This is a genomic window from Vulcanisaeta moutnovskia 768-28 (assembly GCF_000190315.1).
GTDB lineage: Archaea > Thermoproteota > Thermoprotei > Thermoproteales > Thermocladiaceae > Vulcanisaeta > Vulcanisaeta moutnovskia.
In genome coordinates this window covers 2,189,207-2,246,052 of the sequence record NC_015151.1, presented here as the reverse complement: position 1 = coordinate 2,246,052, position 56,846 = coordinate 2,189,207, and the positions used below count along the sequence as shown (strand labels likewise).

Genomic DNA, 56,846 nt, shown 5'->3' with positions numbered 1-56,846 from the left:
TTAACCAGTTCAACAGCATCAATGACGCTCGGTACTGCTATGACAGGTGCTCTCGTCATGCCATCATTAATGACCTTACTCCTTGCGCCACCAGCCTCAGTAACTATCTTAGTGCCCCTATTTACAGAGGCTACTAGGGCGCCCTCGGTTGTTGCCAAAGGTATGTAGTAAAGCCCATTGGCGTAATCACCAATCACACGTAAAGGACCAGCAATGCCTACAGGAATTTGGGCAGCCCCTATTGTATTCTCAATATTCTTACCAACTACTGTGTTGAAATCAATTACTGTTTTGCCAAGACTCTCAAGGCTCACACCAATCCTTGTCTCAATATACCTCCTCCTAACCTCGGTTGCCTTGTTCGAATCATTAAAGAACTTATCTAATTCATGAAGCTTCAATTCGCCATTATCAATTCTTGTAAATAAATCCTCAAGGCTTGCCTCCTCAACCATTAAATGACTATATTCAGGGAATATTTAAAAACTTCACATTTATGGCAACTGTTGGTGTTTAATACGACAGAAGTATACATCGTAGCCCACTCCCTAGTACCAGGAAGTAGGCACTATGAGAAGGGGCTTAAGGAATTATTTGCCGAAGCCTTCCTGAAGGTCCTTGACCAGGTTGGTAATGCAAACCTTGGAGCAATATACGTAGCCAATGCCTTCTCTGAGGTACTTCAGGACCAGAGTGTTTTGGGCGCATATTTAATGGACTACGTTGGCTTAAGGAGGATACCCGCAATTAGGATCGAGAGTGGAGATGGATCGAGCGGTATCGCAGTTCTAGAGGCCTATAACATGGTTAAGGCGGGTATTTATGACTGTGTGGCGGTTGTCGGCGTTGAGAAGATGCATGATGTAATTAACGTGAAGCTGAATAAGGCTTTATCAACAATCACTGATTATGAGTATGAGGGCTTCTTTGGGGTAACACCCGCGGCCCAGGCGGCTATGGCTATGAAGGAGTACATGATTAAGTATGGGTATGATTATGAGGACTTGGCAATATGGCCAATAAAAATGCACGAGAGAGGTAGTAAGAACCCACTTGCCTATATGAAGAAACAGGCAACGCTTAAGGACGTTCTTGAATCAGAGGTTGTTGCTGATCCATTGAGGCTTTATGACGTGGCGCCTGCGGTTGATGGTTCAGCCGCGGTTGTTCTATGCAATAAGCCGTTAAAGAGTGATGCTGTGATAAGGATTGATGGGATAGGTGTTGGTGCCTACGGAACATACACAGGCCAGAGAGACTCGCTCACTGAGTTGTACTCTGTTAGGGATGCTGCAAATATGGCCCTTAGGATGGCGCATGTCTCAATAAGCGATGTAAGTCTTGCCGAGGTTCATGATACGTATAGTATACTTGGCATGTTGGCGTTGGAATCAATGGGACTGGTAAGGCCTGGTGAAACACCGAGGCTATTATCTGCGGGTACATTAGATGTTGGTAATAAACTAGTTATTAATGCCAGTGGTGGGCTTAAGTCCATGGGATTCCCAGGTGGTGCCTCGGGAATGTATGAGTTGGCCTTAATGGTTATGGAGCTCATGAACGTAAAGCCCTTTGAGTCGCTGGGCAGGGCTGAGCTGGGTATTGTTCAGGATATGGCTGGCTTCGATTTGGTATCGACATCAATAGTACTCAGGAGGGTGGGCTGACATGGTCGACCAGAGATTATCCATACCAAGGTACTGGAGGAGGATGCCCCAGTACTATAGGCTTGAGGGTGTTCAATGCGTTAAGTGCGGCCGTGTATACTTCCCACCAAGGGCAGTATGTGAGTGCGGTTCCAGGGAGTTTAAGCCGTACCCATTACCAAGCACTGGTAAACTTATCAACTTCACAGTACTTTATTCAGTACCTGTTGAGTTTGAGAAGATGAAACCATTGATAGTGGGTATTGTGGATCTAGGTGGTGTCAAGGTTATTGGGCAGATAGTGGATTGCATGGATCCTGACAAGCTGAACCCAGGTATTGATGTTGAGGTTGTGTTTAGGATGGTGAAGATGGATGGTACCTATGGATTAATTAATTACGGTTATAAGTTCAGACCCATTAATAGTTGCTAGTCCTTCTCATTATTAAAACCCTTGCAGTAAATGCCCTCTTGATCCAATCACATACATCCTTATCATTATTACCTAGGCATAATGCATACGACCTAGTTATGAAGGCTAGATCGGCCAGAAAGGCCGCTGTTACATAGTCCTGGGCCCTTAATGCGCGGGTCATATTTTCAATAATCAATGAATAGGTTACGCCTGGATCATTTGGATCATCACCAATGCCAATCAAGTAATCCCTACTCACCTTTAACTCACCTCTAACGAGCTTAACATATTGATAATACGATAGCGCAGCTGATAGGGTATTTCCAGGGTCATTACCATTAACAACATCTAGATATGGCCTAGCAGCATCTCCGCATATTTTAAGGTCAGTCACCACATCATCCTTACTATCATTACCTATTAAGGTCCATAAAAACCTCTCCATAGCTCTAATTAACCTGTCGCTACAGCCCTCACTATTCCTCGCTTGATTCTTGTTTACCTCCATACTGATCAAACCACTTCCTCAATTCCTCAATACTAGGCTCTATAAGTGTTAATCCATTTTCAGGCTCAATTTCATACTTCATGGCCTTCCTATAGTGATTTGTTAACCTAGCCTTCTTAATGATGAGCCAACGTTCAATCTCCTTCTTCTTCTCGGGCTGCTCAATCCACATGTGGATTATGGCATCCGCAATATGCTCAGCACCGAACCCAAAGGTCATTCCGGTGGTTGGAGCGAATTGATTGGTCATTATCACCGTGACATTAGAGCGATATAGTCTCTGCCTAAGCCTATATGTTATTAACCTAGCCATTGCAGGCGCGTGGGCCCACATGGGAGCCAGGGAGTCAATGATTACTAATACATCCTTTGTAACCTTACCCTCCTCACTCACCCCAAGTGTCTCGTAAGCCTTCTCAATGCTGGCCATAACCACCTCCATACTCAATGGCGACTTAGCCCTCGACTTACCCTCCTCCTCACTAGCCCTGAGTAACTCACGGTATTGCCTGGCTAGACCGAATAGATCAATAACAACTAGGTTCGTCTTCATGTCCTTGACCTTACCAGCGAGGACATCAGCTAGACTCACAGCGTCTGACAGGTCAATATTGAATTGCTTCGCTTGTCTAACAACATCGAAGAACTTGGTCTCAGTGCTTACGTAGACCACTGGCATAGCGTCCACATTGGCTCCAGCGGCTTGTATTGTGAGTATTGACTTACCAACACCAGGCTCACCAGTTATTAACAGCCAATTACCTCTTGGAACACCACCAAGCATTGCATAATCAAGCCAGTCTACCCCAAGGCTAATCCTCCTTATTGTGCTGGACATTAGGAAAATAATATAATGTAATTTTAAAAATCATTTTAAACTAATAATGTGTATTACACCTTCAATTGCTTTATATCGGGGAAGTCATCCTCAAAGTACTCATTCTCACTTCTAACACCCTTATTCCTCTTTTCACGTTCAATACCCCTAAGCTCAACACGCCTAATCTTACCGCTAATTGTCTTGGGTAACTCGGACACGAACTCAATAGCCCTGGGTCTCTTGTATGGGGCTATGTTGAGCCTTATGAACTTAAAGATATCGTAAGCCAAGTCCTTACTTGGCTTATAGCCTGGCTTCAGGACTATATATGCCTTCGGTATGAAGCCCCTTATTGGGTCAGGGCTTGGTACAACGGCGGCCTCGGCAACGGCTGGATGCTTCAATAAGTCGCTCTCAAGTTCGAATGGGCTAATCCTATAGTCACTTGACTTGAAGACATCATCTGCACGGCCAACGAAGTATAGGTAGCCCTCCTCATCCATGAAGGCCACATCACCCGTGAAGTACAAGCCAAGCCTAAATACCTCCTTATTCTTATTCTCATCATCATAACCAATCATTAGGCCAATGGGTCTTGGGCTTGTCCTAACTGTTATGTGCCCATCCTTATTAACGCTGACTGGGTTTCCATCCTCATCAACGAGGACTATATCATAGCCAGGGGCCGGCTTACCCATTGAGCCCAGTTTAATCTTCATGCCTGGGAAGTTACCAACCATTAGCGTGGTCTCTGTCTGTCCATAACCATCACGTATGTACTTACCAGTCGCCTTATAAACACGCTCAATAACCTCTGGATTAAGGGGTTCGCCGGCGCTCACGAAGCTCTTAATCTTCTCAAGGTTATACTTTGTCAGATCCTCGAGAATTATCATACGCCAGACAGTTGGTGGCGCGCATAGTGTGTCAATACCGTAACTCTCAAGTATCTTTAGGTGATTAGCCGCACTAAACCTACCACTATAGTCATAAACCACGGTAGTGGCGCCAGCATTGAAGGCTGCGAAGAATGTTGACCAAGCCCACTTAGCCCAACCTGGGCTTGATATGTTCATATGCTTATAACCCGGCTTAGCACCAACCCAGTACATGGTTGTTAGATGGCCAATTGGGTAGCTTGACTGTGTATGCATGACCATCTTGGGTTTAGCGGTGGTACCTGATGTGAAGTAAACCAGGAGTAAATCATCTGACTTGGTCTTAACTCCCTGGAAGTTCTCTGACCTGCCACTGATTAATTCATAGTAATCAAGCCATCCAGGCCCTGGCTTACCAAGGGTTATGAAGTACTTAACGCCGAGCTTCTCGAGATTGCCCTTAATCTGATCAATCCTACTAACCACCTCTGGATCTGCAATAATGGCCTTGAAGTGAGCCCTTGATGTCCTATCCTCAATATCCGACGGTAGTAATAGGGTGGTTGCCGGTGAAATTACAGCACCTGTTTTCATGAGGGCTAGGAATGATTCGAAGAGCTCAGGCTTATTATTTAGCATAACCATGATTACATCCCCACGGCCGATACCAAGGTCCGAAAGTGCGTTGGCTAATTTATTGGATCGAGCCCTAAGTTCATGGTAGCTGAGAATCCTTGAATCACCTGACTTGAATAACTCATCATTTATGTAAATAAGGGCTGGATTTATGGAGGTCTCCGCTAGGTACTTATCGAAGTAATCCACAGCCCAGTTAAACTCACCATGTGGTGGCCACCTGAAGTTCGACCTAGCCTCTTCATAACTACCCGCGTTTAATAGTAGGTTTCTTTGTTTCAGGAACTCATTAAATGTAGAGCTGCTCATATCTTCACGTAACTATACTGATTAATAGTTTTATAAATTTTATCTTACTGATATATTTTAAGGTTTTACTATAGATATAAGTAAATATAAGGTAATATTTAAAAATATGCCCTACTGAAGTATATCAATATGGTTTCCGTGGCGCAGACAGCTCTGAATACTCTGTTCTGGGAAAGCCGCGGTCATGCTCCTTGTAATAGGCTTTGTTAATATGGGTGTGGGTAAGAATGAGCCGCGGGATTTCGGTATCGTGCTCCTCTCAGGTGCTTTAATGGAGACAATAGCCATGGCCTTTGTGATAATGGAAGGCGATGTATTCGGCGCAACGGTAGCCGCCGCATTCGTACTACTGCTATGGATGCTGGGTATCGGTCTAATCGTAGGTAAGAACTTAATGGCCATGAACCACGCCCTCTGGTTCACTGGCATATTCTTCGCGTTAATAACGGCGGAACTTATTATGTTAAGGGCTGTGATGCTATCATTCGCTATCGGCCTATTACCTATAATAACAATATTACTTGCGGCTGCCCATTACATGAATAAACCAGTAATAGGCAAGGTGGCTGGCGTAATATCAATTATTGATGGCTTCGCATTCTTTATACTAGCCTTTGCAGGTGCGGTTGGTATTGTACTACCATAATGCGACATACCTTGGGTTAAAATCATAATTTATTTCTTTATTCATTTACAATCGAATTATTTATTCATCAGCTCGTCTCTTCCTAAATCATCATTCATCCATATCATCGACCCATCATCACCAGAACTAAATACCGCAGTTGGGTATTTTAAACCTGCACGCCGATTAATGTGGCTATTACTATGCCTATAATGACTATTGCAAATCCTAGTGATGATTTTAAATTCAGTCTCTCCTTAAGCTTAACTATTGCTAGGATCTCGGTGATTACGGGTGATAATGCCGTTATTAGTGTTGGTACGGCAATCCCTGCATAATCCACTGATAAGACGTAGAGTGGGCCACCAACGCCATAACTAATTAATCCGCCGAGGAAAACCTTACTACTGACCCTAATTCTGAAGCCCTCAATGGCTATTTTCAGTAGTAATGCACCGATCATTAGGGTAATGCCCCTAATCAATATTATGCCCCAGGGGTTCGTATAGTCATAGGCCCTATAAAGGGCTAGGAAGGAGAAGGCGTAGAGTATGGCTGAGAGTAATGACATGAAGTATCCATAAAATGTGCCCTTGCCAGAACCCATTATTAGGTATAAACCAATCATTATCAATATGGCAGGCCACGTGTAGACTAGGTATGATGGACTAATCACGAGTAGGATTATTGGTAGCATAACTACGTAGGCATACGATATCACATTGGCAATACCAACATCAGCATATCTAAGTGAAATTAGGAATACGTATGTGCCAAACACGGGCCCGAGCACGGCGAAGAGCGTTCCATAAAGCCACGCACCACCATTTAATGGTGGTTTAAGTAATATGAAGGGCATAGCCAGTATGAAGGCGCCTAGGGAGTTTGATATTAAGTCGTCGAGGGCGCTATCCGTTGCGCCGACCCTATAGAGTATTGGCGATACTGCCCAGGTAAATGACGCGATCACAGCTAATACAATACCAAGTAGGTACGCCAGCATATTTCTTTCTTCATTTAACGTGAGTCTCAGCATTAAAAATAATACGCCTAATGATGTAATTAACGTGAGTTGTAAGTAAAGCATTAAAGTGCTTCGTGTGGTTAGTTAATTAATGATTAGGAAAACAATATTCCTGATCATTGGAGCAGTATTATTGATAATCGGCATATCAATAATAATTCTTTCATTAACTCAAGAACAAAGTACTGTTCAAATGCCAATAAATACATCATCACCAGCATACCTACTACTTAGTAATTGGAGGAACCTGAGCATATACATATCCACGGAATATCCAATACCAAGCCCAGTACTGAATGGGGAGTCCTCAAGACCGCCATCAATCCTACAGATATTCTATGGCCAATACGGATTACTCAGTATGAACGTCACAATCATGGGTCTAGGAAACACAAGCAAGGCTTACCTTGAACTTAATAATACTGTGATTATTAAGGGAAGTAATGGTGAGGTATCAATATTCATACCGCCTAATTACACTACCGTAGTCATGATAAGTAAATCAAATGCGTCACTTACCATTAATGTATTCATGCCAAGGACGTACAACTACCAGGTAATTAATAGTACATACTTAGTAATTAAGTCACCACTGCAACTCAGTATATACTCAAACAGGGGGATTGATATTGAGAGCGTGAGTGGGTGGACTATACTTAGTATTCATGGTAATTACACATACGTTGCGCTGAACCTGGGTAGCACCAGTACTATGCCAATTAGTGAGCTAATGAGTATTAACAATAATGAGGTGAGTAATTGGTTAGGCCTGGCCAGGAGACCGAGGTTAAGCGGTGCATTACTTACTGAGTACTACCTCAGTCTACTCCTTATTATGGATGATCAAAACCCAGTTACTGGGGAGTTCATTGCATCGCCGGAACCCGTCTATTTCTATACCTGGGTTAGGGACTCATCATTTGCAGCAATGGCGCTTCAAACGGCTGGTTATTACGGACCAGCAATGAAGTACTGGCTATGGATGTGCAGTGCACAGAACGTAAGTGGTACTTGGTACACACGGTATAATTTCTGGACTGGGGCTCCAGATGAGACCTTCGGAATACCTGAGTATGATAGTATTGGCTTGTTCCAAATCGGTGTTTGGCAGTACTATGAGTATACCCATAATAAGACGTTCCTAATGGAGGTAATGCCCTGCATAAATAAGTCATTGAATTGGGAATTAGAGGGTATTAATGAGAATAATGGTTTAATACCACAGGACCTAAGCATATGGGAGAGTAACTACGCCTATAACTTCTGGACTCAGGCAATTGATGACCTAGGCCTATACGCCGCAGCGCAGGTATATAGGGCATTGGGTCTAAACAATACCGAAATACTGAGGATTGCTAATGAATTAAACGCTACCATACAAAAATACTTCTACTCAAAGAACTTCTATTCCCAAGCTCTTACTAAGACTGTGATATACACAGGTAGTGGTTCTCAGGTTACTTACGCACCTAATGGAATACCCGACTCATCAGTAATACTCCCGATAGCCATGGGATTGATAAATCCACGCAGTGCCAGGGCAGTAAGTACTGTTAATACCGTAATACGTGTGTTGATGGTTAATGGCGGATTGGCCAGGTTTCCAGGTGATGATTATCACTATGGCTCAAGCCTGTATGATAGTACTGCGCCGGATCCTCCATGGTTGATAACCACATTATTCCTGGCAATGTATTACGAGGAGGTTGGTAATCACACGGGTGCGTTGAACATACTTACTTGGTGTGTTAGGCATTCACAGTATGGTTTATTGCCTGAGGCTATTGACCCAAGGCTTGGTTATCCGCTGCCGACGACATCGCCATTAACGTGGTCCGCGGCAATGTATGTAATCACAGCCCTTAATTATAAACCACCGCAAAAACCCACTGTTGCGGTTCTAGTCCTGGTTGCTATTGTCGTGGTGATATTGGCGATAGTAATGTTTATTGTTTATGGAAGGACTAGCCCTAGACAAGCCTAATGGTCTCCCCATTATTCATGAACACCGTTGGCATCTTCAACTGAAGTTCAAGTGCCAGTGCTAGGTTCATTATTTTGGCTGGTTCGCCATGAACAAGCATTACCTTATGTGGCTTAGGTTCCATATTCCTAACATAATTAAATAATTGTCTCCTATCACTATGTCCCGAGAACCCTGGTATTGAATCAACCTTCATCTTAATATCAAGCGTAACTCTATCTGAGTAATACCTAACTGTCAATTTCCTCTCACCCTGTTGAATTCTCCTACCAATCGTATTCTCGGCCTGGTAAGAAACAAATAGTAACATGTTTCTCTCGTCCTCGGCCGCATGCACGAAGTAATCCATTATTGGGCCTCCATTGAGCATGCCATGCGGAGCCAGTATCACGGCTGGTGGTCCCTGTAGTATCTCCATGACCTGCTCCTTACGCTTCTCAGGATCCCTAGCCCTCTCGATTGGCTTAACATACTCACTGAGGAATGGATTCACGCCATCATAAATCAACTCCCTAAGGGTCCTATTGAGGTAGTCAGGGAACATTAAGTGTACGTTTAGTGTCTCGAGGACCATGCCGTCAACGTAAATGGGCACCTTAGACAATTGCTTATTATTAATGGCCTCATTAAGCACCAGGAGTATTTCCTGGGCCCTACCCGTACTGAATACGGGGATTAACACCTTACCATCATGCTCAACAGTGTGCTTAACCAACTCAACAAGCTTCTGTTCGCTCTCCTGCCTTGGTGGTTGAATATCCTCCTTACCACCATACGTACTCTCCATGATGAGTAACTCAGCCCTCTTGAACTTATTATGGGCCGGGTTCAAAAGCCTGGTTGGGCCATACTTCATGTCACCCGTATAAATAATGTTGTAAAGGCCATTACCAATGTGTAGGTGAACCACAGCCGAACCAACCTCATGCCCTGCATCGAAGAGCATTAATTTCGTGTCTGGTGATATATCCGTTGGATGGTCAGCATAGTTAAGGGTTATTGTGTGGTAGAGGGCCTGGGCGAGGTCCTGCCTACTGTACGGTGGAACCCTACCCTCAGACTCTGCCTGTTCGATATAGTCTGTGAGTAGTACCTCCATTAGGTACTTCGTTGGCTCGGTCATGTAGACGGGGCCCTTATAACCATACTTGAATAAGTATGGCACAAAGCCAATGTGGTCCATGTGTGCGTGGGTAATAACAATAGCGTCCAGGGTATCCAGGTCAAGCTCATCAAGCAGTGGTGCCTCGTCGCCGGAGCTTGAGGGTTTAACACCGCAGTCCAGGAGTATTGAGCTTTCCTTTGTCCTAATCAATATGGCGCTCCTACCAACCTCCATCTGGGCTCCGAGTCCTGTCACGGTTATCCTAGCATCCTTATACACAGGCTCCCTATGAATCCTCATGCCAAGTCTCCTGAGGAATTCAAGTCTATCCTTAGCCGTGGCCAATTGTATCTGCTTAACAGCGTCGATATCAGACCTAGGCAGTCCAGCACCCATCTCTAGTGCAGTGGCTATTATCCAAGGCTTCCAACCAGTCTCAGCCAAAATCTCCTTCTCCAACTTACTCCTCTCCCTGACGGGCTTCTTTAGGTAAACATAGACCTCACCAGTCGGTTCATCAACCACTATGTCATCAATTATGTTTGAGCCAACGCTCTTAGTTACCATGTCCGTTATAACCCTCTTCAACTTATCAACCTCCCTAATCCTAACCTTAGGATCACCCCTAATGATTATGTACTTCTTCAACTCCTTAGCCAGGGTCTTTATGTACTCGCTGTGCTCCATTACATAACTCGGGTTCATTACGTAGATAATAACGTTGGGTCCCTCGAAATCAACCCTAGAAAACTTGGCTTCGGGCGGTAAAATCTCCATAATCTTCTTCTCCATCTCCTCCTTTAAGGATGCCATACTCAAAACCTCAAGAACCAAGGATCGATTACCGCAGACACTTAAAAAATTATCTCTAAAGAAGCATGGGAAATAACAAGGCCTATTCTGAAAATCCGATAACGAAAACCTAATAAGGCCACAAATAATGCCTAAAGACATGTCAAGGAAAGAGTACATAATGTATAAGGCGAGCGATGGCGGTGAATTAACTGCTTTCCAGGTAATGCCAGACATGCAATACAAGGCATCGGTAATCGTGATTCATGAAATCTTCGGAATAACAGAATTCATAAGGAATGTGACCAGGAGATTGGCTGGGCTTGGGTATCTGGCGGTATCGCCAAACCTATACTCGAGGAGAGCCGATGTATTTACTGAGCAAAACATAGCTGGGGTAATGAGGAGATTTTGGTCCCTACCGCCGGAGAGGAGGAGTGATCCTAAGGCAGTGAATGAGTTAATGAGTTCGCTATAGCAGACAGAGAGGGAGATTGTGCAGGAGCTTGTAATCAACAGGGACCTAACCGAGGAAAGAATGGTGAAGGACATAGTCGACACATACAACTACATAAAGAGCACCTACAAAGTCGAGAAGATGGGCATAATAGGATTCTGCATGGGAGGAGGCTTAGCATTTGAGGCATCAACAAGGGTCCCCTTCGACGCAACGGTGGTCTACTACGGTAGGAATCCGAGGAATATCAACGACATAGCCAAGATAAAGGGCGCAATACTCACAATATACGCAAGTGAGGACCCGGCGATCAACCAGGGAATACCAGACCTAATAAAGGCAGTACTCACATACAAACCCAGGTTTGAAATGGCTTTCTACCCAAGCACGTACCATGCCTTCGCCACGGAAGGCGGGCCGGTATACAATGAGGCAGCCGCAAAGGATGCCTGGGATAGGACTGTAAACTTCTTCAGGAAGTACCTGGGATGATGGACATGGGTGACGAGGAGAAGCAGAAATGGACTGGAAATACGGTAACCGATTGCTTCCTGATATGGGGTGGAAATACTGGAGCGAAGGAAAAGGGAGGGCAGGACCGAGAATAGAGGCGGTGATAATTGACTGTAAAACCTATTCACCTATCGAGTTCCTACTAGGTCCTGGGTAGTGGATTGGTACAGCCGAGCCTAGTCATGGCATCATCAATACTTTGCGATCTCCCATCATCACCATTACTCAAAGCCTCCCTCAGCATTTCGGTTAGTTTTCCACATACTATGGCCCTAACCCAATCATGTCTCATCACCTCACCCTGCCGTGCACGTACGGCTCTCATGCCACCACCCCACGGAGTAACACTCGCATTAATCCCCAGGGCATTAAGACTCTCCAAAACCCTCGCGATTTCAGCCTCATCCTTGTAAACAGCGACCAACTCCACATAACCATCGCAAACCCTCACCGTCATTTTCACACCACCAATAATCACAGAAGATCTACCCTTCGACCTATAACCCATGCCAGTCAAATCAATCAACAGCCTAAGCTTAACCGCATCACCCAATCGAGCCAAATCCCCAATAATAACCCCAAACACGGGATCACCCAACTACTTCCCAGCCAACTTAACAGCCCTCGAAGACCTAACCCTAACAACCCACTCCCACCCATACCCACCATCCCTAAAACCCAACCCCCTCAACCTCTCAATAATCGGCACCCACAACCCATACTTACCACCACCCATGAACAACCTAATCTCCCTCACATCATACTTGTCCTGAATATCAACATTACCATCACCAAACACGGCAAACCACAAAAACAACCAATCATCAAACCCAACAACCTCCCCAACAAATCCACGCTTAACATCAACCACACTCCTACCTTTAAACTTATAATTAAGAGATTCCAATTGCCATGCAATGCTTATATTATCGTTGATACTGATACCATCTATAGCTATGTAATTTTTACCTGGAAACGCTAAATACCACACAATGCTCTGCCACATTTGATGTGTGCCCATTCCTGGATAGCCTCGGTAAATTGATACATCCGTCAAAAGTAATCCATATTGCATGACCTTCAATATACTATCATTAAATAATTTTGGCACTTCAATATGCTCACCTTTAAAGACCTGTGAATGTAAATTTCACAGTTATGTTGCCATCCCTAGCAATCCTGCATACATTTATTGTTATTATGATTAGTATACATATGCACTATAAAACTCCTGCCTTTATTATTTAGATCTCCAGTTACCGGTACTGTTATTTCACCTCTAGTTAGCTTAACAATTAGTTCTTCAAGTTCTATCTTATATGATTTTAACCATCTTTTTCTTGCTTTCCTTGAGAGCTTAAGCATTATTTCTGTTATTCTAAGCATAGCACTCCTAGCTTCAGAAATCTTTTCATTACCTCCTTCGGATATCTTAATCCTTAAATATTCAATGAATTTTGACAAGTCATTAATATAAACATCGAATGGTGATCTTTCATCACTTAATAGAATGTCTTTATGCTTCTCAACTCGATTCAGAAATGTATTAATAAGTTTCAAAGCTTCCTTTCTTGTAGTTTCATTGGTCTCATTACCGCATTTCAGGCAATTATTACCCCTAACTTTTACGTCCCAGCAGACCCTAATCTTATCAGAGACCTGAAGAGCCATTAAGCATCTATAAACCTATTCTCAACCTGATTAATAAATTACTTTCATAGATTGTGCTGAAAGTTGTCAATTAATTTCAGACCGATACGATTACTTTTATCGATACTCAAAACCTACGCATAATCGTTAACCAGGTCATTAATAAAAACTTAAAAATCACTTAGGTCATTATCATTATCGGGGCCGTAGTCTAGCCTGGCTAGGATGCTCGGCTTGGATGTCCACCACCGGGACATTGCTTGGAGCCGGTGGTGGCGGGGTATGCCCGAGTGATCCCGGGTTCAAATCCCGGCGGCCCCACCATGTTTGTTTTTTAGTTATATGGCTGGTAATGCCTTGGTTTTCTTTGGTTGTTTTGTTGTTGGGTTTACCTCTAGTCTTGGGTCTTCTAGTGGGTACATGCCTAGTGCTTCTGCTTGTATTCCTGGGTAGAGACTACGATTGCTGTTGTCCTCTCGCCCATGCGCTCGATTATTGCTTCGCCGATGTCTCTCGATTATCCTGTCCTCTACCGTCCTGAATCTCCACCTTTTCATTGGTTCTATTTCCAACTCCCTGAGTCTCGAGGCCTTAATCCACGTGTAGGTGCTGCCCATGTCAACGAGTAAATCAAGCTCTAGGCACTTACCCGAGTCCCTTGGGTTGCAGAGCCTGACTTTAGCCGCAGTAATCCTCCCATCAGTCATTATGTTGCTAGGGAAGTTAATAAGGCTGCTGGACTGGACTAGTCCTTGATTGTTGCCTTCGTTAGTAATGCCTCGGTGGGCTTTAACCTCTTCTCAATGGGGTCTGGCGCCAGGCCGAGTTGTTCCATGGTTACTGAACCAAGTAGGTAGTTGCTCTCATCATCAAAGATAACCGGCGTTGCCGATGTTGTGAACCCTCAACCTCGATGCCCGCTTCACCCAACGGCCTCTCAATAACCCTACCGTCAGCCAGCCTAAGCCTAACTGACCTAGTGGGCTTGATGCCTAAATCCTCGAGTACCCTACCAGGTATCATGGTGTATGTTGAGTCTGTATCCACGAGTAGGTCAACCGTGGCTGACCTCACCGGTTCCTTAACGTTCCAAATGCGCGCCTTAACGCTGAATATGCCCATTAGTTAATCCAATATCTTATTCATTATCTCCTTAAATATTTTTCAAGCTCTGAAGTTCGCTTCCCCATCAAGGAGGTCGGGCTTAATATCCTTTAATCATAAATCAAAGAGCACTCCATCCCGGAAGTTTATAAGGATATTTCAGAACCACTTTTTCATATTAAGGCTCTGGGTTACTGTGGTTGCATTGTTTAGTAGTTTATTTAATTCCTTGTCCCTGAGGTACATCCTCCTGTATAGTGCTATTGGATAGTCTGCATGGATTAACTTGTCGTGCTTTATGTCATTGGGTTGTGTAAGTACTACCCTGCGATCTTGATGGAGTACGTATACATTTAAGGGCATTAGTAGCTTGGTTATTACCTTGTCGATTGTTCTTATGCCCGCTGCTTTCATGTAGAGTCTTATGTAGATCTTGGTACTTCCTGAATCAATGGGCGCGAAGAACGCTATAATCCTCATATTCCTTGATATGTAATTCTCCCAAATATTTGGGTATATGAACCATAGGTAATTCTTTAACTTACTCGCATCTATTTGATTGCTTCTTAATAGTCTTTGCCCTCTATCGACCTCATTAAATGGGTAGATAATGAATGAGTGTTCATCAATGAGTCTGACCAGAGGTCCATGAACCAGGGTCTTACCGCCCCTACCAATCGTATTATAATGAACAAAGGGTAAGTGAAATACGTCTAGTTGATTCTCAACAGCCCTCGGCAGGGACACACTCCACACCTCACTATACTCAGAGTACGTACTTAACTCATCTAAATCGTCGAAGAACCTCGGTGGCTTACTTAGATCTCCATTACCGTACCAGATCCAAATAATGTCGTAGGTCTCGTATGTTGGAATTGAAAATGCCCTTAAATACTTCGGTACTTCAGACGCCTTGCCCAGGGCAGGGATCTTAACAGTTCTTCCCGATCCATCGAATTCAAAGCCGTGGTATGGGCATTGAATATTGCCATCGACCACCTTACCCAGTGAAAGTTTGGCATGCCTGTGCGGGCAGTCATCAAGCAGTGCATTCACCTTTCCCGACTTATCCCGCCAGAACACCAGGTTCATATTCAGCCTCTTAACACCAAGGGGCCTATCCCTTCCCACTTCGCTTGATGAGAGTGTTGCAATCCACATAGGCAATCACGACATTAGGGTTCTCCATTATAAACCTATCGATACCTCATGAAGCCCACGTGAATGATTAATGACCGTAGTGAGAACTATATCTAGCGCAGTTGAGGAATAAGTAATGAGTGATTCATGAGGTTACGCCTGGAATACCTACACATAACCATTCTCTGACAACCTATTCACAAGCCAAGCCCACATTGCTTGGCTCCTCCTTGAAAATATCGCGTAATAGAAAAAGGTTGCTGATGAAGTAAGTATTATTGCAGCGAACGCTGCGCTTATTAACTACAATACGGTGAGCACGGGATAGAGCGTCGCCACCACGGCTAAGGCATACGGTACCATGTATATACCCAGCGTCACCACAAGCATCGCAAATACCAGGTACATTCTCAACGAATACACAACATCCCTTTGCGGCAACTGCAACTCTCTTACCTGGGGAATACCGATATAAGCCGCAATCAACCAACCGAGTACTGGCATGGTCATTATTACGGAGACCAATGCCATGGCGAGGAACAACGCGGGTTTAAAGAAAACACTTTGTACCGCATACGCTGCTACCCAGGGTATTAACGCTATAGTAGTCATTATCGTCCTAGCGCCCATCCTATACTTGAAGTAGCAGTATGGGTCCGTAGATAAGCTTAACCAAAGCCTCTCGTTACTTATGGTTGTTGATAGAACAGAGTAAAGCATTAAGTAGATTAAGTAGAAAGAAAGTGCTGAAGTAATTAATTGGAAGGTCATACCTCGGATAATCAATGAAACCACGCAGTAAGATACTGCAAACAAAACTGATACTAACGTAACCCTTTTGAGAACGTTGGATCTCGCCCCACTACGTACATTTACGGCATACGCAGAAGTAAACCAAATAACGCCCCACTGAGTTCTCGGGAAACTAATAGTCTTAATGAGCTTACCCTTACCTGTTTGACGTGGTTCCAACGTAGACCTGAAATTCAGTAGGCCATAGGCATTTGTGTATAGCTCCCTTATGTATTGTTTCGGGATCGTGAATAGGGCGAGCACGAATAAAGCCAGGGCATAAACCACGTAGATTGGGCTTGGGCTAATAAGACCATAGAATGGCGATAATCTGGGCTTGAAAAGACTTATGGAAAGAATAATTAATATGGGTATTGATAGTGGTAGTTTAATGCGCCATGGACTTAACTGGACATTAGTTATAAAGATCACGATAAAGCCCGACATAAGGAGTAGTGATGCCACGTAATAAATAATGTCAAGACCAGGCCTTACCGCAAAAACAGTAAGTACGAGAAAGAGCATGGGATAAACCAAACCTGTAGCTATTGACCTAGCTATAACATATTCTAAAGGATCTATTTCCGTCATAAAGATCACATCAACCACAGACTTGGTGATGGCGAATGTACGTGATACAGATGCGTATGAGATTAGGATACTTATTATAGCGAAGAAGTTCAAGTAAAACAGAATAACCTCCAATAAAATACCCTCACCATGATTACCCGTGTAGAAAGAATAGTACATAAAGACTAAAGATGCAAGCCAGAAAACGTACCACCTCCTGTACATCTGCTTAATCTCAAAATACGCTATTTTCAAGATCCTCATCTCATCAACCTCGCCACAACCTCCTCAATACGCTCACCAGCGCTTGCCGCTATTTCCTTAAGCTCATCCATAGCACCCTGCCAAACAATGACACCTCTATTAATCACAATGACCCTACCGGCCAACCTCTCGGCAATTGACATTATATGTGTCGACACAAGCAATGTGGAGCCAGAGGCATTTAATTCCCTGAATAACTTAATCACAGCCTCCTGGGTCGGTATGTCCAGGTAATTAAGTGGTTCATCAAGCAGCAATACCCTGGGCCTATGCATGATTGTCAGAGCAATCGCAAGCCTTTGCCTATTACCCCTTGATAATGAGTCAGCCGTTCTGTCGGCTAGGTCCTCAAGGCCTAATAGCTTAATGGTTTCGTCGATCACAGAATCACTCAATTCCCTGAGCACGGCGACGTACTCCGGGTTCTCCCTAACAGTGAGGTTGAGGAATGGTACGGCATCCTCAGGTAAGTAACCAAGGCATGCCTTAGCATTCCTCGGCTGCCTCTGAACATCAAAGTTACAGACGTGGGCGCTCCCTGAGTCCGATCTTAATAGGCCAGCGAGTATCCTGAGGGTTGTTGTCTTGCCAGCACCGTTAGGACCCAGTAAGGCTGCGGCCTCACCACATTCAATCCTGAAACTAATGCCATTCAATGCGGTAATACCGTTAAATCGCTTAACAAGCCCACTTGCTGTAATGCATATGTACTTTCGTAAACGTGATAATTCTAATAAGCCTTACGCCCACGATATTGGTAATGCCTTTAGGTAAATTATGATAATAATCCATACATGAGTCATGGCACTCAGAGAATAATCATAAGAAGATTAGGCCAGGCACTAATTATGGTTAGTGTGATATTCTGGGCTTAGTCGGCATATACTCAGTGATTAGATATGCAATGCTGTTTTCTTCATATATTAAACTTGGCCTAGGCTATATAACTATTGATGTAATATACCTAATACAGGGTTTACTAATGATTAGGTCCATGGGAAATAGGAATTATGCAGAATTACCATGCCCATTATAGCAGTTATCATTGGTGCATCGCCTGGTTTGATCATAGGCTTAATGACTAATTACATATTCATGATAATTGACCTGGCAGTATTAATCATCACGATCCTCTTAATATACGCATTAATACGCATGGTGATAGATTATGGGTTAGGTATAATGGCGATGCTAAATGTGGGAATAACCACGGCATCCCTGGGCATGTCCCTAATGCTCACCTGGTTGAGTACAGCGGGGAGTGTGATAACGGCTGTGGAATTGGCATTAACAGCCATGGGGCTCCAGGAGCACCTAAACAAGGCGTGGGAATGCCAAGTACCTTATCAAGGCTCTAGCTATTTTAAGGGTAGTGGTTGATTATGATTAGGTCTTCCTCGAATTCCTAGACCTTCTACTGGGTCTTCTGCCCTGTCTTGTGGAGGGCTTCTCCTCAGTCGTGGTATCCCTACTACCTGTGAGGTAGTTATTTATTATTTCGTAGGCTGTACCTGGATCACTAATACCGATAAGTCTCCTAGCCAATTCAACCTCACCGATGTACTCAAGCCACTGAACAATATGGCCCTCCCTAAGGTGATACTCAAGGGCCTTTGGATCAACATTAAGAAGTCTCCCAAACTCACTCCTCAACTCATTGACGTTGTGAGCCACGCCAATGATCCTATCAAAGGACTTGAAGTAGAATGGTTCCTTACCAGGGAATTCACTGTTAGCCCTCAATCCAGTACTGATACTCATTGATACTGGCTATAGTCCGGTTATATAAATGTTGCCTTTTCACGTTCAACCTCTAATTAAGACAACGACTTAGGGATTCGAGAAACCAAGTACATGATACATTGCTGACGCAAGCACGAGTAGGGAACCAATGACTAGGAAATTAATCAATAATTAAGTATATAATAACCACCACAGCACAAAAGTTCAAGTTTATGCTGATAAATGAAACCATCAACGCACTTAGGGAACCAACACGAATCAGGAGAACAATAACGAGAAAGCTAATGATAAGCATGCTAACCCTATTGAAACAAACATAAGCTCAAATGAAGACATCAGCATAAAGACAGCACCAACCAAGCCCAGCACAAATGAAGCCTCAGGATCCATAGTCAAGCAATACAATGTAGGGACCTAGTAAAGCATTACTCCTCATACTCCTCGCCAGGATCCCTATACTCAATGTATACGTCGTCGGGTCCATTAACGACAACCTTAAAGTAATCATCATCAACCCTCAGCCTACCACCCTCCCTATAGACATAGGTAACCTCGACGTGAAGATCACTAACAACGTTAATGAAACCCCTCCTAAGAACCTCACGCAACACATCCTCAAAGGAAGCATCACTACTAACCCTAAAGATCATGGGTGGTATGTCAAGGCCGACATAGTAAATAATAAGGCAGGGAACATGAAAAGAAGAACTCTCAAAATACTTAATACCAAACTCCTCGGCAATCCTAAGGGCCAACCTACGGACAAACTTACCAACATTAATGACGACGCCACGGTAATTACGGTAAGCACCCAAGTAATCAACATACAAAACCCTCAACAAACTCAACAAAGCCCTAGCCTGCCTCTCACTAATCGGAGCCTCAATAATGAAATCACCAAGAGCAACAACATACCTAGACTTACCCATCAAAAGCAAAATCACAATCAGGTATAAAAATTACTCTCACTGTATCAATTAATCATGAAATCAGACAGAAAAATCATAAAGATCAATGAAACACTGAATCCTTGATAAGGCAGGAGGAGTTGAGCAATTAAAGAAAGATTCATTTAGTGCAAGTAGTAACAAGTACTAATGCATTACTCCTAATATACAGAGAAGCAGGTTAGGGCATATTCATTATTGTAGAACTCCTTAAGCGCCTTTGTTGGAACTTTCATCTTTATTAGTTTGATTACTTGTTCATTATTGCTCCTTACTTTGATTATTGCATCTTTACTGATCTCAATGAAATGTGCCGTGGTTGGCTTAATGCCTGTCTCCTCAGTCTCTCTATTTGCTGATTGTGTAACCAAGGTCATAATTATTGACTAGCCTGAATTCATTAAGGGTAATGGAATTAAGAAAAAGAAAGCAGTTTTCATTTTTAACTAATTCTGAGTCACTTACTGAGTCTCTGTCGGTGCGTATTTCGTGTATGGTTTTGGTAGTCCTGAGAATACTCCCCATGTGTAGAAGGCTATGGCTAGTATGGTGACCACCACCATGTCCCACGGGAACTTCAGTATTGGGGCAGGACCACCAGCCGTCTGACCAATATACGTCATGAGTGTTAGAACGACTATATAAGTTATGTACCATAGTGCATTCTTAAGATGTTCTTTGACACTATAAATAGCGCCGAAGATTAACGAAGCTGCGAATACGAAAATAGCGGCATATGGAACGGCAGGCCAGCCAGACCAGTACACTATGTAGCTGGCACCTATAAACGCTATTAATCCTATCCAGAGACCGCCGGGTAATTTGAACGCTGGTTCTTTACCTTGTTTTCTTGATACTATCATGGCTACTGGGTTCGTTAGAAAGCCTAGGTAGCCGGCCACCACGGCATCATCGATTAATCCATAGATGCTTGGTATTGGGGCAGTTAGTAACGCCAGTAATATGCCTATGATGCCGAATGTTATTAATGCCCAATATGGTATTGCGTACTTCTCATGGATGAACTTCATTAGGTCTGGTACGTACCTAGACCTACCCATGGCAAAGAGTATCCTAGTGCCACCTCCGAGATAGATGTAGCCAACTACGAATGGGCCTAGTATTGCTATGATTAGTGTTATTATGAAGACCCAGGTAACTCCATAGGTGCCGCTTAAGTAAAGGAATGGATTTGTTTTCCTAATAAACGCTAAGCTTTTCCAGTCACCTGGCGTTACATTTAATTTAGACCAGTTAATTGCGCCTACGAAAGTTATACTAAATAGTATGTAGACAAGAAGTTGACCGACAACAACGAGGATTATGGATAATGGCATGTCCCTATGAGGATTCCTCATCTCCTCAGCGAAGTCGGGTATTACCCTAACGCCGCCAAAGGCGAACATTCCATATGGAATAGCCATGAACATTGCTGCTAGGCCGTACGGTAAGAAGCCACCCTTAAGGCTTGTGAAGTTGCTTGGTATGAATACTGTGGCCATAATGCCGAAGGCGACTAGTAAGTATAGGATTAACTTGAACGTACCTAGTGTTATGTTTGATATACCGAAGGTCTTAATGCCGAAGTAATTGAATGGAACCATCAATAGTACTATCACGGCAGCAACAACAGCACCAAGCAATGTTGGGGTTCCCGTTGGGGTCAATAGGTTATGCGTGAAGTAATTTATACCGTAAACCACCGCAATAGCCTCAATTGGTGGTATGAATAAATACCAAAGTAGATCCGCAAAGGCATTGATCATGTTCGTGATCCTACCATGCGTATATAACGAGTACCTAGATGGACCACCAGCCTCTGGGTATGCCGTACCTATTTCCGAATATGTAAGCCCTATGAATAGGTAAAAGATCCCACCGAGGATCCAGGCTAAAATAACCGCTGGTCCAGTCATTTCAGCCATCTTGGCGGTACTAAATAGTATGCCAGTACCGATCGCACCAATAAGCCCAGTCATCGTTATATGAAACAACCCTAACTCTTTACGTAAAGCCCTCTGTGGTTGTTCGGACATTATTTATAATGTAAAAATTAATTTTTTAAGCGTTATCCTTTAATTACTCTATATTTTTAATAAGAAAAACTTAAAATATACGTTTTTCTTTTTATGATAGTTTATTATGACATGATTATAGTGGGTGCTGGTTCTACTGGTTCGACTATCGCTTATTATTTGGCTAATGAGGGTTTTAGGGCTTTGGTTATTGATAAGCGTGGAGTGGCTGGAGGTATGACTGCATACTCCACTGGTATTGTTAGGAGTTTTTACGCAAATGAAGATGTAGCTAAGATGGCCCACTATACTCATAATTTCTTCATGAACTTCGAGAAAGAGTCCGGCATTAACGTGTTCACAAAGACGGGTCTCCTAATCATTGGCAAGGCAACACCCATAAGGAATGTTTTTGATATGCTTCATGGTATTGATGCTAAATGTGAGGTTACTAAATAAGGATGAGGTTAAGGGATTAACGGGTGATGTGGTCCTTGCTGATGATGAACTTTGCCTTTTATGAGGAGGATGCTGGTTATGCGGGTACAGGTCTTTATACTAATACGATAATGAAGGGAGCTGAGGAATTGGAGGACCACATTCATAATTGATGAAGCGGGGCCCTTAATCGAGGGTGATAAGATCATGGGCATTAAGACTGATAAGCATGACTTAATTAGGGCTAGTAAGTACGTATTCACAACCGGTGTCTGGGCCAGTAAGTACCTACCAATGCTCAACCTACCTATTAGGATCATTATTAAGAGAATTATTAGGGTTAGAATTAATCATGCAGTGCTTGATGTCTTTTATTACTTATATAATTACTACATGAGGCCCGAGGGGGTCCTCCGAAGCCTTAATGAGGATGCTCTACCCACCAGAAAATACATGGGAAGACCCAGACACCTTTAATTCACTTCAGCAGCCAAGTCTTGATTATACAATGAACCTAATGGAGTCCGCAGTAAGGAGACTTCCTTGGTTCGTTAATGCCGGTTTCATTGGAGGTTGGCAGGGGCTTTACGATGTTATCCCTGATTGGATGCCCATAATTGATGAACAAATCAAGGACTTAATAATTGTTGTAGGCTTAAGCGGTCATGGATTCAAGCTGGCGCCAGCCTTTGCCCTAATAGTAATGGAGGTCATAAAGTATGGAGAGGCAAAAATCTCCAGGAACATATTCACCCTAGGCAGGTTTAGGGAGGGTAGGGAAATAAAGGGACAGGTGCTAAAAAGCTGCATCAGTCCTCTCCATATCAATTTGATAAACAACATTATTCCAACTCTAGGGATCCTTAGTCATCATACTCTCACCATTAAGCGAAACATCAAAGACTGCGTCAAGTCCTGAGGTGACCAATCCATCATAACCTATGAAGGGTCTATTACGCTAAGTATACTCAAAGTTCTCACTTGGGTTCTCCGGGTAGATCTGTAGGTGGTCGTGAAGTGAAATTAATATATGCCTCTCAATGAATTCCCCAGCTCTCTCCTCCTTAACCTTACTAAGCTCGACCTTACTTGACGGAACCCTACCAACCTCCTTAGCCAGTTTAAATGGTCTGTAGTCCTTGTTGGGTTCTAGGAAGGACCAGGAGTGATAACCATTATAGGATTTACGACCCATTTAAGCTTTATGTAATTGCCTTAGTTCCTGGGCTTTTACTATGATTACTTGGTCCTTGATTTCGTGGAATGCGACTTGTATTGTCTCGTTTATTAGTTTCATCACGGTCTCCTCGTCCTTGGCAATTACGTAGATTAGCCTAGAGCCGTATCTATCATAGGCATATTTTAGGGAGGCTAGGTCAACCCTAAAGTTATCAATATTATACTCCTTCTTAACCCTAAAGCCGAGCCATTCACCGATATCTCTAGCTATCTTGATTGACATAATGAGTAGGGAAGGCTATGACCTAATAATCATATCATTTAACCCGGAGCTACTTGAAGAATTAATTAATATTAATAATGATAGACTATCCTAATTATAGCGAAGAGCATTATCAAAAACATCACTAAGAATACTGAAAGGGCAAAGGCCGTAATTCTCAATCCACCTGGTAATTGTAGGTTTATAAATGAATTACGTAAATTAATTTCTATTTAATACATTATTAATATCTAGTTTCTTTTTCAAGTTATGACATAACAGATTGAAGACTAAAATTTAAATAATTATTAAGGGCAAAATTATTAATGTTTCAGGTTAGTGATATTGAAGGAGCCATTAGGGGTTGCTTGGATATTATTGGTGTTTCCGTTGGTGATTGTTTATTTGGTGTTTATGATTGTAGGAGCATTGATGTTCATGGGGCTGGTGCTTACGTGTTCTTTGATGGCTCTGGGGTTTATTATGTGGGTGAGGCTGATGACGTAGCCTGTAGGTTATTGAAGGAGCATTGCTCGGTTCATATAGGTGGTTCTGAGGGTGTTGTTAGGTTCCTAATGCATTACCTCAATGAGATCTGCGCCAACAGCAGTAAATGGGTTGGGCTTGACGCCGTGGGTAGGGAGGAGTTCATTAAGAAAATTCTGGGTGAGAAGATCAATAGTTTAAGGATATACGTGGTCACGTGCAAGGAATTAAGTGATAGTAAACAAGGCAATAGGAGGGTCAGGAATAAGTTAAGGATTAGGCTTGAGGAGTGTTTAAAGGAGAAGTTAAGGCCCATATTGAACCCGTAATAACTCTAGACGGTAGTCTCTAGCGAGCATGTTTTTATTGTATTCCTTGTTCAGGGTAGGTCATTGATTGTTGGGCTTTAGATATTAAGCTCTGGGCTCGTTGTATTCTCGTTAATTCTCTATTTTATGATATCCTCAGTTCTTGGCTCTAGCGTCTCATCCTCGTCAAACGGCCTTTTGTTTCAGTCAAGCTTAACTTCGTAAACATGCATTAATTACCTATTGTTAAATAGATGTGTTTTCGTGTCTCTAAATTGCTTGATAATATTCCGCTATTTTCATTGATTACGTCAAGCATGAAGTCTTCATTACCCTTGTCAGACACAATTCCCATAAAGATTTGTCTAATGGTTAGTGATGTTATTAATGTAGTTTATTACTTATGGGATTCTCATGTTGGTACTATTAGCATTTGTAACTGGTGTGGTTATTCTTCATCATCGTCTCGGTGATTGTAAATTTTCTGTGCATTGTCTTCGGTTTGTTATAGAATGATTTATTAATTATTTAGGATTGAAAGTAATTGATGATCCAAGGCAATCTATGGATAGCCCTTTCAATGGTGTTCCTTGCCTTAGCCGCAGTCTTCGGTACTCTATGGTTTGTGAGTAACCAGAATTACTCAACGTTAATGGCTGCGTACAATGCTTAAAGGCTCAGTATGATGACTTGAAGAGTCAGTACTCGGGTCTGCAGAGCCAGTACAGTAATTTACAAAGCCAATACTCAACGTGCCAAAGCCAGTTGATGAATTTACAAAATCAGTACAATAACCTACAGGGGCAATATCAATCATACCAAGCCCAATTACAACAATGCGCACCAACAACCCTCACCCTCCAGGTGCAGGCTGTTGGTTTGACTGGTGTTGGTTCAGGTAGTATTGCCATGTTGACGTTCTTGATTAGTAATCCGTCAAGCAGTGGCATTGGCATTAATGGTTTCACGTTGGGTAGTCTATCATGTGTGTTTTCAAGCCCAGTGCAGGTGCCGGCTGGAACTCAGGGAGGTCAATTAAAAATAGCATTAATAATAAGTAACGGGGCCTTTAGTGAGGTTTCCGCATTTATTTCTAGTGGAATAGTTATGCCAAGTGGCATCACGGCATCATGCAGTGGTGCTCAGGCCGCCCAGGTTGGTATCCAATACAGTGGTTATATAATTACGGTCAGTGGGCAGACATACCCATTCACAGTAACAGCAAGCTCATAGTATTTAGTCAGTGCCTTGACATTTACCATTAAAAACAACGTTTCATTACATAAATGACATTGTTAATTTCAATCTATTTTAATTGAAAGATAATGTTTAAATATTTATTTTAACCATTGTTAAAACTTAAGGAGTTAAATGTAAAACAGTATAAAATATCAATTAAAGTAGATAATAAGACTATACAATCTACGATAATTCTCATAATTTAGGGTGATTCATGGTCATGGATCAATATAGAAACTGTTTACGTTCTATTTTAATACTAAGGCCTTAAATAAGTCATTTTTACTTCCCGCTGCTTACGTACGTTACTGTGAAGCTTGATCCGTCAAGCGTTAATGAGCTTGGTTGTGCCAGGATCTTCCCGTTGTACGCAGTCATCACTATTTCTACGGTTGATGGATAGTTTCCGAAGGCAGTGGTGCTACCGCCCACGGTTGCGTAGCACGTGCCCATTACATCCGTGTAGTCCTGCCCGAAGTACGCAGTTCCGAAGTTTGCCAGCGCCGTTAATTGCCCATTAACAGTCGGCCTCTCCAGTATGCACTCAGCCGATGAGAGTAGTGCTCCACTTACGCTGCCCGTCACCGTGTACGCCTCGTTCCTTGTCACGTCCTTAATGGTTATTTGGAATGAGTTACCCCCTACGTATGTCACGTTTACGTAAATCGCGTCGCCAGGCTTAACTGTGAATCCACTTATCTCAACGGAGGGTGATGGGTAAAATTCGTACCAAGCCCAATACATGGGCTTACCACCGCTGCATTCTACAGCTATTCCGGCCTGCTCCACTGTGCTGTCGTTGTATCCGTCTAGTCCTGCCCAGAGCGCTACGTAGGTTGTTTGTTTGGTGCAGGTCACGGATGGTACGATGAATGAGCCCGCGACACTAGTCACAGTGCCCTCCTGTGCGGGCACTGCGTAGCCAGCCCAGTTTAGGCTGTAGACTGTTGATGCGTAGCCAACGCCGTGCTTAATCATTGGGCGCATCGTGGGTGTTGCCGCAAGTACGTGGGCTGTGATTATTGATGCGACAGCTATTAACGTGAGTGCTGTAAGTATGGGTATTAGTTTATTCCCATTCATTAATTATGGGATGGTTAATCCCCCTTTAAAACATTACCTATTCTCATTTTAATTATATTGAATAGATATTATTGATTTTCGCATCATTTTACATACTTTGTCTCAGGAAATCCAAGGCCTTGGCAGGGTGTTCCTCCGGCTTAACTCTCCTAATTACCTTAGCCACCTTGCCCTCCGGGTTTATTATGAATGTGACCCTCTCCGCAGTCCCCGTAGGCCTTAGCACTCCGTACGCCTGTGATACGCGTTTCTCGCTGTCGCTCAGTAGTTTGAATTTCACGCCGTACTTCTCCGCAAACTTCCTCTGGGTGCTTACCGAGTCCGTGCTTATGCCAAACACCACGACGCCCAGCTTCTCGAGCTCATCCCAGAGCCTGGCGAATTCCTGGGTCTCCCTCGTACAGCCGCTGGTGAAGGCCTTTGGGAAGAAGTAGAGCACTACCCACCTGCCCCTGTAATTCGATAGCCTTATTACCTCCCCATCGTGGCTTTGTAATTCGAAGTCGGGAGCCTCCTCGCCCTCGTTGACCATCAAGTCACCACTGCGATTAGGCTTTTCTATGTTTGGTTTGAATTAAATTAATATAACTGGTTCCAGGTACTTAATCACATGAGCTCACTTAGGAGCTACTTGATGGAGGTCATCCATGAGTACGAGAGGATACTGAGCATGTATAGGGTATTGATGAACCTGGGCGCTGCATGTAATTTGAGTGAGTACGTGGATGTTATCGAGGCGGCGCTTATTGAGTCCGTACTCGCTCATTACCGTAGTTTGATTCAGTTCTTCAAGATTGTTAGGGGTAGGAGGTATAAGGACGTAATTTACTACCTGCCATACCTCAAACGCGGGAGTGCCAGGGAGTTTAGGCGTAGAGTCAGGGAGTGCCCTGGTTATGAGGATGTCCAGAGGATCATTAGGGATGTTAATAAGTACGTACTTCACCTTACGAGGGAGGCGGCTGAGTCTAGCGATAGGGCTGCCGTGGGTAAGGACGGTGTTGTGGCGGTCATTAGGCTCCTCTGTTGTGTTTTCTCTGTCTTCGTTGATTATGTTGATGCGAGGGTGGTTGGTGTTGATGTTGTTGATGCGCTTAGGAGACTTAATGGTGATTGCGTTAAGTATTAAAGTCCTTGTTGGTTGTTTGCGTGATGAGTCTTGTGGAGATTGACGGTTCAGTGCTTGAGGGTGGTGGGCAGATACTTAGGACAGCACTGGCGCTGTCGGCAATCACGGGTAAGCCAGTTAGGATATACAACATTAGGGCCAAGAGGAGTAATCCGGGGCTTCAACAGCAGCACCTGACCGGCGTTATCGCTGCCGCCAGGATATCCAATGCACAGGTCACGGGCGCCGTAAAGGGCTCCACGGAGCTCGTGTTTAAGCCGGGGAAAATTGGCTGCGGCGAGTTTAGGTTCGACATTGGCACCGCAGGCGCGGTTACACTAGTAATTCAGACAATATTACCAATACTCGTGTTCGCCCCATGTAGGAGTATGGTTACGATAACCGGCGGCACTGACGTGCCCTGGTCACCACCAATCGACTACGTGAGGTTCGTCATGCTTCCAATGCTCGGCTTATTCGGCGTTAAGGCTGAGGTGAGGTTGGTCAGGCGAGGCCATTACCCGAGAGGTGGTGGTGAGGTTGTGCTTACGGTAGAGCCGAGTAAGCTAAGGCCTGTTGAGGTTGTTGAGTTTGGGGAGCTGAAGGAGATCAGGGGCATTTCACACGCGGTTAGGTTGCCGGCCCACGTGGCTCATAGGCAGGCTAGCTCGGTCAGGGAGTACCTGGTTAAGGCTGGGATTAAGGTCCCAATTGACATTGACGTGGAGACCTACGAACAAGGCAGGGACCCGCACTTAGGCCCTGGCAGCGGTATTGTTCTCTGGGCTATGTCGAATAAGGGCTTGATTAAGGGTGCGGATGCGCTTGGTGAGAGGGGTAAGCCGGCGGAGGTGGTTGGTGAGGAGGCTGCCAAGGGGCTGCTCGAGAATTTAAGGAGTGGTATGGCGCTTGATGAGTACATGGGTGATATGGTGATACCGTACATGTCCCTGGTCGGCAACAGTGTCGTCGGCGTCTCTAAGATAACTCTTCATGCCTTAACTAACATATACATTGTTGAGAGAATACTCGGCGTTAAGTTCGAGGTTGGTGGTAAGGAGGGCGGGCCTGGTCTCATTAGAATTGTCAGTACCTAATCGTGCTGGGTTATTTTTTACTAGGCGTATCACAGTGTGGCTGATTGATGGGGTTAAGCACTGGATATAGGGGTAGCCATGTCTTGTTATCGGTGCTCATTGGCTTGGGTACTTTCCTCGATGGTTATGACCTACTCAACATCAGTGTTGTTCTACCTTTCTTGATTCACTTCATGCATTTGACTCCAGAGATGCAGGGATTGCTCGGCACAACCACTTACATAGGTGGTGTATTTGGTGCCCTGGTCTTCGGTGTATTCAGCGACCTTAGGGGTAGGAGGGTAGCGCTATTGAGCGACATAGCCTTCTTCCTAATTAGCTCCCTCCTCTCGGCATTCGTAACATCTCCCGAGCAACTACTGGTACTTAGGTTCCTGGTTGGTTTCGGTATTGGTGCCGACATAGTGTCTGGACCAGCCTTGCTCTCTGAAGAGTCACCAACGCCGAGGAGGGGTCTCCTACTTGGTGTTTCATTAATAATGATGCCACTCGGCGGCCTAATCAGCGCCCTATTGGCCCATGTATTCTTCACCATGGGTTTATCCCCAAGCATCTTATGGAGGATTATCCTAGGTGCTGGTGCCGTGCCCGCAGCCATAGTAATACTACTCAGGAGCAGGTTGCCGGAGTCATCAAGGTGGTTACTCAGGGGTGCCCCAGGGCGTAGAAGAATATCATTCAAGAAGGTGTGGGGTGATTACTGGAAGATGCTCATTTACTCCTCAGCTGCCTGGGTTGGTGCAGGTACGACGTCGATATTCACGATATTCACGCCAATGCTTGTGGCGCTCAGGGGCGGCGGCTATGGCAATATGCTAAATACGGTACTGGTTCTTTGGGTCTTCGCTACGTTGGGCGCTATGCTTGGTTCACTAATGCTTGATAGGGTTGGTAGGAGGGTCCTACTAATGGCTTCTCTAGTTGGTTTAGGATTCGCATTTTGGTACGTCGCAGCTACATATAGGGCTCCAGAGCTTGAGTACTCGCTGTCTTTAGCTATGTTCCTAACATTCCTAGTAGTTAGTGGTGCATACACGGTTCAGACCGAGGTCTTCCCAGTGGAAGTTAAGTCCTTCGCTGACGGGATTGCCTTCTCCCTAAATAGGATTGCGAATTTCGTGTTTGGGGCATTAACACCAATCTTCCTCTACACCGGTTCAATAATACAGTACCTGGGTTGGATTGGGGCCTTCGTACTACTAATGGCCGCAACTGCATTGCTGACCGGAATAGAGACTGCCAGGAAGGATCTTGAGGAAATAGAAAGTATTGCCAAAAGATAATAAATGAAATGTGTCGAATTGCCTCAAGGTAATTCTTAATTCCTTAGATGCTTCATGAATTATGGAATGATATTCATAGAGACCCTGGTTTACGTGGTTAAGGAGGGCAAGGTCCTATTGATAAGGAAGAAGCGTGGACTCGGCGCTGGTTATTATAATGGGATTGGGGGTAAGGTTGAGGATGGTGAGAACGTGGTTTCAGCCGCGATTAGGGAATGTAGGGAGGAGGTTGGCATCACGCCAAGGAATCTAGAGTGGATGGGGCTTCTCGAGTTTTGGAATTACGAGGATGATAGGGTTGAGTCTGTGCACTTCGTACACGTATTCCTGGCCAGGGACTTCGATGGAACGCCCAGGGAGTCTAGTGAGGCTGAGCCTATATGGTTTGGTATTGATGAGATCCCTTACAATAATATGTGGGAGGATGACATTATGTGGCTGCCTAAGGTACTTAGTGATAAAAGGGTGTATGGTAGGTTCGAGTTCGATAGGTGGAGACTCATTAAGTCTGAGGTTTATGAGGTAATCCCTAGCAAATAGTCAGTCACGCCCTCGCTCGTCATTAGCTCAAGTGCGTCACTAATCATCATTGGGCCAAAAATTCCTTAAGTACTGTTATTAAATTACCTTAGTGTGCTGAATCCTTCCAGGACTGACGAGGTGATGTGAAAACCGACCACTGAGTACAACAAGTATCCTCAGCTCAATCCTCCATCCCTAAGCTACGTACTACTAAAGCTATGTTTCGCCAAACCCCAGGTCAATGTTAACGTTCCTGGTAATGACAAATGAGGAAGCTTCATGAATAACATCTAATGTGTACGTACTTACCCGAGCGCTTATGTTCAAAATCATGGCATTAATTATGTATAGCACTGGCATAAGCATAAATGATAAGAAGATGAAATGCTTATTAGTATCGTCAACTTTCCCTGACCCACCATCAGTAGCCACCTTCTGCGGTGAAGCACTTGGTGGCGGTAGAACTAGGTACACGGCTGGCACCTTCGGATGCATATCCGAGCCCTTCTCAAAGTAAAAGTTGCCATCCCTCGGTTCCCAATACCAAGCCTCAATAAACCAAAGAAGGGAGCCTAAATCATAGTATTTCCTCTCAAGGATCCTAATGCCCTCGGGTATCTTCCTTCTTGGTGAATTGCCGTTAAATGGGTAATAAAGGACTATGGTGGATCCTGACATCATTGGGAATGGTACTGACATTCCTAATTACTTTCTATTTCAGATATAAAAAGCTTACTGATAATATCTACCAAAAATATGCACAATTTCATCTGTTTGACAAGTAATTATCGTAAGTTCATCACATACTTCACCTAGAAGGTATGAGCAAAAGTTCATGACACTACTTAGCCCTTCCTCTATACATAAAGTATATTGTTAGGTCGTAAATAATCTTTACTGATCCACTAATCACGAAAGGTAAGGAATAAAGTCCTAGTGATATTAAATCACCAACTATCGGTGATCCAGGCAGGGAACTAATGCTCCTTGCCGTATTCGTTATTGCGTTAGCGGCAACCCTTTCCTCATCACTGAATATCTGTGCCATAAACGCCTGCCTAGTTGGCACATCCATCTGAGAAACACTCTGCCTTAACAGAAGAAATGCGAGGCTTCCAGGAAATGTTCCGGCGAATGGTATTAGGATCAGAAATACATTTGATAAAATGTGCGTATATACCATAGTCCTTAAATTACCAATCCTCTCAGCTATGAGCGGAGCAATCACTAATGACAATGCAGTAATTATATTAACGACCATGAACACAACACCCAATTCCCTTAAAGACACGTTGTAACGAACATAAAACCAATACGATAATAAGGACTGCGTTATTAACCCACCGCCAAAGGCATCCATCGAGTACAATACTGATAAATTCCTAATATCAATAACGGCAGACCTATTTAACCTCCTTAAGCCAATACCCTTTCTTGACGACTCAATGCCACCTAATGCGCTGTAAACGATAATCATAACTAAACCAGCGATGGCATAAACCAGGTACATAGACCTGATGACATACAGACTATTACCTAAATATGCCGGTAACGAGGAAGCGAGAGCACCGATTGACGAGGCAGAATAACCAATTAAATTATACACACCCAAAACTCTACCCAACCTATTACCTGTAAATCTCGGCAAGACACCAACCTCAACAGACTGAAAAGGACCTGTCTCGGTCCCCGTAGTACTTACATTGCCAATAAATAGCGCCAATGCAATCACCAGATATAACGAGAATGAAAACAACAATACTCCGGACATAAACATAAGAAAACTGAAAATAATCAACAACCTCCCCCTACCAATAACATCACCAAACCAAGTCAACAATATGTTAGAAAATACATTACCAAGAACCACAAAGAACAGGGAAACACCGACATAAATAGGTGAAAAACCCAGCATGGCAAGGTAAATAGGCGTCAAAACACTAACAATACCAAAAACAAAGGTCCGCAGCCCCTTAACAAACAAAATCAAATAAACGCTCCTAACCATTCACTAAAACTCAACAAATAAGTACTAATCAACTTAACTATAATAATAAGATCGGTGCTCCATCAGGACTTGGTTCCACTATTATCTTACTTTCTATCCCAAAATATAAATCTACTATTTCGATTTGTAAATGTAAAAATATTTATTTTTAATTTTAAATTCAATATTATGTTAGCTTTATCAAGCTATAGATATTGCGCCATCAACCACAACCACAGCTCCATTCATGTATGATGAGTCATCGGATGCCAGAAAAAGCACGACCTTAGCTATTTCAGTTGGATCGGCAAATCTACCTAGTGGTATCCTTTGAAGGAATTGTTTTGTGAACTCTTCATAGGTTGTTCCATAAGCAGATGCTGCCCTAACAGCCATTGGTGTACTGACCCACCCTGGCGCTATCGCATTAACTCTAATTCCACGATTACCATACTCCACGGCCATACTCTTTGTAAGCATTATTAATCCCGCCTTAGATACTGAGTAGGGCATTGCTAGTGGTAATGGCCTTATACCAGCCACTGAGGCAATATTTACGATAATGCCCTTACTACGCCTTAACATTTCGGGTATTGCGTACTTACTCATTAACCAAGCGCCCTTTAAATTTACGCTAATGACCTTATCGAACTCATCCTCAGAAAAATCAGCCGAAGGCTTGCCCTCGGTAAGTCAATACCTGCATTATTAACGAGAATATCCAACTGACCATAACGCTTTACGGCTTCCCTAATGGCATTCTCGCAATCAGATGCCCTAGAAACATCAGCATGTACGAATAAGGCATCGCCACCATTACCCCTAATCATATTTGCAGTCTCCTCACCGCCCTTATCATTAACATCAGTAACAACTACTTTAGAACCTTCACTAGCAAATAATAACGCAATAGCCCTACCAATACCACTCCCTGCCCCCGTTACCATCGACACTCTACCATCCAACTTACCCATACCATTAAAAGCATGCATACTTTAGCTTAATTATATTCTCATTAAATAAAGTATATTATTACATCAATATTAACAATAACCTATTAATATAATAAATCAACTGGCGGCCCCGGTGGGATTCGAACCCACGACCTACGGCTTAGGAGGCCGCCGCTCTATCCTGGCTGAGCTACGGGGCCATTGGAGTGTTTTTGTTCATGGTTTTTAAGTTTTTGCCCGTGGATTTTAGGTGGGATTATGATAATTAATGTTTTGTGATGCGTTTTATCATACTTAATTCTACATTTTATTTATGGCTTCTACGTTTTACTTGTGGTGGTAGTGCCTTTATTGTGATTGTATGGGTTCTTAATGCATAGCTCTTTATTACGGCAACCCCATCCTGTGCATAGGTTATTTCACCGGCATGCTTCTTTAATCCTACCTTCTCTAGTATTTGTTCTTCACTTCTCCACTTAACATCCATTATACCTACTCCACCTATCATGTTTAACCCCTAATTATGCTCTCTCTCTGCTTCACCGAACCTATCTTCAATGGTCCTAAAACCAAGGCTTCACCAACACCAATACCTAGGGTCTGGCCCGGTCGATACATGAATGCAGCATCATTACAATTATTAATGTCAATATTAAAATCCTTGACGTTGTTTTCTACGGCATTGAGCACGGAATTTCTACACAGCTTCCCAGAACCTTCGACTCTCTTAACAACACCAACAGTTGGGATCCCGGAATTACTAAGCCTATTCATCACGTTGATCCTCATGTCAGCCAATCTCCTCCTCTCTTTCATTGCCAGGTATATGGGTCCATCAATAACGAGGAGGTTATTATTAAGGAGCTTACTATTCATTAAGGAATCTATGAATCTTGTCTCAAGACCCATTCTGACCTCATCAACTACAACGCCGTCATCATACTCAATGAAGTAATCACCCTCAAGGCTTCTAGTCCTAATATAACCACTGATCGCATTGTTTTCCTCAATAGCCTTTAAGACATCCGGTGGTGCTTTTAATCCTGCAAATCCCCAGTCAACATTGATTGGTTTACCAAACGTGGTCTCCGGATACGTAATTATTGGGTTCCCAGCACCGTATGCCGCAACACCGGTTATAAAGAGCTTAAAATTGTGCGTACTAAAGCTTCTGCTTGATCCATCAATAACCAAGAAATCATGATTAATACTTACATTTAACTTACTTATTCTTGATCGATTGATCTGTGTATTTCTCAATGATGTTACTATGAGTTCATTATCGGGTTCTGAGGTAGTACCATACTTATACGGAGGTAATGCACCTCTAGAATTTGCAGCAATGTCCAGGAATTTAGTAATTACATTATTAATATTGATCATTTAATTAGGTATTTCATGCAACTTCTTAACAAATATTGAGTAATTTCTGTGTATTACAAAGGAAAAGCACTTATCAATTGTTTTAATCCCATGGTCCCAATGAGACTTAAATTAGTACGTGCAAACAGAGTGCACGGATACTACCTACTCCCGAAAAAGCCCAATAATCCGTTAAAGCTCTCGACAGTCATAATCAAGGCTGGCCCTAAGGAGTATTATGAGGCTAAGGGTGTCGTTATTAATTATGAACCAGGAATTGGTTGGGTATTAATATTACCAATAATTAGGGATGAAATCGAATTGCTATACCTCGATCAATAATCCAATTAACCTGAAAATCAGTACAAATCGGCGTAATTGCCTTAATAAGTCCATGGCCTATTATGGATGCATTTAAATCCAATTATTTACCATTTATTGAATGGGTAAGTATTCGTTGATGACGAATAGTGAGACTTTAATCCGTTTCCCTTATTTCATTAATAAAACTCAAAAGATTAGTAAGTTCCATATCTTAATATCAATAATTACTACCTACCAGTAAATAACCTTCTTGGATTATCTATTAGTACTCTGTTTATTTGTTCCTCAGTTATACCCTCACTTCTCATTCTCGGTATTACCTTCTCAAATATTAAGGTCATTGTCCAATCAGGCACCGTACTCCTCACAACCTCTGGTGGATACCAATCAATAGTTGGGCAATAATCATGCGATAACAATAATTGATCAATCCATCCCCTCTTAATAAGCTCTATTGCGGTCTTTACCCTCTTATCGAGAGGTAGGTATATATCAAGACCGAACCTATCGAGGCCAATAAATGCACCTTCCCTCAATATTTGCTCAATGAATGAAATATCATCAGTATCACCAACATGTCCAATCACAGTCCTTGCCAAGTCCACACCTTCTTCCTTGAATATCCTTATGAGATCAAGGCTCGACTTATTGCCAACAAAGGAATGAGTTATTATTGGCACATCAGTCTTTATGTGAGCCTTAGCTGCGGCCCTAATAGCCATTTCCACATCCTTAGTAAGCCCTGATGAGTCAATAACCGCCTTAACAAAGGCTGCCCTTGTATTTGTTCCCTGTATACCTATTGTTATGTCATGAACAAAGGCGTCGACTAAAGAATCAATGCCTCTATTCTTAAAGTAAAATGGAATTTCCGTATACGTATAAAATCCGGTACCCATTATTATGTTAACACCCGTGGCCTTAGCAACCTTCTCATTAAACCTCACATCACATCCTATACCAGCCACTGTAAGATCGATAATAGTCTTAACACCATACTTCTTAGCTGCATTAACAGCGTCAATGGCACGCTTAAGCTCCTCATCCTCATTATAAAGGTGAGGCCAATTCCAACGAACAACTTCAGTAATTAGTCTAAGATGCTCATGAAATAATGTTAAACCCATACTACCAGGGTCTATTTCATTTCCTCCAGCAATCGATATCCTGACCATACCACGACTCATTGCTTACCACCAACCTTCTTCCTTTCTTGCTCCTGAAGTATTTTCCAGTCTATTTTACCAGTGGCTGTCTTAGGTAATGAATCAACAAACTCCACAATCCTTGGATATTCATATGCCGACATCCTCTCCTTTGCCCATTGTATTATATCTTCAGGCTTAATTTTGCCCTTATACTCTGGCTTGAGCACAACGTATGCCTTAACCTCTTCGCCAACCCTTAAATCTGGTATTGCTACTACCGCTACCTCAAGAATGGCTGGATGCATGTATAGAATATTCTCGACTCTATATGGCCAAACCTTATACCCAGCCCTATTAATCATTCTCTTAATCCTATCAACATAGAAGAAGTAGCCCTCATCATCCATATAAGTCACATCCCCAGTTCTAAAGTAAAGCTTTCCATCAACCTCTATAAAGGCCTCCTTAGTCTCCTCCGGCTTCTTCCAATAGCCTTTAAACACATTAGGACCCCTAATTATGAGCTCTCCCGTCTTACCCTGTGGTAAAACTTCCTTCGTATCTGGATCTATCACTAAGGCGTCGGTGCAGGGCTGCGGTATTCCTAAGTCACTGCCAATTTTAACCCTATGCGGTGGATTAACGTGTGTTTGTGAGAATGTTTCAGTTAATCCGTAACCTGCTAAGTAATCAAGGCCAGTGAGCTCCTTAAATCTCTTAGCTACAGCCTCAGGCATTGGAGCACCGCCACCACCAGCCAGTATCAATGACGAAAGGTTCCTTTTCTCAATGCCAGGCATTGCTAATAAATCAACGATCATAGTTGATATACTAGTCCAGTGAGATATTCCATACTTCTCAATTGCATCTATTGCGTTTTCTCTATCCCAAGTTGTCATTAATACCATTGTTGCACCAACGTAAAGTGGCACTAATACGGAATGCACGAGCCCCGTCACATGGAATATGGGCAATACTGTTAATACAATAGCACTTGGCGCTGTATTATACCAAACCGCGGCGTTTAGTGCGGATGCCCACATTGTACCATGACTATGCATAACGCCCTTAGGAATTCCTGTTGTACCTGAAGTATACGGTATTGCGCCAAGGTCCTCATACGTAACCTTAACCTGAGGTGGACTACCATTAAAGGAAACGGCATCTCTCCAATTAATCACGCCTTGAGGTACTTCAGGGTCCATTAACATTAATTGCGGTAATTTTAACTCAAGCTTCTCTGGAAGGTAATCCCTATATCTACCAACAATTACATATCTCAGAGATGGAACCCTATCCTTAATGCTAAGTAGCCTAGTTAATAATTGTGATAACGTAATAATAGCCTTAGCCCCAGTTTCCCTCAAAATATACTCAAGCACGTCAGGTGCTGCTAATGGATTAACTGGAACGGCAATAGCATTAGCCCTTAGTATACCAAAAAATGATATTAACCAATGAGGCGTATTCGGCATATAAATGGCTACCCTATCGCCCTTATCAATACCCAAATTATACAAAAACGATGAAAATCTAAGTATTGAGTCCCAGAACTCTGAATATTTTATTCTGAAGCCATAGTAAATTATCACATCCTTATCTGGATACCTAGCCGCTGATACCTCAACCATATTAAAGAGAGGAACTTTCGGATAATCCATTCTCCTTGGAATTCTCGGAGGCCAGTACCTATACCATACCCTGTCACTAGGTATTTCGCAAACATAATCTCTCTCAGGAACCAGCTGAACTTCGGTATCTCCTATCTGTTTTGTTATTAATTCCATGAACTATTTTATATATGAAAGCTATTAATAAACATCTTCTCTATATATTATATGTATTTATTACAATGCATCTATTTAAATTTAATAACAAATAAGCTAATTAATCATTAGTCATAAATGTTAAGAATATGGTTAGGTCCTTTGAGGATTATGTTAATAGTCTGCGTGATGGTAGGGTCATTTATTATAGAGGTAAGCTTGTGAGTGACGTAACGACACACGAGATTTTAAGGGCTGCGATTAACCATGCAGCTGAGCTTTACAGATGGCAGATGGACCCTGAGCTTAAGAAGTATTTGACGTTTGATGATCCGCAGTATGGTACGATAAGTAGGTTTTACAAAGTACCTAGGAGTCCTGAGGATCTTATTGAGAGATTTAAGCTCATTTATAATACGACATTGCTTGGTAGGGGTATGTTTAATATTATGAAGACTATTGGTTCAGATGCGTTGTTTGGACTTATGATTGCATCTAAGCAACTCGATAGGATCAGGGGTACTAATTACTTTGATAGGGTTATGAGGTATTATGAACGTGTTGTTAAGGATGATGTTACAATAGCCGTTGCCCAGACGGACGTTAAGGGCGACAGGATGCTTAGGCCTCATCAACAGGAGGACTCAGACCTATATGTTCATATTGTTGGTAGGGATTCTGACGGCATCATTGTCAGGGGTGCTAAGGTGCATACGACCCAGTCCATCGCGGCTAATGAGCTTATTGTCCTGCCCTATAGGAATATGGTTAAGGAGGACGCTGATTATGCTGTTGCCTTTGCGCTACCGGTCAATGCCAAGGGCACGGTTCTAATACCTAGGCCACTGAGGGAGGTTGAGATTAATATGCTTGGTGATGAGTTTCCAATGGGTAAGACTAATGTGGAGGTTGAGACGCTGACCATATTCGATAATGTCAAGGTTCCGAATGATAGGGTGTTCCTGGCAGGTGAGTACGAGTTCGCGGCACCCTACGGACTAACCTTTGCACTTTATCACAGATTCACCGCAATTTCCTATAGGGCTGCCCTGGCCGATATAATACTTGGTTACGCAAAGCTCTTTGCTGAGTATAACGATGTTGAGACAGCATCCCACATTAGGAGGGATATTGTCGATATAATAACGTATAAGGAGTACTTGGTATCCAGCGCCATAGCCTCGGCCGAGAAGTGCATCAGGGATCCAAACACGGGTATATGCATACCAAACCCGATATACACAAACGTGGGTAAATTAACGGCCAATGCCAAGTACCTAGACGCTGTTAAGGACATGATTGACGTAGCAGGGGGCCTACTCGCCGATATACCATCAACCAGCGAATTAAGTAATCCAACTGAGGAGAAGTACATGGTTAAGTACTTAGTCGGTAAGAAAGGTACTGATGCAAGAACAAGAATTCGACTATTTCAAGTAGCCCGCGAATTCCTATCAGCCCTCGGGGCATTACTATCCGTAGGTATGATACATGCGGAAGGGTCAATAGAGGCAAGCGTAATAGAACTATACAGGTCGTATAACTATGACATAAGCAGGACAGCAGCACTATATAACGCAGACCTGGCGAAAATCGACGACATAAAGAAGCTACTGGAGTGGTGGTAATTAAAAATTGGGTAAAATCTATTTTCAATTTTCTTAATTTAAGGAAACTACATAAACATGTTCTTATACCTCTCCCTTAATACCTTCTTGTCTATCTTTGCTGTGCCAGTTCTTGGTAGCTCCTCGGTTTTTATAAATACGAACTTATCAGGTATCCACCACTTTGGCATTAACCCCTTATTAACAAACTCTCTCTGTAAGTAATTCCTCAGTTCATCCTCAGAGACCATACCAACATACTCAGGCTTAAGTGCGACAACGGCTATAGGCCTTTCAATCCATCTTGGATGGGGAACTCCAATAACAGCAACCTCACTAACCGCTGGATGCGTTGATATAAACATCTCCAACCTTGACGATGGTATCCACTCACCACCACTCTTAACTGCATCCTTCTCCCTATCAATAAAAAATACACATCCATGCTCATCGATTACGACCATATCATCAACATCGAAGTACCTAAACCTCCAAGCCCTCTCAGTCTTCTCAGTATCACCAAAATACTCTCTGGTTATAGTTGGTGAATAGAATACGAGTCTACCAATCGTTTTACTATCCCAGGGCAGCTCCCTACCATTCTCATCAATCACCTTAACAAGCGTCAATGGTACAGGAGTACCTAAGGAATTCCCAACCACCTGGTGATCTCTAAACTTCTCAAAGTCATAACCCTCCTTCAAGTAATATCTAGGCACCATGAACGATCTGGTTATTGCCGTAAGTGTCTCGGATGGGCCATAACCTGTCAATATTTCAATACCCATCTTCTTAGCCTCCTCATACACCGCAACAGGTAATGCCTGACCTCCGTAACCATAGGAGAAACCGTGTAAATTACTAATACCCATGGACTTGGTGCTCTCGATTATTGATATTAGCATTGATGGTACGCCCTTAGCAATAACCCTACCATTTAGCTTCCTTGCATCAGGAATTAGCTTATCAACAAGCAGCCTGGTTATGTAACGCCAGTCATACCTGCCAGGTAATACCATAGGAGCTCCAATGAGGAACGATTCATATGGGTGAAGCCATGCAAGTATATGGAACATAGGAGTGGTAATTAATTGGTAGTCCTTATTATTGACTAGGATTGGTGGTTGCTCCTCAGCAATCAGTAACTGCATTGTGCCTATGACGACTTGCCTATGCATGTGATACACAGCCTTAGGCCTACCCGTAGTCCCTGATGTGAAGAAAATCTCTGCAATAACATGCTCCTCAACATCAGGCCAATCGTAATAAGATTTACCACGACCAACAACATCATCATACTCATAAACCCTAACATTACTTGGAACCTCAACCTTAATCCTAGGAGTTTCACCAGTACCGACTGTCTTTGCATCATCCATAATTATAATATGCTTAAGACTGTTAATATTAGTAAGTATGGATTTAAGCAGTGGTAGGAAGTCTATATGAATGAAAAGAGCCTCAGGCTTAACGATACCCATTGTATAGAGTATTTCCTCGGGCGCTAGCCTAATGTTTACTGTAAATAATGTCGCACCATACATAGGAACACCGAACATAAGCTCCAAGTATCTAACGGTATTCCAATCCATAACGGCAATCTTACCACCAAACTCACGAGGTTTCTCGGCACGCTTAACATTCAATTCATCAAGAAACGAACCAAGCGCATTAACTCTACTGTAAAGATCTTTATAGGTATATTCTTTAATGGGTAAATTGATAAGTATGCATATTCCATATTTGAGGCGTATACGGAGGGAATTAATGATTACGTATCTCAGGTATTAACTACGAATCAATACTCAATATATTACAAGTTAATTGGTTATAGGCCAAGTTATTGGATTCCTCTTGATTCGCTGTATGTCCAACAGTACATGGTTGAGGGACTATCACTCACATTCACTCCACTTAGGTTCTCAGCACTAGCGGGAGCAATGGGTTACGAACTAGCTAACCAATTATATCCCTACGTATCACCTGTTAATCAAACGTTTTATGTCCCCGGCAATGGCAGCTTATTAACATTACTCGAATACGAGGACAAGTGCCTAAGTACGGAATTCATTCCCTACATCCCCGTAAATGAGGACTGGAGTCCGTTGCCTCAGCAAATCATGTATTCCCAGGAGCATTGGAAGGACCTACTTGCAATATACATGTACTTAGTAAGTAATGTGTTACCTAGTGATCCAGGACATAGTAATGCAATTGCTGTTCAATCTACAAAGTCCGAATACCCACTCCTCATGGGTGGCCCGGTGCTACCGACGACACTTCCATCGATTTGGTTCCAAGTTCAGTTAATAGATCCTAATTACACGGTTTATGGAGTTTCAATACCGGGTACGCCGGTCATCATAATAGGGTTTAATAAGTACATTGGTTGGACCCTCACTGATGTACAGGCGCAGATGACTTATTTCTACTTCATAAATGCCACAGCCAATGGTTATTACCTAAACGGTGCTTTCTATCCATACAGACAGTACATATACTACATACCACTACCAAATGGTAGTTCTGTGAGGTTCATAGTGAACTGGACATTACTCGGTCCAGAAATTCATTATGGAGATACGTACGTTATCATGAACTGGACGGGTGATTTACCATCAGACGATATTGGTGTTTTACTGCATATTATGCAGGCAAGGAATTTCACAGACTTCTGGAATGCACTGAGTCTATGGTACTCACCACCACAGAATTTCGTGTATGCTGATGTTTATGGGAACATAGCCGCAATAAGTGCTGGTCTATACCCATTGTTTAATAGGGGTTATCCAGGCATGATATTACCTGCCATCAACGGGTCACTTATTATTGGTTACATACCTTATTATGAAATACCACAGACCTGTAACCCATCGTCTCATTACATAGTTGCATCAAACCAGAGACCAATTGGTTATGCATATCCATTCTACATAGGCCCATCTTGGGACTTCTTCTCGGTGGGTTTCAGGGCGTATTCCCAGGCATATCTCCTTAATCAGACGAATACTGTTACTCCAGGTTACTTAATGTATGTTCAGTGGAATGACTTGGACTACTCAACCAAGTACCTAGTGCCTTCGTTATTAATCGCAATTAGGATGTATGGTTGGAATAATACGACGATGAGGCAGGTCTATTACTTGCTATCTTCATGGAATGGTTGGATGAGCGCTAACTCCTCGGCTGCAACCATTTATTACTTCTTTGTTCATAATTACGTTAAGGACGTTGTTTATCCATGGCTTGAGTACTACGGAATAAACACGTCAGCATTCCCAGTGAGTATGAGTAGTAAGTTGGTGGCGTTTGTGGCTAACTTAACAATTAATGATCCGTACTCACCCTGGTTCAACAATCCACTAACTGGCGAAAGGAGGAATGCATACATGGTCATGGTACTGGCGCTAAATCAAACAATCAACTACTTAACGAGTATTGCCGGCAACAACATAAGTAATTGGGAGTGGGGTAGGTTCCACGGTCATTACCTCGAATCATTAACATCACTGTCACAATTCTCTGAGGGTCCATTCCAGCAGGGCGGCGATGCAAACACGATGTGGGATTCAAGCGGGTTAAACATGACTGGTGGTCAGTCATTCACTTGGATAGCCATATTCAATCAATCTCCACCAATAGCCTACGGCGTATTCCCAGGCGGTGAGAGTGAGGATCCGTTAAGTCCGTATTATGACAACTACGTACCAATATACGAGCATCACGAGTACTTACCATTAATATTCCTATTAAACTGTTCAAACCCAACCTTGGTACTAAGACCAGGGCCCCTCATACTAACAATAATCGAGTCACTAGCGTGGATGTTCTACATAGTGATTACCTTATTCATAGGCTCTCTCCTAACATATATGATGAGATTTAGAACGTTACAATATTCATTCTTGGCAGCTGGTATTTCAGTACTTACTCAATTAGTGAATTGGTGGTTACCCTTTATAGTAGTGCTTGTGTTTTCTATAGTAATGACGCTTAGAAAGTATAGAATGAGGAATAACTTAATTATGGGTTCCACGGCAATGTTCCTAATGATAATCGCCGAGTACGTATTTTACCTAGGTTTTCACCTTAATAAATCAATAAAGTTGCTAGGTATCCTATCAAGTTTGGTGGGTATTCCAGCGATAGTAATTGCCGCATTACCAGTGCTAATTTATGTATTTAATGGTGCTGTGTCTGCCATGCTCGGTTATGAATTAGCATCGGTAGTCAGGCGAAAATATTAATCATCATTATCGTTAAAATTATTAAACAGTTTCATTTATGTATTGTGTATTAGACATTGTTTCTATTTTGATTTCTCTTAGTTGGTTAGTGGGTTATGAAATATACACGGCTTAACTCTTAACCAGTGACTTCCTTATTTCACCCGGTAATTGCTTCTTTTTGCCCTCCTTGTCTATCAATACGTACACTATGTATCCGTTTGCAACTACTTCGTTATTTGCCATTATTTCGAAGTTGAATGTTACGCTGGTATTTCCAATTCTTGAGACTTGTACCTTAACGAGGCAATTATCGCTATACTTAATTGGCTTTTCATAGTCACAATGTGCGGAGGCAACGGCAAAATATATGCCCTCCTTCTCAAGCTTAACAATATCAATGTCTCGTTCCTTCATGAAGCTCGTGATAGCCTCATCAGCGTATACGAAGTACCTAGCGAAATAAATAACACCCATCTGATCGGTGTCGGAATATCTTAACTGAACTTTAAACATTGATTACCATTATATTAACTATTATTTATTCATTATATTGTATTCGAATCAATAGATACTACGTGCATTAAAGCCACCCTAGTACTGACGTTAGAGTATGATGCGTTTTCATGGTCAAGGTTCATCTCTTACTGTATCCCATGAGGCTAGGTTCATAAGATGGAAGAATTCAGTGATGGTACGGGGCTCGAGGGTATTATTCATTATTGATGTTGTATATTAAATCATGTAGAGGATTATTAATGATATTAAGGGCCCTAGTGCTAAGCTTAAAACGCCAAGTATTGGGCTTATGCTTATTGCGAAGCCTACGAATATTGGAGCCACCATAGAGCCCAACTGGGATACGGCATTTGCGTAGCCCATTGACGTACCTGCATATTCGTTTCCCATAATCTTTATTATCAATACATCAGTTGGTGGTCTATACAAAAACGAGCTAATTCCAAGTGCAAGAAAGATCGGGAAGAGTAATAGTGTGTCCTTGAGAAGGATTGCCGCTAAGAAGTCACAGACTATAAAGGCCGTTAGTGAGATCTCAATAACTTTCCTCTCACCTATTGACTTAGGTAGTACTGATGCCAAGAATATGGAGATCAACTGCCCCAGGGAGTATATGAAGAAGAGTAATACGGGTAGTATTCCCTTGATCCCATCATAGAGGACCAAGAATGGCAGGAGCCAACTCGATGTTCCCCAGGATCCCCATAATTCCCCTGCCCTTATCGCTACAGCCTTCGCCACTCTTAAATTCATTAACACGCTTTTAGGCCTGGCGTATTTGCTACTGACTACTTTGAGGCCTATTGAGGATAGAGATGCCGTGAGTAGTGCAAGGAATATTGCCAGATAAAAGGTTCTCCAGTGGGTAATTATTAATGGAGATGCAGCACTCAATGCAATTAGGACTATCGGTGCCGCACTCTCCAGCATCGCAACCCTACTGTGCACCTTCTCCTGAGTTGAGTAACTTGCTATCTTCATCGCTGATGGAAATAAACCAGCAGTTAGGAAACCAGCCATTAGGTAAAGCAGTAAGATTTGCGTGAAGGTGTTTGCCAGGAATAACATTAAAATCACGGCACTGGATAAGGTTCCGGAAACGAGTATTGCTTTACTCGGCCCAAACCTATCAATGAGTGCCCCCCAGGGTATTGAAGAAGTCATATAACCAATATAGAACAGGGTCAGAACAAGCCCTATCTGCACCGGGTTAAGTCTCAACAACTCAGCCATAGTCACACTAACTACTCCCCAACCCAGCCTCACAGCCAGCTGTAGAAAGGTTACACTCCACGCAATAATGAAGCCCCTATCCACCTATCCACCTATTGACAAATTATTTATTAAGTTAGTCCTTGATTATGTCTTGGTGTATACATTATTAATTAAGGTTTATAAGGAGCAAATTAGGTGCTTTATCAATAATCATTATCACAAAGCCCTATTAATCGTCCCTGATATTAATTAAAATCATGAATGATATATTCTCAGAATAATCAATCACCTACCTTATCAAGTTTCCTCGTTCAATATTCGCACCAACGCATTGCCTGCCCCATTCATAAAGTGCTTCCTTATCCAGGGCTTTATTATTAGAAAGAGTGGGCTTATCCTAATGCTCCATTGGCTAATTAGTAAGTTTCCATTTATGTAGTTCCTTACATAACCCCTTATTGGTCCTTCCAGGTAATTAATAAGCACGAGCCTATCAGCATTATGTATCTCAATCCTTGCAATGCCTCTGTTATTTGGGCCTGAGAATGCGAACTTGATTTTGACGAGATACGCATTACCATCCCTACTCACTATTTCCACCTCTCTATGACCCCTCCAGTACCTAGGCATGGCCTCAACGTCACTAAGTACCTGCCAAACCCTATCAAGGCGCCTTGGATCTACCTCCCTACTCACAGTGAATTCAATACTAAGTATTGGCATACTGATTCAACATAAGTTTGATAAGTGAAATAAAGAATATTTATCTTTAGTTATTTTGAGGGAACTGCTGAATTTCAGTTACCTATATGTCGATAACTCCTCAAGGCTCCTTCCCTTCCCCTCAACACCAATTAATACACCGGCTATTGCGCCAATTATCATTATCGCAGCCATTAACGTAAATGCAATTAATGCTGCATATGGTAGTGGCTTAAAGGTAACTAGTATGTATGGCATGACGAATGCTCCGATAATACCACCTAATCTACCTATTGATACAGCCGTACCGACAGCCGCAGCCCTTAACTGCGTTGGGAATGCCTCGGGTATCATTACGTAGAGTATATCGGCAGCAGCATACACAAAGAAATACGTTAAGGCCAGTAACCCTATCAGTCCTGCCAACCCTATCGCCTTGATATAGAACAGGTAGGCCATTAGAAGACCGAGCAATCCACCAACTGAGTAGGATACAACGGCCATTGGTCTCCTGCCAACCTTATCGGCTAGGTACGGAATTACAAAGGCACCCACTGCGCCAAATGCCGTAACTGGGACTAGGTATAGTGGTATTACCTTTGATGACACACCCAGTGAGGATAGGAATACGGGTATTAACGTGAATGCTGTATAGTATGGCCAAGTCTCTGTGAAATTAAGTAAGACGGCGCTTATGGCTCTCCTTGGGTATAGTGTGAATACCTTCTTAGCCACTGTCCAACCCCTTGGACTAGCAATAACAACATCAACAGGCTGAACTGGTGGTAATTCCTTAATCCCTAGCTGATTCCTAACGAGATCCTCAATCTGCTTAACAATGCCCTCAGCCTCATTGTACTTACCCTTCGATAGTAACCACCTCGGTGATTCAGGTATTGACCTCCTAATAGCCCACACAAACACTGCGAGTACTGCACCGATTAGGAAGGCAATCCTCCAACCAATGTTTATTGGTAACCTGGATATTGCGAAGTAGGAGGTTAATGATGCTATGACTGTGCCAACATCCCAACCAGCGCCTATTACGAAACCCAACCACTTACCTCTTTCCCTTGGTGGTACGAATTCCTGAATCGCACTATTCACGGCACCATACTCACCACCAATGCCAACGCCAGTCAGGAATCGGAATACTGTAAGGCTTATAAAATTAAATGAGGCTGCTGATAAGGCCGTAAATAAGCCGTAAATCAATATCGTAGTCATGAATAACCTCTTCCTGCCAAGGACATCAGCCAAAACACCAAATAATTCAGCGCCAACTGCCGCGCCTATTAGGAACAGGACAAGGCCCAACGTCGACTCCAATGACGTTATTTTAAATACCTTAGCAACAATGGCTAATACACCGCCATAAAGGGTGCTCTCGAGGCCATCTAGGAAATACGCAGCTGTTAATACCAGGATAACCTTCCGGTGGAATGGCGAGAATGGTAGGCGATCCAACCTAGCGAGTAAGTCTGTTTTTACCACCTTAATTCCAGTCTGATCACCATTGGGCATTAATTGCAGAAACTGATCATTTTTAATAAGTATTATCCTCAAGTAATCTAGGTAATTAATGACCAGGTGATAAAGTATATTAATACTTGGTATATGCTGGTCATCTTAATTTAATACTATGAATAATGCACTAAGGATTTTATTAGGTAAGGATTTAGTGGTTCTTGATGGTGATGGCACACTCTATATTGGTTCAAGACCATTACCTGGTGCCAGGGAATTCATAAGGTTCCTTGATGAGCATGGCAAGCGATACGTGATAATGACGAATAACTCATCCTTCAGTAAGGAGCACCATATCAAGAGACTAAGACGAATATTGGGAAGGTTTTTCTCTTATGATGAGGTTTTCATATCAACGGAAGCTGCCATAGAGTACTTATACGATACTGGCGTAAGGAGGGTTTACGCACTTGGTACGCCTGAGTTCATTCATGACCTCGTAAGTTCAGGTATTCATCACGACCCAGAAAGACCAGAGATTGTGGTTATTGCCTTCGATAAGACACTAACCTATGGTAAGCTAGTTAGGGCTGTACGCCACATAATGGCTGGCACTCCTTACATCGTGGTTAACCCAGACATACTGTGCCCTACGGATAGGGGTTACATCCCGGATACTGGTTCGATATGGGCATTAATTAGGACGGCCACGGGTAAGGATCCAATGGCTGTGACAGGTAAGCCGAGTAGCTTATTCCTTAATTACATGCTGAGGAAGCTGAGTGTTAGGCCTAGTGATGCCGTGATAATAGGTGATAGGCTATACACGGACATAGCCATGGCCAACGAGAACGGTGTAACCTCAATACTTGTCCTGACAGGCGAGACCAAGATCGAGGACCTAGTCAATAGTAGGTATAGGCCTACATTCGTGGTTAATACATTGATTGACCTATTGAAATAATTACTGCTTGGCTTCGGCCTCCTTCGGCCTCCTCCTCTCGCGCTTTTCTTCAATCTTCTTCCTGAGCAGGTTTACGTGGAATAGGAGTTCGTTAATGCCCAATTTATTACCGACCTCATCGCCATACTTAAGCAACTCCTCCGCCTCGTCTAAATCCCTCGACCTACCCCTGGCTATTAACCCCTGAGCCATATACACAACGCATTCCACAAGCTTCTCTCTAAACTCCAGCGCCTTCTCCTTATTACCCTCCCTCTCGGCCTTCTCAATCAATCTCTCCCACCTTGAGCAGGTCACTGCCATGCTATCACCAAACCGCAGTATGTGGTTGCAGGTTAATTTAAAAATTATGCCTTACCTTTCTCAAGCCTTTTTCTCCTGAGCCGACTTCCTCGCTTGCCTAGCCCTTGTCTCATTGATTAGTCTCCTGACCTTCCTAATAATGGCTATGTAATTATCGAAGAGCTTAGTCTCCTTAGCCTCCTTCGTAGCCTCCCTAAATAGTTTAACACCATCATCCAATTTCCCGCTCCTTATCAACTCCTCAGCAGTCCTTAGCTTAATCACTATTTCCCTGGCCTTATTTATTAATTCCTCAGTTAACATCGAAACAACGAAACCTAAACCCTTAATAAGGTTTATTAGTTGATAATGCCCTTGTTTGGTTGATATGAATTGATGATTACGGTCTGGAGCCCTGAATAAAATGATGATTGGTGGGCCGAATAATCAGTACTCATTAACGGTCTTATTCTTCGACTTATACTCCCTAATCAATTGATCAGCCACGTCAGGTGGAACCCTAATCGTGTATAATTGATGCCTTAACCTAGCCTTCAACTTCACATAATCAGAATACCTCTTAACCCTAATCTCAACTGCGGCATCTGCATACCTACGCCACAACTCCACAAGGAATACTTCCCTAGGCACGGCATTGCCGATATAGGGGATTTTTTAAGGATTTCTACAGAAGAGGTAATTAATCCCCAATTACTTGATTTAGCGTGGTTGTTAAGACTGATGTATTAATAATTGGCGGTGGACCCGCTGGTTCCTACCTAGCCCGTTATCTAGTCAAGAATGGCTTCAACGGTGATGTAATGCTCATTGATAAGAAGTCCGTGATTTATGCACCAATAATATGCGGTGAATTACTACCCAGTGAGGACTTACTTAAGCCCTGGATTAATAGGGATTTATACGAGGTATTGTTAACGACACTTAGGGAGACACTGCGTAGGGAATTCATTGTTAATGAGATTAAGTGGTTAAGGCTCGTGATTAATGACCGTGATATCGCTAGAATGCCCTTTAGGACTTACGTCATTGATAAGGCGGCGTTAATTAGGGGCGTCCTTGAGGACGCTATTAATGGGGGTGCCAAGGTTCATTTTGGGGTTACTGCCATTAAGTGCATGGTGAAAGATGATGGTTATGAGTGTCTTGTTCATGATAAGGATGGTGGCGAGTACGTGATTAACACTAAGGCCCTAGTCGGTGCTGATGCATATCCATCAATTGTCGATCTTAGTCTCGGCATAACTAATGGCTTCAGTGCTGAGGACTTAATAATAGCGACTAGTTCAAGGGCTAGGGGTAAGTACGTGGATAATGAGGCCGTTATTATCATGGATCCAGGAATAGCGCCTGGTGGCTTTGCCTGGGTATTCCCGAGGGGTGATGGTACGCATAACATCGGCGTTGGTGTTAGGAATAACATTGCATGGAGAGGGGATAATCCACTTAATTACCATATGCTCTTTATCAATAGATACGGCCTTGAGGGTATCCAAAGATCCGTGCTCATGAAGACTCTACCAATCGGCGGCCTACTGAATAAGTATGGCGTTAATAATGCGTACTTAATCGGTGATGCGGTTGGTTCGGTAATACCAACAAACGGCGCTGGCATTAACCCAGCCATGATAACTGCCCACTTACTTGGTGAGTCATTAATGCATGGTAGCAATTACCCAGCGCTTATGGATAGGTTGCTTAGGCCCTTGATGAATAGAATGGTTATGTTTAGGAGGGCTGGTGACCCATTACTAATGAGTAGGAATGCCATGGAGACCGCGTTGAGGGTTTCAAGTGGTCTTATGGCTAGTTCAATTTACGAGGCCACATTATCATCAATGAGGGTTAGCACATTCGTTAAGTTCCTAATTGGTAATTTATTGATTAGGTTAATCTCCAGCTTTGCTTAGCGTGCGTGTAGTATTTATTAAGGCATAAGTTTAAGGAGGTAATGAATTAAATGGCCGTACTGAACCCAGGTAAGTACATGGAGTTATTGCCAATGGATGTTAAGTTCGCACTTACTAAGGTTATTCATGTACTTGAGGAGTCGTTCATTGGTCTTTGGATGCCTGATAGACTTCTGAAAGCCACCTATCATTACATTAGGAATAGGGGTAAGTTAATTAGACCCACATTAGTTCTTCTTATGGCATATGCATTAGGTAATGGTACTGGTATTGAAAGGGCTATTTTACCAGCTGCATCTGTAGAATTAATACATACTGCGTCACTGCTTCAGGATGATATAATGGACCAACAGAGGATTAGGAGGGGTGTGGAGACTCCGTATAGTATTTACGGTTCTCACACAGCAATGCTTGCCAGTGACTTAATAATTGCTAAGGCCGTGGAATTTGCAATAAGGAGTGGTGATAATGACATTGTGTTTGAGCTCCTAAACTCATCCATTAAATTAGCCGTTGGTCAGAGCCTGGAGTCTGAACTTAGTGGTAGGGATAATACGACGATTGATGATTACCTAAAGTTAATTTATTATAAGACTGCGTCACTTATTGAGTCATCAATGATTGTTGGTGCATACTCCGTTAATGTTAAGGATAATGAGGTGATAAGTAGGATTAGGGATATTGGTAGGTTTGTGGGCATTGCGTTTCAGGTTAGGGATGACGTTATTGATTACCTAAACATGGATAGTAAGAACCCAGGTGTTAATTATGATGAGATTAATATTGTGAGGATAATGAGTAGGGATAATGGAAATATTGAGGATGCGATTAGTAAGGCGAGAAACCTACTAAATGATATGCTGGATAATGCCATAGACGCGATTAGGAAAACAATGGATAATGAGATCCTTATTAATTACATAAACCTACTGAGGATTTAAGAATTGATTAGTTAAGAAACGCGGTAATAAGCCATATATTACATCGCAAAATAAGTCATCCCTAAATTTAAATCGCAAATTACAAGCAGTTAATGAGTGAGGTCTTCATAATAGATGATATACCGGTGAAGTATGAGGACTTGTTTAGGGCGCCCGAGAAGGATGGAGCTGTCGTATCAGTTAGGGTACATAAATCTGTGAAGGAACTCCTTACAAAACTTGCGGAGAAGGAGGGACTTGATGGAGTTTCAGAACTACTCAGGTACCTAGTGGCGGGTTACATAATGGGTAAGTACAAGCTAATTAAGCCTGAACCAAGAGTAATACCGCAACCCATATTCCTAAATGTTAATATTAGTAAAAAGACGATTGAGGAGCATACGGACACGGCTCAGATAGGGTTGAAAATGGAGATCGACGAGATGATAAAGGAATCAATGGATGTAATCAATAAGGTGAAGAAAGGCGTAATAAATCCAAAGGGTAATGAGTACATCAGAAGGCTAAGGAATAAGACCGTTAAATACATGATCAAGGCTCTGAAATACGGCATGGAGGATGAGTACGAAAAACTAAAGACAATACAAATGACATTAACAACACTACTCGATGAGGAATAAGAAAAGCTTTAAATCGCAGTTAATGGCTTATTGACCTGCCGGGGTGGCCGAGCTAGGTCCAAGGCGCGGGCCTGGAGATTCCGCAGGGAACCTTAAAGTCCGTCCCCGCAAGGGGGCCCGGGTTCAAATCCCGGCCCCGGCACCATCCATCGCATTTTTCTTCTGTATTTTAGCCTTTTTAATTCGTTATTGTGCGGCCTTCAATTCTACTCGGTCCACTTTTTAAGAATACCCGAAATAAAAAAAGCTTGTGAGTTAGTAAGGCCGATGTATATGCACTACCCTAGATTGTTATTAATAATGGTCCTAGTGTTCTCGATTGCTGCAGTATTATTAACTATGCTCATAGTGTCTGGACAACAATTGAAGGTAAGCCCGAAGCCGATGATTGTGATAAATAGAACCGATTACCAAATAGATTATTACGAATTATCAACTGGCGAACCAACATTAGTGTTTAGGGGCATGTATGATGGCTCGCCGGTACCAATAACCGTGAGTCTCTTCGCCTTCACGCCAGGTAAAATCTACGTTGTTGGTTATTACTACGGTAGTAATGGGGTAGTTACGGTAAACCTCACCGGTAGCTTGGTCATGCACATAGCCAATAAGTGGCTCGGTAGGTATGGCGATTTATTATGGCCCTCGCTCATAGCCTTCGTGACTTATACCGTGGGTAATAAATCATGGACAGTAATCACGGCAATACCCTACGACCCATCCTGGATAACCTCAAGGAGACCAATCTATATCTCAATCACGACGCACCTTGATAAGGTTAAACCAGCAATACTGAGACCAATAATGCATGCAGGCAGTAATGTTACGAATAGTGGTTCTGGAATAGAGCCCACAGTGATCACCGGTGGCGGTGGGCAGAGCTATTTCGGTTACTTATACGTTGGTAGTTGCCTAGGTAATAGTGAGGTTAATAACGTAGCTAATCAAATACCTACTGATGCGGCCTTGGCATATTGGGTGCCTGTGCAATGCGATGAGCTTGAGGGGCCAATACCAATAATGTTTATTGGCTGGAGTCAAGATGCAATACAAAATAGCATATCGTACATAAGTATCGGCGACTTCGCTGGTACCGCCCAGAAGGGCTCTGGACTTTACGGCGTTGTTAATGCAACGGATCTCTTATCACCACAACTATACAGTGTATACCTTGTTGGCCCAACAATAACATTTAACAATAATTATAATATGTATGTTTATTATGGATCCTTCGTTGGAGGGTATGTAAATAACGAAGGGAACGTATACGATATTTATGTTAAGTATGGTTCATCAACAAGCTCAACGTTGTCGGGGACGGTCTTGACGTACACAGTCCCTGGTCAGGGATTTGTATATCTTGGTCTATACGGTAATATTTCCTACGTTTCCTATGAGGAGTATCAGCTCGGGCAGCCAATGTATGAGTGGGCTAATGGTACATTACCACTATCAATTTCCCCAAGCGAGATCTCGGGCAATGATCTCTTTATATACCCAGGCCTCGACACTGGTAATGGCCCCATCACGGGGATGTTCACAGCAATACTTTACAGTTATTATGATTACGGTCAATTACCAATAAGCCTATTGGACGGATACTCATACCCAACGAATAAGCAATGCAGTAATGCACCATCGGCGGCACAAGCCGACTCCAACCAGATAACTTATACCTTGACCTCCATAACGAATACTTATTCGCCAAATCCCATTGGGTGGGCTTACTTAGCTGGCTCTTTGGTGGCTGGTATTTTCCTTGTAGGGGCGCCCGCATGGCTTTCGATTACTGCTGGTTCGGCTCTCACAATCATAGGTATGTTTATACCTACTAATTTGTTTAATAGCAATCAGTTCGCGTTCCAAGCTTCTGTGACCATAGCATATACCGGACCATTCTACGTTACATTCTTAGGTACGCAGCAGGTCTCTAACGGTCAGGGTTCGCAGACGCTTTATCCAATGGGTATTATAATAAACGAGACTAATTATTACTTGGGTGTTTATAGTTGTCAAGGTTGATATTAAATTAATGTTGCGAGTTTCTATTTTAAATGTTATTGTGTTATTTGAGTATTTGTGCCGCTTCTGAGAAGTCCTTCTTTCCATAGCCTATTCCCTGGGCTATGCTCAGTATCTTATCTATGGTTGTTAGTATTGGTAGAGTTTCATTTCTATTTGAGGCGTATTTTATTGTCTCGTCAATCACATACTTAGCCAGGTCTATTGAGAAGGATTCTGGGTAGTTGCCGTTTAGTATCCAGGGTAGTCTAGTCCTTAGTTGTGCTGAGTCTGCCCCGCTCATGCTCAGTGCCTTGATTAGGGTGTTTGTGTCTAGTCCGAGGTCCTTTATTAATGGTGCCAGTTCAGCGAGTATCATAGTGTTGGCTATTATTATTGATGTACTGATGAGTTTGAGTAATGTGGCCTGTTCATGTGTGCCTATGTAGATTGGCGTACCTAACTGCCTTAGGAACTCCTCATTCTGCCTATATAACTGTTCATCACCGCCAATGAATAGCACGAGGGACCCGCTCTCGGCATGTTTTGGTCCTCCTTCAAGCCTTGCGGTTATATATTTCAATTTCTTATTGCGTACCACGGAAAGCACTTGACCGATTTCAGTTAAGTTCATGGTCGTAGTGTCAATAATGACAGTATTGGTGTTTAATTCATTGATTACCTGGGATGACTCCCTACCTGTGGGTAGCGCAAGTAATACATAATCTGTATCGCTGCATTGACTTAAGCTATCTACGGTCTTTACACCAGCACTGCTCAATGTAGAGTATATGGATTTATTGACGTCGTAGCCGTAGACCACGTTGCCTTTGTTAACGAGGTTAATTGCCATTCCCCTACCCATCCTACCCAGGCCAACTATACATGCTCTCATTGCCCTAATTAGCGAGTTAAACCATAAATATGCATTCTCGTCAATTTTCTGACTTACCCATTATAGAGTCCATGATCCTCCTAACCCTATCTGCAACATCGCTTGGTATTGTAACGTCCATCGGATACTCCTTACCGCCATATTCCTCGGGAAGCTTCCTAGTTGCGTCAATACCAACCTTACTGCCCAGGTTTGGTATTGGTGTTGATGGGTCAAGCTCCTCCACCGGGTAGTTATCGATTATGAGTATATCTCTGGATGGATTAACGTGGGCAGCCACTGCATACATTACCTGGCCCCAATCCCTGACGTCTATGTCATGATCCACGATTATTACTACCTTACTCAGGACGGGTACTAGGCCCCATAGTGCTGTCATTATCCTTCTGGCATGCCCTGGATACCTCTTCTTAATGGATGCTATGATTACAAACCCTAAACCCTCTGGAGGTATTTCCAGGTCTACAAGCTCTGGCAGTAATAACTTAAGCGGCGACTTTACTACCTTAGTCCCAAACCTTATTATATTCCCATCCTCAAGCACAGGCTTACCAGTTACTGTGACTGGTATCATAGGTTCTCTCCTTGAGTAAATGGCCTTAACCCTAACCACAGGGTACTCCTTAGCTATTGAATAAACGCCGACGTGGTCACCAAATGGCCCTTCCCTAACGTACTCACCGGTCAACTCACCCTCAATAACCAACTCAGCATTTGCCGGGTACTCAACATCGACTGTGGAGCCCTTAACAAGTTCAACGCCATCACCCCTAAGTACCCCAGTAACCAACAACTTATCCAGTGGATGTGGTATTGAGACGCCGGCCATTAGCATGGTTATGGGGTCAGGACCAAAGATAATTGCAACCTCAGGCTTCTCACTGAGCTCCCCATACATGGCGCTCCTACGCCAGGGCTGCCAATGCATCACGAACCTATCCCTACCAATCACCTGCAACCTATAGTAACCGAAGTTCCTGTAATTACCGTACTTAAT

65 protein-coding genes, 3 tRNA genes and 1 pseudogene (2 of these 69 running past the window's edge) are annotated in these 56,846 nt (G+C 42.9%); 28 read left to right on the top strand and 41 right to left on the bottom strand.

What is annotated here, in order from left to right; all coding sequences use genetic code 11:
- Positions 1-455 carry the 5' end (the start) of a hydroxymethylglutaryl-CoA reductase (NADPH) gene (gene hmgA / locus VMUT_RS11870; protein WP_013605649.1) on the bottom strand. 796 nt of this gene lie to the left of the window's left edge, so only the first 455 of its 1,251 coding nucleotides appear in the window; the start codon lies at positions 453-455; its stop codon lies off the left edge, out of view.
- Positions 456-509: 54 nt separating this feature from the next.
- On the opposite strand from hmgA, the gene VMUT_RS11865 reads away from it, so the two are divergent.
- The gene (locus VMUT_RS11865) at positions 510-1,667 is read left to right on the top strand and encodes a thiolase C-terminal domain-containing protein (protein ID WP_013605648.1); all 1,158 of its coding nucleotides are present in this window, start codon (positions 510-512) and stop codon (positions 1,665-1,667) included.
- 1 nt (position 1,668) lies between these two features.
- Positions 1,669-2,079 carry a Zn-ribbon domain-containing OB-fold protein gene (locus tag VMUT_RS11860; protein ID WP_013605647.1) on the top strand — a complete coding sequence of 137 codons (411 nt, stop codon included), beginning with the start codon at positions 1,669-1,671 and terminating at the stop codon, positions 2,077-2,079.
- Here VMUT_RS11860 and VMUT_RS11855 read toward each other — a convergent pair.
- Genes VMUT_RS11855 through VMUT_RS11845 form a run of 3 tightly spaced genes read right to left on the bottom strand, consistent with a single transcriptional unit; the run spans position 2,066 to position 5,212 of the window.
- Complete coding sequence (locus VMUT_RS11855; protein ID WP_048057077.1) at positions 2,066-2,569, bottom strand: hypothetical protein; 504 nt, start codon at positions 2,567-2,569, stop codon at positions 2,066-2,068. The genes VMUT_RS11860 and VMUT_RS11855 overlap by 14 nt on opposite strands.
- The gene (locus VMUT_RS11850) at positions 2,538-3,407 is read right to left on the bottom strand and encodes an ATPase domain-containing protein (protein WP_013605645.1); all 870 of its coding nucleotides are present in this window, start codon (positions 3,405-3,407) and stop codon (positions 2,538-2,540) included. The genes VMUT_RS11855 and VMUT_RS11850 overlap by 32 nt, the downstream gene beginning before the upstream one ends.
- A gap of 53 nt (positions 3,408-3,460) precedes the next feature.
- Positions 3,461-5,212: an acetate--CoA ligase gene (locus VMUT_RS11845; protein ID WP_013605644.1), complete on the bottom strand. Its 1,752-nt coding sequence runs from the start codon at positions 5,210-5,212 to the stop codon at positions 3,461-3,463.
- 184 nt (positions 5,213-5,396) lie between these two features.
- Here VMUT_RS11845 and VMUT_RS11840 point away from each other — a divergent pair, with 184 nt between their 5' ends.
- A complete protein-coding gene (locus VMUT_RS11840; protein WP_013605643.1) occupies positions 5,397-5,858 on the top strand; it encodes a hypothetical protein in 462 nt (153 codons plus the stop codon).
- A 148-nt stretch (positions 5,859-6,006) separates the two neighbouring features.
- On the opposite strand, the gene VMUT_RS11835 is transcribed toward VMUT_RS11840, so the two are convergent.
- The gene (locus VMUT_RS11835) at positions 6,007-6,924 is read right to left on the bottom strand and encodes an EamA family transporter (RefSeq protein WP_013605642.1); all 918 of its coding nucleotides are present in this window, start codon (positions 6,922-6,924) and stop codon (positions 6,007-6,009) included.
- A 28-nt stretch (positions 6,925-6,952) separates the two neighbouring features.
- On the opposite strand from VMUT_RS11835, the gene VMUT_RS12390 reads away from it, so the two are divergent.
- Positions 6,953-8,845, top strand: coding sequence for a glycoside hydrolase family 15 protein (locus tag VMUT_RS12390; protein ID WP_013605641.1), 1,893 nt, complete (start codon positions 6,953-6,955; stop codon positions 8,843-8,845).
- Here the strand turns inward: VMUT_RS12390 and VMUT_RS11820 are convergent.
- The gene (locus tag VMUT_RS11820; protein WP_048057320.1) at positions 8,832-10,763 is read right to left on the bottom strand and encodes a beta-CASP ribonuclease aCPSF1; all 1,932 of its coding nucleotides are present in this window, start codon (positions 10,761-10,763) and stop codon (positions 8,832-8,834) included. The two genes, VMUT_RS12390 and VMUT_RS11820, sit on opposite strands and share 14 nt — an antisense overlap.
- Before the next feature lie 127 nt (positions 10,764-10,890).
- Here VMUT_RS11820 and VMUT_RS13410 point away from each other — a divergent pair.
- Positions 10,891-11,691: pseudogene (locus VMUT_RS13410) on the top strand (dienelactone hydrolase family protein).
- 163 nt (positions 11,692-11,854) lie between these two features.
- On the opposite strand, the gene VMUT_RS12385 reads toward VMUT_RS13410, so the two are convergent.
- The 3 genes from VMUT_RS12385 to VMUT_RS12375 are packed head-to-tail and all read right to left on the bottom strand — an operon-like array spanning position 11,855 to position 13,383.
- Entirely contained in the window at positions 11,855-12,298 is a 444-nt protein-coding gene (locus VMUT_RS12385) for a hypothetical protein (RefSeq protein WP_052298558.1), read from the bottom strand.
- Between the two features lie 12 nt (positions 12,299-12,310).
- Positions 12,311-12,823 carry a hypothetical protein gene (locus tag VMUT_RS12380; protein ID WP_052298557.1) on the bottom strand — a complete coding sequence of 171 codons (513 nt, stop codon included), beginning with the start codon at positions 12,821-12,823 and terminating at the stop codon, positions 12,311-12,313.
- Between the two features lie 59 nt (positions 12,824-12,882).
- Positions 12,883-13,383, bottom strand: coding sequence for a hypothetical protein (locus VMUT_RS12375; RefSeq protein ID WP_052298556.1), 501 nt, complete (start codon positions 13,381-13,383; stop codon positions 12,883-12,885).
- Between the two features lie 179 nt (positions 13,384-13,562).
- On the opposite strand from VMUT_RS12375, the gene VMUT_RS11805 reads away from it, so the two are divergent.
- Positions 13,563-13,686, top strand: a tRNA-Pro gene (locus VMUT_RS11805).
- 14 nt (positions 13,687-13,700) lie between these two features.
- On the opposite strand, the gene VMUT_RS11800 is transcribed toward VMUT_RS11805, so the two are convergent.
- The 5 genes from VMUT_RS11800 to VMUT_RS11780 form a co-directional block, all read right to left on the bottom strand.
- Positions 13,701-14,069: a hypothetical protein gene (locus VMUT_RS11800; protein ID WP_013605639.1), complete on the bottom strand. Its 369-nt coding sequence runs from the start codon at positions 14,067-14,069 to the stop codon at positions 13,701-13,703.
- 130 nt (positions 14,070-14,199) lie between these two features.
- A complete protein-coding gene (locus tag VMUT_RS11795) occupies positions 14,200-14,484 on the bottom strand; it encodes an aspartyl protease family protein (RefSeq protein ID WP_013605638.1) in 285 nt (94 codons plus the stop codon).
- Positions 14,485-14,625: 141 nt separating this feature from the next.
- Positions 14,626-15,627 (bottom strand): Rieske 2Fe-2S domain-containing protein, encoded by a 1,002-nt coding sequence (locus tag VMUT_RS11790; protein WP_013605637.1) that lies wholly within the window; start codon positions 15,625-15,627, stop codon positions 14,626-14,628.
- Between the two features lie 282 nt (positions 15,628-15,909).
- Positions 15,910-17,232, bottom strand: a complete 1,323-nt coding sequence (locus VMUT_RS11785) for a hypothetical protein (protein ID WP_013605636.1) — start codon at positions 17,230-17,232, stop codon at positions 15,910-15,912.
- Positions 17,229-17,888, bottom strand: a complete 660-nt coding sequence (locus tag VMUT_RS11780) for an ABC transporter ATP-binding protein (RefSeq protein WP_013605635.1) — start codon at positions 17,886-17,888, stop codon at positions 17,229-17,231. Before VMUT_RS11780 ends, VMUT_RS11785 begins: the two co-directional genes overlap by 4 nt.
- 248 nt (positions 17,889-18,136) lie before the next feature.
- On the opposite strand from VMUT_RS11780, the gene VMUT_RS13315 reads away from it, so the two are divergent.
- The gene (locus VMUT_RS13315; RefSeq protein ID WP_258167466.1) at positions 18,137-18,268 is read left to right on the top strand and encodes a hypothetical protein; all 132 of its coding nucleotides are present in this window, start codon (positions 18,137-18,139) and stop codon (positions 18,266-18,268) included.
- On the top strand, positions 18,256-18,612 hold the full coding sequence (locus VMUT_RS11775) for a hypothetical protein (protein WP_013605634.1): 357 nt from the start codon (positions 18,256-18,258) through the stop codon (positions 18,610-18,612). Before VMUT_RS13315 ends, VMUT_RS11775 begins: the two co-directional genes overlap by 13 nt.
- 6 nt (positions 18,613-18,618) lie before the next feature.
- Here VMUT_RS11775 and VMUT_RS11770 read toward each other — a convergent pair whose 3' ends face one another.
- From VMUT_RS11770 to VMUT_RS11755, 4 genes are all read right to left on the bottom strand, one after another.
- Positions 18,619-18,993 carry a hypothetical protein gene (locus VMUT_RS11770; RefSeq protein WP_013605633.1) on the bottom strand — a complete coding sequence of 125 codons (375 nt, stop codon included), beginning with the start codon at positions 18,991-18,993 and terminating at the stop codon, positions 18,619-18,621.
- A gap of 407 nt (positions 18,994-19,400) precedes the next feature.
- A complete protein-coding gene (locus VMUT_RS11765; protein WP_013605632.1) occupies positions 19,401-19,904 on the bottom strand; it encodes a hypothetical protein in 504 nt (167 codons plus the stop codon).
- Between the two features lie 179 nt (positions 19,905-20,083).
- A complete protein-coding gene (locus VMUT_RS11760) occupies positions 20,084-20,299 on the bottom strand; it encodes a hypothetical protein (RefSeq protein ID WP_048057075.1) in 216 nt (71 codons plus the stop codon).
- An 84-nt stretch (positions 20,300-20,383) separates the two neighbouring features.
- Positions 20,384-21,958, bottom strand: a complete 1,575-nt coding sequence (locus VMUT_RS11755; protein ID WP_013605631.1) for an APC family permease — start codon at positions 21,956-21,958, stop codon at positions 20,384-20,386.
- A gap of 93 nt (positions 21,959-22,051) precedes the next feature.
- Between VMUT_RS11755 and VMUT_RS11750 the strand changes: the two genes are divergently transcribed.
- The 4 genes from VMUT_RS11750 to VMUT_RS11740 are packed head-to-tail and all read left to right on the top strand — an operon-like array spanning position 22,052 to position 23,294.
- Complete coding sequence (locus VMUT_RS11750; protein ID WP_048057074.1) at positions 22,052-22,396, top strand: NAD(P)/FAD-dependent oxidoreductase; 345 nt, start codon at positions 22,052-22,054, stop codon at positions 22,394-22,396.
- Positions 22,397-22,422: 26 nt separating this feature from the next.
- Positions 22,423-22,548, top strand: coding sequence for a hypothetical protein (locus tag VMUT_RS13310; protein WP_258167465.1), 126 nt, complete (start codon positions 22,423-22,425; stop codon positions 22,546-22,548).
- A 34-nt stretch (positions 22,549-22,582) separates the two neighbouring features.
- On the top strand, positions 22,583-22,852 hold the full coding sequence (locus VMUT_RS11745; RefSeq protein WP_048057073.1) for a hypothetical protein: 270 nt from the start codon (positions 22,583-22,585) through the stop codon (positions 22,850-22,852).
- Positions 22,800-23,294: an FAD-dependent oxidoreductase gene (locus tag VMUT_RS11740; RefSeq protein ID WP_083805506.1), complete on the top strand. Its 495-nt coding sequence runs from the start codon at positions 22,800-22,802 to the stop codon at positions 23,292-23,294. The genes VMUT_RS11745 and VMUT_RS11740 overlap by 53 nt, the downstream gene beginning before the upstream one ends.
- A 39-nt stretch (positions 23,295-23,333) precedes the next feature.
- On the opposite strand, the gene VMUT_RS11735 is transcribed toward VMUT_RS11740, so the two are convergent.
- Positions 23,334-23,570 (bottom strand): hypothetical protein, encoded by a 237-nt coding sequence (locus VMUT_RS11735; RefSeq protein ID WP_013605629.1) that lies wholly within the window; start codon positions 23,568-23,570, stop codon positions 23,334-23,336.
- A complete protein-coding gene (locus VMUT_RS11730) occupies positions 23,571-23,837 on the bottom strand; it encodes a hypothetical protein (RefSeq protein ID WP_013605628.1) in 267 nt (88 codons plus the stop codon).
- Between the two features lie 305 nt (positions 23,838-24,142).
- Between VMUT_RS11730 and VMUT_RS11725 the strand changes: the two genes are divergently transcribed.
- From VMUT_RS11725 to VMUT_RS11720, 3 genes are all read left to right on the top strand, one after another.
- Positions 24,143-24,631, top strand: a complete 489-nt coding sequence (locus VMUT_RS11725) for a hypothetical protein (protein ID WP_013605627.1) — start codon at positions 24,143-24,145, stop codon at positions 24,629-24,631.
- 526 nt (positions 24,632-25,157) lie between these two features.
- A complete protein-coding gene (locus VMUT_RS13305) occupies positions 25,158-25,283 on the top strand; it encodes a hypothetical protein (RefSeq protein ID WP_258167464.1) in 126 nt (41 codons plus the stop codon).
- 17 nt (positions 25,284-25,300) lie between these two features.
- Complete coding sequence (locus VMUT_RS11720) at positions 25,301-25,843, top strand: type IV pilin (protein WP_193387195.1); 543 nt, start codon at positions 25,301-25,303, stop codon at positions 25,841-25,843.
- Positions 25,844-26,131: 288 nt separating this feature from the next.
- On the opposite strand, the gene VMUT_RS11715 is transcribed toward VMUT_RS11720, so the two are convergent.
- Both VMUT_RS11715 and VMUT_RS11710 read right to left on the bottom strand, forming a co-directional pair.
- A complete protein-coding gene (locus tag VMUT_RS11715; RefSeq protein WP_013605625.1) occupies positions 26,132-26,932 on the bottom strand; it encodes a G1 family glutamic endopeptidase in 801 nt (266 codons plus the stop codon).
- Between the two features lie 88 nt (positions 26,933-27,020).
- Positions 27,021-27,464, bottom strand: a complete 444-nt coding sequence (locus tag VMUT_RS11710; RefSeq protein ID WP_013605624.1) for a peroxiredoxin — start codon at positions 27,462-27,464, stop codon at positions 27,021-27,023.
- A 78-nt stretch (positions 27,465-27,542) separates the two neighbouring features.
- Between VMUT_RS11710 and VMUT_RS11705 the strand changes: the two genes are divergently transcribed.
- The 4 genes from VMUT_RS11705 to VMUT_RS11690 all read left to right on the top strand — a co-directional run bounded on the left by VMUT_RS11705 (position 27,543) and on the right by VMUT_RS11690 (position 30,960).
- Positions 27,543-28,061, top strand: coding sequence for a hypothetical protein (locus tag VMUT_RS11705; RefSeq protein ID WP_013605623.1), 519 nt, complete (start codon positions 27,543-27,545; stop codon positions 28,059-28,061).
- 23 nt (positions 28,062-28,084) lie between these two features.
- Positions 28,085-29,137, top strand: a complete 1,053-nt coding sequence (gene rtcA / locus VMUT_RS11700; RefSeq protein WP_013605622.1) for an RNA 3'-terminal phosphate cyclase — start codon at positions 28,085-28,087, stop codon at positions 29,135-29,137.
- Between the two features lie 47 nt (positions 29,138-29,184).
- The gene (locus VMUT_RS11695; RefSeq protein ID WP_048057072.1) at positions 29,185-30,420 is read left to right on the top strand and encodes an MFS transporter; all 1,236 of its coding nucleotides are present in this window, start codon (positions 29,185-29,187) and stop codon (positions 30,418-30,420) included.
- Between the two features lie 66 nt (positions 30,421-30,486).
- Complete coding sequence (locus tag VMUT_RS11690; protein ID WP_048057071.1) at positions 30,487-30,960, top strand: 8-oxo-dGTP diphosphatase; 474 nt, start codon at positions 30,487-30,489, stop codon at positions 30,958-30,960.
- 198 nt (positions 30,961-31,158) lie between these two features.
- On the opposite strand, the gene VMUT_RS11685 is transcribed toward VMUT_RS11690, so the two are convergent.
- The 7 genes from VMUT_RS11685 to VMUT_RS11660 all read right to left on the bottom strand — a co-directional run bounded on the left by VMUT_RS11685 (position 31,159) and on the right by VMUT_RS11660 (position 35,265).
- Positions 31,159-31,641, bottom strand: a complete 483-nt coding sequence (locus VMUT_RS11685; RefSeq protein ID WP_013605619.1) for a hypothetical protein — start codon at positions 31,639-31,641, stop codon at positions 31,159-31,161.
- 142 nt (positions 31,642-31,783) lie between these two features.
- Entirely contained in the window at positions 31,784-32,950 is a 1,167-nt protein-coding gene (locus VMUT_RS11680) for an MFS transporter (RefSeq protein ID WP_013605618.1), read from the bottom strand.
- Between the two features lie 180 nt (positions 32,951-33,130).
- Positions 33,131-33,568 (bottom strand): SDR family NAD(P)-dependent oxidoreductase, encoded by a 438-nt coding sequence (locus tag VMUT_RS13300; protein WP_083805505.1) that lies wholly within the window; start codon positions 33,566-33,568, stop codon positions 33,131-33,133.
- Positions 33,559-33,921, bottom strand: a complete 363-nt coding sequence (locus tag VMUT_RS13295; RefSeq protein WP_052298554.1) for an SDR family NAD(P)-dependent oxidoreductase — start codon at positions 33,919-33,921, stop codon at positions 33,559-33,561. Before VMUT_RS13295 ends, VMUT_RS13300 begins: the two co-directional genes overlap by 10 nt.
- Before the next feature lie 83 nt (positions 33,922-34,004).
- Positions 34,005-34,082, bottom strand: a tRNA-Arg gene (locus VMUT_RS11670).
- Between the two features lie 107 nt (positions 34,083-34,189).
- On the bottom strand, positions 34,190-34,390 hold the full coding sequence (locus VMUT_RS11665; protein WP_013605615.1) for a hypothetical protein: 201 nt from the start codon (positions 34,388-34,390) through the stop codon (positions 34,190-34,192).
- Between the two features lie 2 nt (positions 34,391-34,392).
- Positions 34,393-35,265 (bottom strand): DNA double-strand break repair nuclease NurA, encoded by an 873-nt coding sequence (locus VMUT_RS11660; protein WP_013605614.1) that lies wholly within the window; start codon positions 35,263-35,265, stop codon positions 34,393-34,395.
- 99 nt (positions 35,266-35,364) lie between these two features.
- Between VMUT_RS11660 and VMUT_RS11655 the strand changes: the two genes are divergently transcribed.
- Positions 35,365-35,586, top strand: coding sequence for a hypothetical protein (locus VMUT_RS11655; protein WP_148224775.1), 222 nt, complete (start codon positions 35,365-35,367; stop codon positions 35,584-35,586).
- Positions 35,587-35,795: 209 nt separating this feature from the next.
- Here the strand turns inward: VMUT_RS11655 and VMUT_RS11650 are convergent, their stop codons facing one another.
- Together VMUT_RS11650 and VMUT_RS11645 are read right to left on the bottom strand one after the other, a co-directional pair.
- On the bottom strand, positions 35,796-36,755 hold the full coding sequence (locus tag VMUT_RS11650; protein WP_202795173.1) for a phosphotriesterase family protein: 960 nt from the start codon (positions 36,753-36,755) through the stop codon (positions 35,796-35,798).
- The gene (locus tag VMUT_RS11645; protein ID WP_013605611.1) at positions 36,752-38,503 is read right to left on the bottom strand and encodes a long-chain-fatty-acid--CoA ligase; all 1,752 of its coding nucleotides are present in this window, start codon (positions 38,501-38,503) and stop codon (positions 36,752-36,754) included. Before VMUT_RS11645 ends, VMUT_RS11650 begins: the two co-directional genes overlap by 4 nt.
- 128 nt (positions 38,504-38,631) lie before the next feature.
- Between VMUT_RS11645 and VMUT_RS11640 the strand changes: the two genes are divergently transcribed.
- Positions 38,632-40,110, top strand: a complete 1,479-nt coding sequence (locus VMUT_RS11640; RefSeq protein WP_013605610.1) for a 4-hydroxyphenylacetate 3-hydroxylase N-terminal domain-containing protein — start codon at positions 38,632-38,634, stop codon at positions 40,108-40,110.
- Between the two features lie 47 nt (positions 40,111-40,157).
- Here the strand turns inward: VMUT_RS11640 and VMUT_RS11635 are convergent, their stop codons facing one another.
- Positions 40,158-41,801, bottom strand: coding sequence for an AMP-binding protein (locus VMUT_RS11635; protein WP_237699743.1), 1,644 nt, complete (start codon positions 41,799-41,801; stop codon positions 40,158-40,160).
- Between the two features lie 6 nt (positions 41,802-41,807).
- Here VMUT_RS11635 and VMUT_RS11630 point away from each other — a divergent pair, with 6 nt between their 5' ends.
- On the top strand, positions 41,808-44,336 hold the full coding sequence (locus VMUT_RS11630; protein ID WP_083805504.1) for a penicillin acylase family protein: 2,529 nt from the start codon (positions 41,808-41,810) through the stop codon (positions 44,334-44,336).
- 111 nt (positions 44,337-44,447) lie between these two features.
- Here VMUT_RS11630 and VMUT_RS11625 read toward each other — a convergent pair whose 3' ends face one another.
- The 4 genes from VMUT_RS11625 to VMUT_RS11610 all read right to left on the bottom strand — a co-directional run bounded on the left by VMUT_RS11625 (position 44,448) and on the right by VMUT_RS11610 (position 48,275).
- On the bottom strand, positions 44,448-44,831 hold the full coding sequence (locus VMUT_RS11625; RefSeq protein ID WP_083805503.1) for an acyl-CoA thioesterase: 384 nt from the start codon (positions 44,829-44,831) through the stop codon (positions 44,448-44,450).
- A gap of 219 nt (positions 44,832-45,050) precedes the next feature.
- Positions 45,051-46,151: an MFS transporter gene (locus VMUT_RS11620; RefSeq protein WP_048057068.1), complete on the bottom strand. Its 1,101-nt coding sequence runs from the start codon at positions 46,149-46,151 to the stop codon at positions 45,051-45,053.
- A 195-nt stretch (positions 46,152-46,346) separates the two neighbouring features.
- Positions 46,347-46,772 (bottom strand): SRPBCC family protein, encoded by a 426-nt coding sequence (locus VMUT_RS11615; RefSeq protein WP_013605605.1) that lies wholly within the window; start codon positions 46,770-46,772, stop codon positions 46,347-46,349.
- Between the two features lie 78 nt (positions 46,773-46,850).
- Positions 46,851-48,275 carry an MFS transporter gene (locus VMUT_RS11610; RefSeq protein WP_048057067.1) on the bottom strand — a complete coding sequence of 475 codons (1,425 nt, stop codon included), beginning with the start codon at positions 48,273-48,275 and terminating at the stop codon, positions 46,851-46,853.
- Between the two features lie 118 nt (positions 48,276-48,393).
- Between VMUT_RS11610 and VMUT_RS11605 the strand changes: the two genes are divergently transcribed.
- Positions 48,394-49,182 (top strand): HAD-IIA family hydrolase, encoded by a 789-nt coding sequence (locus VMUT_RS11605; RefSeq protein ID WP_013605603.1) that lies wholly within the window; start codon positions 48,394-48,396, stop codon positions 49,180-49,182.
- Here the strand turns inward: VMUT_RS11605 and VMUT_RS11600 are convergent, their stop codons facing one another.
- The 3 genes from VMUT_RS11600 to VMUT_RS11590 all read right to left on the bottom strand — a co-directional run bounded on the left by VMUT_RS11600 (position 49,183) and on the right by VMUT_RS11590 (position 50,115).
- Positions 49,183-49,485, bottom strand: a complete 303-nt coding sequence (locus tag VMUT_RS11600) for a hypothetical protein (protein WP_013605602.1) — start codon at positions 49,483-49,485, stop codon at positions 49,183-49,185. It lies immediately after the preceding gene.
- 60 nt (positions 49,486-49,545) lie between these two features.
- Positions 49,546-49,788 (bottom strand): hypothetical protein, encoded by a 243-nt coding sequence (locus tag VMUT_RS11595; RefSeq protein WP_013605601.1) that lies wholly within the window; start codon positions 49,786-49,788, stop codon positions 49,546-49,548.
- 123 nt (positions 49,789-49,911) lie between these two features.
- Positions 49,912-50,115, bottom strand: a complete 204-nt coding sequence (locus VMUT_RS11590; protein ID WP_013605600.1) for a hypothetical protein — start codon at positions 50,113-50,115, stop codon at positions 49,912-49,914.
- Positions 50,116-50,189: 74 nt separating this feature from the next.
- Here VMUT_RS11590 and VMUT_RS11585 point away from each other — a divergent pair, with 74 nt between their 5' ends.
- The 5 genes from VMUT_RS11585 to VMUT_RS11565 all read left to right on the top strand — a co-directional run bounded on the left by VMUT_RS11585 (position 50,190) and on the right by VMUT_RS11565 (position 54,975).
- Positions 50,190-51,392, top strand: a complete 1,203-nt coding sequence (locus VMUT_RS11585; protein WP_013605599.1) for an FAD-dependent monooxygenase — start codon at positions 50,190-50,192, stop codon at positions 51,390-51,392.
- A gap of 50 nt (positions 51,393-51,442) precedes the next feature.
- On the top strand, positions 51,443-52,333 hold the full coding sequence (locus tag VMUT_RS11580; RefSeq protein ID WP_013605598.1) for a polyprenyl synthetase family protein: 891 nt from the start codon (positions 51,443-51,445) through the stop codon (positions 52,331-52,333).
- Between the two features lie 92 nt (positions 52,334-52,425).
- On the top strand, positions 52,426-52,953 hold the full coding sequence (locus tag VMUT_RS11575; protein WP_013605597.1) for a ribbon-helix-helix protein, CopG family: 528 nt from the start codon (positions 52,426-52,428) through the stop codon (positions 52,951-52,953).
- 37 nt (positions 52,954-52,990) lie between these two features.
- Positions 52,991-53,098, top strand: a tRNA-Ser gene (locus VMUT_RS11570).
- Between the two features lie 122 nt (positions 53,099-53,220).
- Positions 53,221-54,975, top strand: a complete 1,755-nt coding sequence (locus tag VMUT_RS11565; RefSeq protein ID WP_048057066.1) for a hypothetical protein — start codon at positions 53,221-53,223, stop codon at positions 54,973-54,975.
- 43 nt (positions 54,976-55,018) lie between these two features.
- Here VMUT_RS11565 and VMUT_RS11560 read toward each other — a convergent pair whose 3' ends face one another.
- Entirely contained in the window at positions 55,019-55,849 is an 831-nt protein-coding gene (locus tag VMUT_RS11560; protein WP_013605595.1) for an NAD(P)-dependent oxidoreductase, read from the bottom strand.
- A 40-nt stretch (positions 55,850-55,889) separates the two neighbouring features.
- A protein-coding gene (locus VMUT_RS11555) for a UbiD family decarboxylase (protein ID WP_013605594.1) crosses the window boundary here: on the bottom strand, positions 55,890-56,846 show its 3' portion. 471 nt of this gene lie beyond the right edge of the window; 957 of the gene's 1,428 nt are visible here — the last part of the coding sequence; the start codon falls outside the window, past its right edge — the gene reads right to left on this strand; the stop codon is at positions 55,890-55,892.

Bases quoted from the DNA above. Each gene is read 5' to 3' on its own strand.
- VMUT_RS11860 (WP_013605647.1), top strand. From the start codon at position 1,669: ATGGTCGACCAGAGATTATCCATACCAAGGTACTGGAGGAGGATGCCC.
- VMUT_RS11855 (WP_048057077.1), bottom strand. From the start codon at position 2,569: ATGGAGGTAAACAAGAATCAAGCGAGGAATAGTGAGGGCTGTAGCGAC.
- VMUT_RS11850 (WP_013605645.1), bottom strand. From the start codon at position 3,407: ATGTCCAGCACAATAAGGAGGATTAGCCTTGGGGTAGACTGGCTTGAT.
- VMUT_RS11845 (WP_013605644.1), bottom strand. From the start codon at position 5,212: ATGAGCAGCTCTACATTTAATGAGTTCCTGAAACAAAGAAACCTACTA.
- VMUT_RS11840 (WP_013605643.1), top strand. From the start codon at position 5,397: ATGCTCCTTGTAATAGGCTTTGTTAATATGGGTGTGGGTAAGAATGAG.
- VMUT_RS11835 (WP_013605642.1), bottom strand. From the start codon at position 6,924: ATGCTTTACTTACAACTCACGTTAATTACATCATTAGGCGTATTATTT.
- VMUT_RS12390 (WP_013605641.1), top strand. From the start codon at position 6,953: ATGATTAGGAAAACAATATTCCTGATCATTGGAGCAGTATTATTGATA.
- VMUT_RS11820 (WP_048057320.1), bottom strand. From the start codon at position 10,763: ATGGCATCCTTAAAGGAGGAGATGGAGAAGAAGATTATGGAGATTTTA.
- VMUT_RS12375 (WP_052298556.1), bottom strand. From the start codon at position 13,383: ATGGCTCTTCAGGTCTCTGATAAGATTAGGGTCTGCTGGGACGTAAAA.
- VMUT_RS11800 (WP_013605639.1), bottom strand. From the start codon at position 14,069: ATGACTGATGGGAGGATTACTGCGGCTAAAGTCAGGCTCTGCAACCCA.
- VMUT_RS11795 (WP_013605638.1), bottom strand. From the start codon at position 14,484: ATGGGCATATTCAGCGTTAAGGCGCGCATTTGGAACGTTAAGGAACCG.
- VMUT_RS11790 (WP_013605637.1), bottom strand. From the start codon at position 15,627: ATGTGGATTGCAACACTCTCATCAAGCGAAGTGGGAAGGGATAGGCCC.
- VMUT_RS11785 (WP_013605636.1), bottom strand. From the start codon at position 17,232: ATGAGGATCTTGAAAATAGCGTATTTTGAGATTAAGCAGATGTACAGG.
- VMUT_RS13315 (WP_258167466.1), top strand. From the start codon at position 18,137: ATGCTGTTTTCTTCATATATTAAACTTGGCCTAGGCTATATAACTATT.
- VMUT_RS11775 (WP_013605634.1), top strand. From the start codon at position 18,256: ATGCCCATTATAGCAGTTATCATTGGTGCATCGCCTGGTTTGATCATA.
- VMUT_RS11770 (WP_013605633.1), bottom strand. From the start codon at position 18,993: ATGAGTATCAGTACTGGATTGAGGGCTAACAGTGAATTCCCTGGTAAG.
- VMUT_RS11765 (WP_013605632.1), bottom strand. From the start codon at position 19,904: ATGGGTAAGTCTAGGTATGTTGTTGCTCTTGGTGATTTCATTATTGAG.
- VMUT_RS11760 (WP_048057075.1), bottom strand. From the start codon at position 20,299: ATGACCTTGGTTACACAATCAGCAAATAGAGAGACTGAGGAGACAGGC.
- VMUT_RS11755 (WP_013605631.1), bottom strand. From the start codon at position 21,958: ATGTCCGAACAACCACAGAGGGCTTTACGTAAAGAGTTAGGGTTGTTT.
- VMUT_RS11750 (WP_048057074.1), top strand. From the start codon at position 22,052: ATGATAGTTTATTATGACATGATTATAGTGGGTGCTGGTTCTACTGGT.
- VMUT_RS13310 (WP_258167465.1), top strand. From the start codon at position 22,423: ATGTGGTCCTTGCTGATGATGAACTTTGCCTTTTATGAGGAGGATGCT.
- VMUT_RS11745 (WP_048057073.1), top strand. From the start codon at position 22,583: ATGGGCATTAAGACTGATAAGCATGACTTAATTAGGGCTAGTAAGTAC.
- VMUT_RS11740 (WP_083805506.1), top strand. From the start codon at position 22,800: ATGAGGATGCTCTACCCACCAGAAAATACATGGGAAGACCCAGACACC.
- VMUT_RS11735 (WP_013605629.1), bottom strand. From the start codon at position 23,570: ATGGGTCGTAAATCCTATAATGGTTATCACTCCTGGTCCTTCCTAGAA.
- VMUT_RS11730 (WP_013605628.1), bottom strand. From the start codon at position 23,837: ATGTCAATCAAGATAGCTAGAGATATCGGTGAATGGCTCGGCTTTAGG.
- VMUT_RS11725 (WP_013605627.1), top strand. From the start codon at position 24,143: ATGTTTCAGGTTAGTGATATTGAAGGAGCCATTAGGGGTTGCTTGGAT.
- VMUT_RS13305 (WP_258167464.1), top strand. From the start codon at position 25,158: ATGATCCAAGGCAATCTATGGATAGCCCTTTCAATGGTGTTCCTTGCC.
- VMUT_RS11715 (WP_013605625.1), bottom strand. From the start codon at position 26,932: ATGAATGGGAATAAACTAATACCCATACTTACAGCACTCACGTTAATA.
- VMUT_RS11710 (WP_013605624.1), bottom strand. From the start codon at position 27,464: ATGGTCAACGAGGGCGAGGAGGCTCCCGACTTCGAATTACAAAGCCAC.
- VMUT_RS11705 (WP_013605623.1), top strand. From the start codon at position 27,543: ATGAGCTCACTTAGGAGCTACTTGATGGAGGTCATCCATGAGTACGAG.
- rtcA (WP_013605622.1), top strand. From the start codon at position 28,085: ATGAGTCTTGTGGAGATTGACGGTTCAGTGCTTGAGGGTGGTGGGCAG.
- VMUT_RS11695 (WP_048057072.1), top strand. From the start codon at position 29,185: ATGGGGTTAAGCACTGGATATAGGGGTAGCCATGTCTTGTTATCGGTG.
- VMUT_RS11690 (WP_048057071.1), top strand. From the start codon at position 30,487: ATGATATTCATAGAGACCCTGGTTTACGTGGTTAAGGAGGGCAAGGTC.
- VMUT_RS11685 (WP_013605619.1), bottom strand. From the start codon at position 31,641: ATGTCAGTACCATTCCCAATGATGTCAGGATCCACCATAGTCCTTTAT.
- VMUT_RS11680 (WP_013605618.1), bottom strand. From the start codon at position 32,950: ATGGTTAGGAGCGTTTATTTGATTTTGTTTGTTAAGGGGCTGCGGACC.
- VMUT_RS13295 (WP_052298554.1), bottom strand. From the start codon at position 33,921: ATGCATGCTTTTAATGGTATGGGTAAGTTGGATGGTAGAGTGTCGATG.
- VMUT_RS11665 (WP_013605615.1), bottom strand. From the start codon at position 34,390: ATGATAGGTGGAGTAGGTATAATGGATGTTAAGTGGAGAAGTGAAGAA.
- VMUT_RS11660 (WP_013605614.1), bottom strand. From the start codon at position 35,265: ATGATCAATATTAATAATGTAATTACTAAATTCCTGGACATTGCTGCA.
- VMUT_RS11655 (WP_148224775.1), top strand. From the start codon at position 35,365: ATGAGACTTAAATTAGTACGTGCAAACAGAGTGCACGGATACTACCTA.
- VMUT_RS11650 (WP_202795173.1), bottom strand. From the start codon at position 36,755: ATGAGTCGTGGTATGGTCAGGATATCGATTGCTGGAGGAAATGAAATA.
- VMUT_RS11645 (WP_013605611.1), bottom strand. From the start codon at position 38,503: ATGGAATTAATAACAAAACAGATAGGAGATACCGAAGTTCAGCTGGTT.
- VMUT_RS11640 (WP_013605610.1), top strand. From the start codon at position 38,632: ATGGTTAGGTCCTTTGAGGATTATGTTAATAGTCTGCGTGATGGTAGG.
- VMUT_RS11625 (WP_083805503.1), bottom strand. From the start codon at position 44,831: ATGTTTAAAGTTCAGTTAAGATATTCCGACACCGATCAGATGGGTGTT.
- VMUT_RS11615 (WP_013605605.1), bottom strand. From the start codon at position 46,772: ATGCCAATACTTAGTATTGAATTCACTGTGAGTAGGGAGGTAGATCCA.
- VMUT_RS11610 (WP_048057067.1), bottom strand. From the start codon at position 48,275: ATGCCCAATGGTGATCAGACTGGAATTAAGGTGGTAAAAACAGACTTA.
- VMUT_RS11605 (WP_013605603.1), top strand. From the start codon at position 48,394: ATGAATAATGCACTAAGGATTTTATTAGGTAAGGATTTAGTGGTTCTT.
- VMUT_RS11600 (WP_013605602.1), bottom strand. From the start codon at position 49,485: ATGGCAGTGACCTGCTCAAGGTGGGAGAGATTGATTGAGAAGGCCGAG.
- VMUT_RS11595 (WP_013605601.1), bottom strand. From the start codon at position 49,788: ATGTTAACTGAGGAATTAATAAATAAGGCCAGGGAAATAGTGATTAAG.
- VMUT_RS11580 (WP_013605598.1), top strand. From the start codon at position 51,443: ATGGCCGTACTGAACCCAGGTAAGTACATGGAGTTATTGCCAATGGAT.
- VMUT_RS11575 (WP_013605597.1), top strand. From the start codon at position 52,426: ATGAGTGAGGTCTTCATAATAGATGATATACCGGTGAAGTATGAGGAC.
- VMUT_RS11565 (WP_048057066.1), top strand. From the start codon at position 53,221: ATGTATATGCACTACCCTAGATTGTTATTAATAATGGTCCTAGTGTTC.
- VMUT_RS11560 (WP_013605595.1), bottom strand. From the start codon at position 55,849: ATGAGAGCATGTATAGTTGGCCTGGGTAGGATGGGTAGGGGAATGGCA.